Origin of the sequence: Thermosynechococcus sp. (assembly GCF_046299655.1) — a bacterium.
GTDB lineage: Bacteria > Cyanobacteriota > Cyanobacteriia > Thermosynechococcales > Thermosynechococcaceae > Thermosynechococcus.
Window position 1 is genome coordinate 1 of sequence record NZ_JBKBHZ010000011.1, and the last position, 56,979, is coordinate 56,979.

Below are 56,979 nucleotides of genomic sequence, written 5' to 3' on the forward strand. Positions count from 1 at the left end.
CTCGTGCTTGCCCCTACTGCGATATTGATTTTGCGAAAAAGCCCCTACCCTTAGATGCCACTGAACCCCAGCGACTGGCAGAAGCGGTGGTGCGCCTGCGTCTTAATCATGTCGTGATTACTTCGGTGAATCGGGATGATCTGCCGGATGGAGGGGCGTCTCAGTTTGTGGCCACCATTGAGGCGGTGCGATCGCGATCGCCCCAGACGACGATTGAAGTCCTGATTCCCGATCTGTGTGGCAATTGGCAAGCCTTGGATCAAATTTTGGCCGCTAGTCCAGAAGTGCTCAACCACAATATTGAAACCGTGCCCCGTCTCTATCGGCGAGTGCGTCCCCAAGGTAACTATCAGCGCAGTCTAGAGCTGCTACAACGAGTGCGCGATCGCGCCCCTTGGATCTACTCAAAGTCGGGAATCATGGTGGGCTTGGGAGAAACCCCTGAGGAAGTGGAGGCAGTGATGGTGGAGCTGCGGCAAGTGGGCTGCGACATTCTCACGATTGGCCAGTATCTCCAGCCAAGTCCGAAACACTTACCCGTGCAGGCCTTTATTCCACCAGCGCAATTTGAAGCATGGCGGCAGCTTGGCGAATCCATGGGCTTTTTGCAGGTGGTGTCCTCTCCCCTCACCCGCAGTTCCTACCATGCCGAGCAGGTGCGTGCTCTGATGCAGCAGTATCCCCGCCAGCGTCCTACAGCAAATCCCCTTGGATAAATTTATTGCAATTTAATTGCAACTAAGCTAGGCTAAGCGGTAGGAAAAATCTGCATTAAAAAACCCCTTGGGCAGGGGCATTTTATGAACAGCTGTCAACTTGTGTTAGACTTCGTTAACCAAAATTGCGAAACACTACACCTTCAGGCTGTCGTTGGCCAGAAAGTGAGCAATGTGGTACGCGCGCTCCTCTGTTTTCAGCAAGATTTGATCGTACAGATAAGCCGTGGCGCGATCGCCCAAACTTTCTGCTTGGGTAGCCTGCTGCCGCAGAATCCCAATAATCGCCTGCTCCGCTTGCAAATCATTGCTGAGCATTTGCCGGCAATTGAAAGCCCCCTCCGGTTCAGGGGTAAAGCAGCAGAGAGCCGCCAACTGTTGGAAACCGGCCACAGGCACGCCCCCCAGACCATTCAAACGCTCGCCCAAGTCATGAACGTGGCCTTGCACCTGTTCATAGCAGTCTTGGAAAAACTGATGCAGCATGTAGAACTCTGCACCTTCAACAACAAAATGATGCTTTTGGTACTGCAAATACAAAGCTTGAAAACTGGCCAAGAGGCGATTCATTCCCTCACAGACCGGGGTAGTGGTGGCCTTCTCCAGCAACACAAACGTGTCACGTATCTCGCCAAACGCTTGGCGTGGCAATGCACTGGTCGTCATAGCACGATGCTCCTTTGCGGACACTAGTGAGCTAACTGACTTAGCTCTGACAACCCGATCCTAAACTACCTTTCCGTATATTTTCAATAATGGAGTGCTTATTGAATGTCTATAAACCCCTACGTTATTGCAGTTAAGTGGCAATTACGCTGGCCGATCTACCAACGGTTGATTGATCTAGAGGTGCCCTGCGACTATGCTCCCTATCAACCCCTGAGGGTCGAGGTGAACTCTCCCTTAGCCGCGTTGCAGGTGTGGTCAGTGGTACGCCAAGTCTCTGCACCTCGGGCGACTTTGATAGATTGGCTCGAACAGTGCTGGCGGTGCCGCTTGACTGAATTGAGTGAATATCGCAATCCTGCTGAGTATTAGGGGAATGTACAACCTGCTGGCGGCGCTGCATTGAATGTGGCAGTTGTAATGTTAGTGACTGTCCCTGCGCCAGTTGTATTAATAGCAACCCCACCATTGTTAGAGCCAAGGTTGAGACTATCAACAATTCGGAAGGTGACAAAAACATTTTGGGGTCGTAAACGGAAACCAGCCCCACTCGTTTGCACATTACTGAAGACGTTAGCGCACAGTGTTGCATTATTATCAGCCCGCAATTCTACGCTGGGCGTGGCAGGATTCGCTTGAGTGAGGGTGTTGTTGTTGACCGTGGCATTAAGGCGAGAAGTATTCTGAGCACGCAGGCGCAACGCTTCACCACCAGCCGTTGTTTGCACAGTATTGTTGCTAACAACAAGTTGCAACTGAGCATTATTTGTCCACTGAGGCTGAGATATTCGATGGGGCGCGCGGCCAAACGGGCACGGACGCCAACAAAATCAGCAATACTTTCACCGCTGTAGTAGTATAAACCTGCGTAACCGCGCAGATAGTCTTTACCTAATGGAACCAATCGGGTTCCTACTTCAAAGTCAAGACCCGTAAGCGCTTCTTGGAAAAGGCGATCGCGATCAAGGAGAATCTGGTTGTTTTGAATGCTGGCAATTGAACCCACGGCTTGATTGAGAAGAACTTGCCGAGTTCCTAGGGGAATGTAGCCGTTTATACGAACATCAACATCTCCCAAGAGTTCTAGGCCAAGCCCAAGCTGGTTAAAACCTGCATCTCCCGTGTTGCGAAAATCGTAGGATAAGTAGCCACCAAGGGCAAATCTCTGATTGCCTGTCAGGGCACGGTAGCCAAGGGTCAAATTGTACCCCAAGGCCGTATTGGGTGTGGCCATGAGGAGTTTGCCTTCAAAAAAGCCGACGCTAGCACCCTGCTGTTGAAAGAACGGGATAAATGTTTCTGCACTGAGGTAGTTATCAAAACCAGCGCCTTCACTATTGAAGCGAATCGTTCCACGGGGCTGGATTCGAGGTCCTAAAATTTCCTCTGCTGACGACTGGCCAATGGCTGCATTGTTCAATCCCAAAATGACACCCAAACCAACTAGGCCGCTCCCTAGAAGCTTCCCCCAAGAACGCATATACACTCCTCAACACACAATTTGGCAGTCGCACCTCACCTGTGGCTGCTTTTTATTCCTCGATAAGGATATTGGCTTGTATTTAAGTAGCGATAAAGAGTTGTTTAGCGAAATGTTAAGAAATTAAACGTAACAGTCGGCCATTTTGGGCATCGTCGGTGAGAACGTACAAGTAGCCATCAGGGTCTTAGCGCACATCCCGCACCCGCTGACCAATGGGAATGCGTCCTTGAGTTCTAACAGTGTTATTAGAATTTACCCGAAGCTTGCGCACATCTTGGGAGGCGAGATCACTCCCAAAAAGGGCATCTTACTACTGGGGAGCGCGATCGCCCTAATAAACCGCCAGTCCCGCAGGCGGATAATTTTGTCCAAATGGCTACGGTGGCTTTGGGCTTGCTCACGAATGAATCGTCCCTCCAGTTGAATTGGGGGATTGCCGCCATTGCCAATGGTCATGAGCAATGTGCCGTCGGGGAGCCAAGCCAAGCGGGAGCCAAAATGCTGTCCTTCAGTTTTCACTTGGGAAACTTGAAAGAGAATCCTCCCCTCCTCAAGGCGATCGCCCGCCGGAGACCCACGCGCCGGGCGAGTACGATTAGCAGATGCTGTGCCATGGGCATAGGTGAGATAAAAGTAACGGGGTACCCGACTACACAATAGGACGACACCCTAGGAGTATCCCGATCGCCCCCATAGAGGGGAGTAATTTGATAAAGGTGATCAATGGATAACTAAGCAATCGGTGTCACATCTTCAGAATGCTCTGCATCTTCAGACTGCGGCAGGATCACCGGCAGTTCCAAAGAAGCAGCCTCAGAAGCGGGAGCCGGGGTACTATTGTGCTGTCGCCGTTGCCAAAGGGTCACCCCCACTGCCGCTGCGGTGATCCCGCCCGCACCCAGCCCAAGGGCGATCGGCAGCTTGCCGCTATCAAAGAATGAGGTATGACTCAGGCCTTGACTCAATCCTTTGCCATGGGCACAAGCATAGGCAGGACTGGGTTGCGCCATAGCCACAAGGGTGGCAGACAGACCAACAGTTAAGCCAATGAGGGGACGCAACATAAATGACTCCTTAGCGAATGTATTCCTTGAGGACGCTGTTGCGGTTGGGATGGCGCAGTTTCCGCAGAGCCTTGGCCTCAATTTGGCGAATGCGCTCGCGGGTCACGTTGAAGAGTTGACCGATTTCCTCTAACGTTTTCATACGACCATCGTCCAAGCCATACCGCAGTTTTAGCACATCTCGCTCGCGGGGGCTAAGGGTGCCCAATACAGTCTCTAAATCTTCGCGCAGTAGATGCTTGGACACTTGCTCTTCGGGAGTTTCGCCTTCCGATTCAATAAAATCCCCCAAACGGGAATCCTCCTCTTTGCCGATGGGAGTTTCGAGGGAGATGGGGAGTTGTGCCGATTTGGCAATGAAGCGCAGTTTTTCAATGGTCATCTCCATGCGATCGGCAATTTCTTCTTCGGTGGGTTTGCGCCCCATTTCCTGTGAGAGAAGTTTGGTGGTCTTCTTAATTCGCGAAATGGTTTCGTACAGGTGCACCGGCAGACGAATGGTGCGGGATTGATCGGCAATGGCACGGGTAATGGCTTGGCGAATCCACCATGTGGCGTAGGTGGAAAATTTATAGCCCTTTTCGTGGTCAAATTTCTCAGCAGCGCGGATAAGCCCTAAGCTGCCCTCTTGAATCAAGTCTTGAAAGGAGAGACCGCGGTTCATGTATTTTTTGGCAATTGACACCACCAGTCGCAGGTTCGATTGCACCATTTTTTCCTTGGCCTTGCGACCGACAAAGAGCCGATGGCGAAACGCCTGCACCGTCATCCCCAGTTCTTTAGCCCAAGGCTCAGGATTGCGCTCTAGTTCTTCGGGGGTGCAGCCCAGTTTTTCGCACAGGCGATCGCGCACCCGCTCTATCTCTAGGAGATCGGCAATTTTGCGAGCCAGTTCAATTTCCTCATCGGCACGCAGCAGCCGAATGCGACCAATTTCTTGTAGATAGAGACGAATCGAGTCCTCGGTGTAATGTTTTTTCTTGACCTGTGTCCGCCGTCGGCTGGCACGACCTTTTGCGGGCTTGTCGTCAAGATCATCGCTGACCTCCTCAAAGTCTTCGCTCTCCTCTTCCTCAATCTCTACAGCATCAAGGCCATAGTCACTGAGTAGAGCCACCTCATCTTCAAGGGGGGCTGTTGCGGGGTCGTAAACGTCAAGTACATTCGCTTGGGTCATGCCGTTGTCCTCGTAAAATCTCCCTAAATGTGTGTGGTCGGTGTATTGTCGGCAACCGTTGCCTTTGCTGACGCTATAGTCGTCAGCTGCATTCCACTCATTGGAATGTAGCTAAGGAAAGCGGTTGAACAGGGGAATAGACTCTAGATTCCACTTCATTCAGAATCTCTACCGCTGAATCATCTTGAAAAATTTCCTGTGTGACCCATGGGGCCAGGGAGCAGGCGGTAGCAAGCGGTTGAGACTGTGCAGGAATCTTTTGACTAATTTTAACTAAAACCTTATTGATTGTAGCCTCTCTAACAGAAATTGCCCACAGCAAAGGGATAAATTCCCCCAGAACTTGAGGCAGACGATCGCTCGCGTCAACAACCCCTAACAAATTCTAATTTACTATTTGCGGATAAAAACTTTACCCCTAGATAGGGAAATTTCTTGCTTCTAGCCTAACTAATTTATAGCTGTTTGGCCGCCTCTGTTACGTTTGATCACACATGATTACAAAAGGCTTGATCGTGGCTTGCACTGTTGAGTGCCCCTGCCGTCACAGCGCCAATCGAGCGTAGGAGAAAACGGCAAGCGATTTTAAGAATCCCTCCCAATGGTTAACTAGAAGCCTGCCATTCCGCCAAAGAGCAGGTCACCATGGACGATGCCAGGGGTCGTTTTGGCTAAGGTCTAAAGCGATGGTTGCCGCTGGTGCCAAGGGGTCGCCTGTTCGTAGGCATAGGCCACGTGAAAGAGGGTCTCTTCCCGTAAGACGTTGCCAATCAATTGCAGGCCAATGGGCAGCCCTTCCTGATCAAAGCCACAGGGAAGGCTCAAGCCCGGTAGTCCGGCAAGGTTGACGGGAATCGTCATCAAGTCTGACAGATACATGCTTAGGGGGTCAGCAGTTTTCTCCCCGGCCTTGAAGGCAGTGGTGGGAGCGGTGGGACAGACCAAAACATCCACCTGGTCAAAGGCGCGGGCAAAGTCTTGTTTAATGAGGGTGCGTACCTTTTGTGCCCGTAGGTAGTAGGCATCGTAGTAGCCAGCGGAAAGGGCGTAGGTGCCAATCATGATCCGCCGCTTCACCTCCGCGCCAAAACCTTGGGCGCGAGTTTTCATATACATTTCAAGGAGATCGCTGGCGCCTTCAGCACGAAAACCAAAGTTCACGCCATCATAGCGGGCGAGGTTTGCCGAGGCTTCCGAAGGGGCAATGATGTAGTAGGTGGGCAGGCCGTAGGCAAAGCGGGGACAAGAGAGTTCTATCACCGTTGCTCCCAATTCCTCTAGAGTTTTCAGGGCGGCCTCAAGGGCAGATTTCACCTCCGCTTGCACACCTTCACCCACAGTCTCTTGAATCACGCCAATGCGCATTCCCTTGAGATCGGGTTTGAAGGCTTGGGTGTAGTCGGGAAGCGGCACATTGAGACTAGTGGCGTCCTTGGGGTCATGGCCGGCGATCGCCCCTAAGAGAATCGCGGCATCAGTGACGGTCGGTGCCAAAGGCCCCACTTGATCTAGGGAAGAGGCATAGGCAACCAGACCATAGCGCGACACCAAACCATAGGTGGGCTTGAGACCGACCACCCCACAAAAGGCAGCGGGTTGACGGATGGATCCCCCCGTATCGGAACCAAGGGCAGCAGCACATTCCCCAGCCGCAACAGCAGCAGCGGATCCGCCGGAGGATCCCCCAGAAACTCGCTCTGGATTCCAAGGATTGGCCGTGAACCCAAAAGCAGAGTTTTCGGTGGAGCTGCCCATGGCAAATTCATCGAGATTGGTTTTGCCCAGCATAATCGCGCCAGCGGCTTGCAATTTTTGGGTCACGGTGGACTCATAGGGGGGCACAAAGTGCTCCAGCATCTTAGAGGCACAGGTGGTGCGGACGCCGTAGGTGCAAAGGTTATCCTTGATGGCTAGGGGAATCCCTGTGAGTAATCCAATCTCTTCACCGGCAGCAAGGCGTTTGTCCACCTCCGCTGCTTGGGCAAGGGCGCGATCGCCCGTCACGGTTAAAAAGCTATGGAGCGTTGGCTCCACCTGAGCAATACGGTCTAAATAGGCTTGGGTGATTTCAGTGGCGGAGCGTTCTTTGCGAACGAGTTGACGGTGTAGCTCCTGAATCACTGACATAAATGTAGATTCCCTAGTGATAACGCAACACTGGCGATCGCGGGCACTACCGCAAATAAGCCACTCTTAAGTTTAGCAATGTGGTTGATGATTTATGGCTCAAGATCAACGGCTTTGGCGTGGGGCTGTCTCTGGCAAATCAGCGATATATTAGGAATCAAGAATCCCTGACGACGGTGCTCATGCCCTTGGGAAGTGCTTAATGGAGCCGCTCGACCCCGTAGATCGGGAAGCCTTTACCAATCCAACATTGCAGCGATTGTGGTTCTTTGTTTATTTGCTGCCCATTTTTGGCATGATTCCGGCTCTATGGCAGTTGAGTCGCCGCGGGAGCGATCGCCAAACCCGCCATGTCAGTCGCCTTGCCCTGCTGATAGGTCTGATTTGGCTGTTGGGCTATGGACTACTGAATGGGGCGACCAGTGTCAGCGAAGCCCAGTCTTTGCATCATGGCCTGTTACTTTTCTTGAATAGTCTCTGGGGATCCGCCTACTTTCTGCTGAATTTGGGGCTGATGGTACGCTTGTGGCAGGGGCGATCGCTGAAATTGCCCGTCTTGCAACGTTTGATGAAATATCTGCCATGACCCCCAAGCGTTGGTTTTGGCCACTATTGGGATTCAGCGCCATTCTGGTGCTCATCCTCTGGTTGATATCGGCACTCACGTGGCTCTACGTGCAGGTGGCTTTTACGGCGCCCTTTTTAGCCAATCTCTTGGTGCTGATTTTCATTGGTCTATTGGGGGGACTGCTCTATACTTTCTTTCGCTACCTGTATTTACTAGAACGCAAGGGCAAGCACAAGCCTGCCACCACTATGCCCCAAGCCCCCCTTGATAAAACGGAGGCTGCCGCTGAAAATCTCAAAGCCCTACGGCAACAACTGAGTCAAATTGAAGATGAGGTGGCACGGCAGGCGCTCTTGGCACGGGCACGGGAGCTAGAAGAGGATTTTTACCGCCAAGAGTTGCGCATTGTTGTCTTTGGCACCGGTTCAGCGGGTAAAACCTCTCTGGTCAATGCCCTCATGGGGGAGATGGTGGGGGAAGTGGCGCCAACGATGGGCACGACGGAGGTGGGGCAAACCTATCGCTTTTGGCTGCCCCATACGGATCAAGAAATTCTGATTACTGACACCCCCGGCATCTTGGAAGCGGGTGTCGCTGGCACCTACCGCGAGCAATTAGCCCGCCAACTGGCTGCAGAAGCAGACTTACTCCTTTTTGTGCTGGATGATGACTTGCGCCAGTCAGAATATACCCCCTTGGTCAACTTAGTGGAAATGGGCAAGCGATCGCTCTTGGTTCTCAATAAAATTGACCTGCGCTCCGAGGCCGATCAATTGGCTCTGCTGCGCCATTTACGGCAGCGAGTTAAGGGGTTGATTCCGCCCCAGGATGTCGTGGGTATTGCCGCCCGTCCCCAACCGATTCGCCTTGAGACAGGAGAGTGGTTAGAACCCGAACCCCATATCTGGCCCCTGATTCGGCGCATGAGTGCCATTCTCCGCGAGGAAGGGGATGACCTAGTGGCAGACAATATCCTCTTGCAGTCTCAACGCCTAGGGGAGCAGGCGCGCAAAATCATTGATCAGCAACGCCGCCGCCAAGCGGATAAGGTAGTGGAGCGCTACCAGTGGATTAGTGCCGGTGTCGTTTGTGTCACGCCGATTCCTGTGGTGGATTTGCTGGCTGCCGCCGCCGTGAATGCCCAAATGGTGATGGAAATTGGCAAGGTCTATGGCTGTGAGCTGAATCGCGATCGCGCCCGTGAATTGGCCCTTTCTTTGGGTAAAACCCTTGCTAGTCTTGGCATAGTCAAAGGCGCCATGAATTTGGTGGGGACGGCTCTCCAGTTGAGTGTTGGGGGGCTGGTGGTGGGCAAAGCCGTCCAAGGAATTACCGCCGCCTACCTCACTCGCATTGCTGGTAAAAGTTTTATTGAGTATTTTCGCCACAACCAAGACTGGGGGGATGGCGGCATGGGTGAAGTGGTGCAACGGCAGTTTCAGCTCAATCGCCGCGATGAATTTATTCGTTCCTTTGTACAGCAGGCGATCGCCCGCTTACCCACACAACTGGGAACCGTGATTCCTGAGACCCTGAAACCCCCCTTATCCCATGAGGAAGAGCTATCTTAAGCGATTCCAACAATTGTCCCAAGGACATCGGCAAAAACCGCTACTATGTTGAGTAATTATTTTCATGTTGCCGATTTCGGATGAGTCTCTCGACCCGCAGTCCTGATCTTGAGGTGGAACAACTGCCGCAGTTATTGCAGGCGGCTCGGTCTCGTTATTTGGCTGGGGAGCGATCGCCCGCTGTGATGAAGCCCCTCTCTCAAGCCCTGCGAACCATCCTCGAGCGCAACATTGATACCCATCTGAGTCAACGCGGCGGCTATCTCCAACGTCTAGTGGAAGCCTATTTTCGCCTCTTTCCTCGCTGCCTCGAAAACCTGAGCAGTGATCAACTGCAACAGCAGGCAGTGCAAAAAACGGTGCAGCGGTTACTGCAAATTCCCGCCACTGTCATTCAAGATGAGTACGATCGCCTCAATCGTGGCCAGTATAATCAACCCCTCAAGCAACTGGTGCTCGCCTTTAGTCGCCCAGCCCTAGCCAACCGCAATCCCTCTCCCGAACTCACAGAAGCCGAGTGTTTCCTTGCCTTCTTTATCCAGTGCCTACGCCAAGAACTTGGCGCAACGGTTCTCCTATCCCCTCAGTTTCGCCACGAGTACCGCGATCTGTTGCGTAGTGTGTGTCTGGGTACCTCTGATCCCGAGCAATGCCAAAGTAACCTCATCGGCTGGCTCTGGGAAGCCATGAAATCCTTTGACCCCCTCAAGCCCTTTGGAGCCACCGGCCATGGTCGTCCCACCTTTGAAGCATGGGTGCGCACGGTCATCAGCAATAAACTGGCGGATGAAAAACGCAAACTCCTCAAGCGCGAGGCCGACGAGCTGCTTTTTTATGACAACCGTGCCCTGCAAGTCTTTCAAGATCGCTATCAAGCAGCACCCCCTGAGGTACAGCGGGAGATTGATCCCAAAGCCTGCGCGCAGTTGATTACGATTGTGCAAACGGAAATTACTGATCCCCGTATCCGTGCTTCGACGGCTCGCTTGCGCCAGCACATTGCCCAACTCTTGGGCTGGACGATGGAGTACACCCGCGAGATTCATCAACAGGTGCGGCGTATTCTGGGACGCTATGTGCAGTCCACCCGCTCGTTGAACATTTGCTCCACCGACAGCAACCAAGAATGGATTGACAACTACCCCGATAGCCGCACACTGCCAACCAGTAATGGCCAAGGGGTGGAGTGTATGGTGGAGTTTCTCAATGATCCGCAGACGCCGACCTGGGTGAGGGATTGGTGTGAGCGTCGCCGTACCCAAGCGGAAATTGCCCGCGAACTCTTTGTTAGCCAGCCTACGATTTCCCGCTGCCTTGGTCGTGAATATCGCCTGTGGCTCTACCGTAAATTCTTTCAAGATCCCCAGATTCCGCAATGGATGAGGCGATGGTATGAAACCCAATCAATCCCCAGCCCCCACCAACGACGGCAAACCCGCCGTGAAATTCATCCCGACTATGCCCGTGGCCTCTGCACCGCCAAACAAATTGATGAGCAAATAGAGGCTAAGCTTGCCCAGTGGTGTGAGCAAAACGGCATTTACTATCTCCCCTAAACGGCCTTGCCCCTTCGTACTTGGTTTGGACAACAACAGCTATGATTTCCGCTTTGGCACCGACTGTTCCCATTCGTTCCCTGATCCTAGATGCTGCCCATGCGGTGCTTCGGGGATGTCATCCTAGTCGGCAACAGCAGGTGCTGCCCTATTTGGTAGCACTTTATTCGTTCATAGACTGGTGGGAAAATGAGGGTGTTCCCAGTAAGCAGGATAATCTGGATGATCTGCCCGATGATCTAACCTTGAGTACGACTTGGTGTGAGCAGCCAGAGATTCTTGACCTTGTGGACATTGCGGATCTGAACTTGGAGGGGGTGCAGTTGTCGATTTATCCCGTGGAGCAGGGGGAGACGCTGCGAATCCATTGCCCGACATTTTTGGGGGTGATCAACGCCGATTTGGCGGTTGCCGTTGGCTTAGATCGCGATCGCCGTCAGGCACAGATGTTGGGTTTTTGCGATCGCCAGACCCTCTTGGACTATTGGCAACACCATCCAGCGGATGCCCAAGGCTACGGCACCTTCCCCCTAGAGCAACTGCAACCCATCTTTTACCTGCCCGAGCAAATTAGCTTCCTCAATCCCCTACCCCAAAGCCCACCGCTGGCTACCAAGGGCAATACCTACGGTCAACCCCTCGCAAATCTACCACAGCTCACCCAGCGCACGGCTGTTGCTGAACCTGAACGGTTACTTCTCGACAACGAAACCGCAATCCAGCGTCTCCTGCAAGCCCTCCAAGGCTATACTGAAACCTCAGAAATTTCCCTCTCCCAAGATTAGGATTGGGCTTCCGGGGGCGACGTCGTATTTTCGGGTGGATTCTTGTGGTAATAGGCCTGTGCTCCCTCTTTGGTATTAATCTGACCGGGTTGTGGGCGGCGATGGGTTTGCAGACCTTGCAGCACTTCTGATAGGGTCAAGCCTTCCGGCAGGGGCGATCGCACCTCCCGCACCTTGTGCCACACCGAGCGGGACATCATCAAACTGCGACGGATGGGTTCCGCCCAGCTTTCGAGGTAGGCTTCCCGCTCCCCTTGATAGTCCGTAGAAGAGAGTAAGAGGGGAGCTGCAGGGTAAGACTGGACCAACTGGGCGATATGGGTCAAAATCTCTGGATACAGGTGGGTATAAGCTGGATGCACCGTGAGGTCTAGCCAATGGGGGGTGTGGCCATCTTGGGTGGCATGGAGTGTATAGGTAGCGATCGCCACCTTGCGCTGCGGTTCAAACACATAGGCACGATGCACTTGCACCTGTTGCCACCAACCGGCCAAATGGTGGTGGAGCCAATCCAATAGATTGATCTGAAAATCCCGATAGTGGCGATTAAACACTTGGCGCACTAAGGCCGGCATGGACATCGTATCCAACTCATGCAGCAACCGGGCATCGGCATTTGTAACCTTCAGCAGATTAGGCAAGCAAGGGGTGCCCTCGGCCAGTGCTGCTAACTGATCTGCTGAAATTTGCCAGTAGGTGAGATGCGCCAAAGGTTGAAAACCATTTTGACGGTAGAGGTCTAGTGCCTCGCGGCGGTCAATATTGATTTCCACCATCCATGTGCGGGCTTCGATAATACTACTAAAACAGTGGCGCAGGAGTTGTGTCCCCACCTCCGTAAACTCTTGAGCAGCCAGTTGCTGCACCTGCCATGTAGTGCGATTTTCATTAAAGGGAGCTACTTGAACAACGCCCAATAGTTGATTGTCCCGCTCTGCCACATAAATGCGCTGCTTGCTCATCCCCATGAGCCACTGCAACAGATGCAGCGGTGAGGTCATTTGTCCGTCTCCAAAGAAGGGTAGGCCAAAGGGCTGATCGTGTACTCCCTCATGGCACAGCCGCTGTTGTACCACCTCCACATCCCGATAGGCCAAGGGACGGATCATCAAATCATCAGTGGGAGGCAAGTCGGAAACCATTAGCGGGCACCAATCACTACTCTTATCTTAGGGCTATCTTAGGGACTCCAGCTTCAAAATAAAGGGGGCGATGCCCAACGACAACCGCCCCAGCAAGATAAATTGTGCAAAATTGCTCTAGTAGAGTTCTTCCTCTTGGTTGGTGAGGATTTTGCAGTCAGAGCGGGGATAGGCCACACAGGTGAGCACAAAGCCCTTCTCGATTTGATCATCATCCAAGAAGGACTGATCCGACTGATCCACTTCCCCTTCCAGCAACTTACCGGCACAGGTGGAGCAAGCACCGGCACGGCAGGAGAAGGGCAGATCTAGACCTTGCTCCTCAGCGACATCCAGAATGTACTCATCTTCGGGTACGTCAATCGTTGTTTCGCTTCCATCAGGACGTACGAGCGTTACTTTATAGGTTGCCATGAATCTTGTCCTCTCATGTATGGAAAAGGCAGGGAGCCATCACGCTCCAATTTAGATACTAGGGGAAAACCCCAGCCTTGATGGTTGGATTCAAGTTCCTCTTTGTATCGTTTTCGTAATTTGAGGCTGCCAAGGTATCTGAAATACTTATAGACATTGAACCCTATGGAGAAAATTAAGCCAACTCGATGACTGGCTCTATTCTCCAACTTGATGACGCGGCGGCACCACCAACTCCCCTGTCCGATACCGATGCACCATGGCCGTTAGGGCTTGCTCCATCTCACGGCTAAAGCGTTGGGGATTCCACAACGGGGCACGGCGTTTGGCTTGGCGCAGCTTCCAACTCACCCGCTGCCGCAGATCTGGCTCGGTGCCAAAACGAATTCCCCAATTCACATACTCCGCATCGGTCCAAGCAATTCCCTCCTCCACGCCCACATTTTTCAAGAAAGTGTAAGTATGGCGAGCCACAAACTGCTGCCCCACCTTCGTTACAATCGGCACCTCCAACCAGAGGGCTTCGAGACTCATGCCACCCCCTGCATAGGGATAGGTATCCAAGACCACATCCACATCGTAGAAATTGGCACGGTGAATTTCCGGCGGGTTAGGGGTGAGAAAATAAAGCTTATTCAGGTCAAAGCCGTGAGCTTCAGCAACACTGCGACACCACTCTTCAAAAGTAGAGCTGCCACTATGGTACTTCACAATGAGAACCGCATTAGGAACTGCTTCAACAATTGCAAATTGTAGCCTGAGTATTTCGGGTTGAATTTTGCTAGCTCGTTGGGCACACATGAAAACTACTGTATCGGCACTCAGACCCAGTTGGTCACGAATGCCGGTTTTATTTGCAACCTCATAGCCATCGAGGGAGAGATAGCAATCCGGCAATCGCCACAGTGTCTCTGTGTACCATGCTTGTGCTCCCTCCGGAAGAACATAGGGGTCAACGATAAAGTAATCCACCGTCGGTATGCCACTGGCATCAAATCCCACCCATGTTGCTTGTACCGGTGCCGGCTTAAGATGGAGAGTCATCCAAGACATATCAATAGTGCAGCTATCAAGATCAATTAGGATATCTAAATCATCCTCATATATGGTAGTTGCTATTTTTTCTGCATCCGGCTCTGAAAGAGAACGAAAGTGATCGAAAGAAGCCTTGAACCATTCACGCATGCCATCAGATAACTCTTTTCTATACTCAACACTGTAGGCGTATAATGTAAGGCTTTCTCTGTTCCGCAAGCGGATAAAGGAGCGGATTTGATTGCCGGCAGGGTGTGTCTTAAAGCAAACACCAATGAAGCCAACTTTTATTTTTCTAGGCTCAGAGTTGCCCGAAAAAATCGTCCTTGCGCGCCGATATTTATTAAGTTGGCAAAAAAGAGAAGCTTTTTCTTGAGTTTTTTGGTTTCTGTGGTTAAAGATTGGCTTTAGAAAACTTGGTTGATCAATATAATGTGTTAATATAAAGTAAGAAGAAACAGTATAAAATAAAGTGGGAAAAGTAACGTTATTTTCGTTTAATTGTTGATAATATTTTTTAAGATTATCATTGTTATTTAGCCACTCTCTCCACAGATGATCGATTTGTTGTGAGAGTTGTACATTGTACTTATAGGTTTGTAAAACGTTTATTTTACAGCTCAAAGCTATGTCTTTGCCAACGGCAGTCAAACTCAGGGAATCTTCTAAAAGTGAGTTAGCACAAACTAAAGCTAGCTCTGGTGACTTTGACCTTGACCTAGTCAGGGCTGAAGCCAGAAAGTGATAGGCAGCGAATTCAACCTCCGATATTTTCATGTAGGTTCCTGCTAATTTTTTTGCGTTTTTTTCTGGATCATTCAGGATCAACTCAAATAGTAAATGACTGATTTCCTTCCGTAAGTTAAATTGACATGCCCAGTTTTCGATTAATTTATTAGTTTCTTCGTCAGTTTCATATTCGACCAACAGTTTCTTCAGTATTCCTAAAATAGATTTTTTATCATCTTCTGCTATTTCAATATTTTCAAGGCAAAGGCTATTGAAACTGCTAATCAAAGATTTAATATCATCAGAGGGTAAAGGTAGTGCAATAGATACACCTAAAAGAGGAATAAACGTTTCAATGGTGGCTTGAAAGTCATAGGCATAACTTGCAAGCGCAAATCTACTCTCTAATGCAAACTTTTCGTGATTTGCTAAGTTCACCAATATCTTAGACCAAGCGTGAGCAGCTTTAAGATACTGCTCCTCGGGGCAATCAGTCATATAAAAAGACCATAACAATTGTGCTTCTGTTTCTTTTCCTTGTAGAATATATGCAGCACCTTGGTAAGCAAACCAAATAATCTCCTCAGGAAATTTTTCAATCAATTCAACACAAACATCAATGACTAACTGATATTTCTCATGTTTTAGATAAAATTCAAGGCGATTTTCCCAGTCCTTAGCGGTGATTAAAGTAAGTTGATTATTAATTATAAACTCTAAGGCAGTGATCCATTCATCTGCACGCCGACGCCAAGTATAGTGCTCGTGGATATAGTTGACTTGAGCTTGTAAATGACTTTCTAATTTGAGATGATTTTCCGGACAGGAAAATTGCTCTATAACTCGTCCCAGCGACTGCTCATAATTTGCTTGATAGATTGGCCAATCAGTAGTGAATTCCACAAGTTCTGCAAACCCTGCCGTTGTTTCCGGAAGTGCACCCAGTCTAGATGTGACAATAAAACAACCGCTGGCCATTGCTTCAAGAACAGCAATACAGGAGGTTTCAGGAAAGGTATTAGGATAACTCAAAATAGCAACTTTTTTTAAGGCTTCTGCTAATCCTCTCTGGGAACAAGAGCCGTAGTAGTTAACTCTTGGAAGCTCTTTGAATTTTTCATAGAGTGCTTGCCATTGATCCTCGGCAGGACTGACTTGATAAACTTTCATACTGGAATAAACTTCTAACTCTAGATTGGGGTAGCGTTGGTAGAGCCTTGGATAAACTTGTGCTAACTGGTCTAGGCCACGAAAAGGAGTACTGGTATAAGCAAGCCTTACAGTGGGTAACTTGTGTTGAAGAATTGATTCTTCTGGGGAAAATAGATGTTCAAAACATGGGCTAACGGCATTGCGTAAGACAACTAGCATATTGGGATCAATCTTAAACTCGCTTAGATACTGGTGCCGCTGCCACTCACTAACAACGATAATACGATCTATTAGGGAGATGATTCTAGAATCTTTTAAGCTTTGAGCTGCTGGTTGATCTACATGATGTTGTATCCACAAGAGCAAACTAGTACTTGGAGGTAGTACTGTGCGCAGCTCTTCAATACAAAAAGCACTGTTGAGTACAACACAAACATCAGGGTAAATAGAAGTTAAACTTTCTTTGGAAAGGGCAAAGAGAGGTAGATGAAGAATCCCTTCAACAATGGTGATTTTTTGACACTTGTTAGCTAGAAAGACCTCATGCCCTTTCTCATGGAGGGTAAGTAGCAAGTAGCAAAGTGCTGACTGTGATCCTCCCAAAGGGCTTTCTTTGGGTGTCTCAACTGTATACGAGAGTGGCGAAGGATCAACAAAAAGTAAACGCATAGATGTTGCTAGCTGGTGGTCAACATATAATATTAAGTATACAAAAAAGCTAGGAAGATTTTTCCTAGCTAAGTTCAACACTTCAGGATTTAACTGTGCTCTCTGTAAGATTTATGATGAGCAATTAGTAGGTGCGTTATTACTACTGCCTACGACCACAGTTGCACTTGTTGTACCGTTGCTAGCAGTAACACAGCCTTGAACACCTGTACCCGCACTATCATCGGCAGTAAGGGCAATCTGCGCTGTCTGCGGACTTCCACCGGCCATTGCTACTTTGTATCCCTCAACAGCAGTAATGGAGCTGCCTACCCCCAACTGGGTCACATTCTCAGCAAAGCTAGTTTTCTCCAAGCGATAGGCCTGCTGCGCACGGTTGACAGCACCAGCAGCGTTTTTGGCAGCGGATAGACGGGCTTTGTTGGCTTGGTTGAGCATTGAGGGCAGGGCGATGGCGGCAAGGATACCGATGATAATCACCACCACCAGCAGCTCAATGAGGGTGAAGCCTTCATCGGCTTTTTTCTTGGCCAGCAGGTGCTGAAGGAATTTGGCTTTCAGTTCGGTTTTCATATTTTGAGACTCCTTAGGTCAAGACATATTGGCCTCTAGCCATAACATACCCACCTGCTGCGGCAAAATTAACACCCCTGCTAAAAAGTTTCCGATTTTTTTCCTGCTACTACTGGAGTCCCCTCGGTAGGCGTCATTCCCAATCTGCTTGCCCCCGTGGTATCTTCGCCTTATGTGCAGTAGGCTAGTCTATAGTTATCAAGCCTCATCAGTCTCTTTATGAATAACCGTGGCAATGGCTTTGGTTGGGGATTTCTGGCAGGCGCCCTCTTTGGTGGCATTGCGGGTTCCCTCGTCACACTCTTAGTCAAGGATAGATTGAGCGAAGCAGGCACGAGTGACCTTGGACGGTTGAAGAGGAATAAAGCTGCTCCCCTCAATGGCAGTGATGACAATTTGATGGAGTCAATGCGGCTAGAGCTGGAGGCGAAAATTGCCCAAATCAATGAAGCAGTGGATGACTTGCAAAACCGCCTCAGCAGTGAAGATCAGCCCTGATCGGCAGGTGAGCACAAGTTCGGGTAGATACGACAAATAAAAACAAATAAAAGACTTGAGACCTGGAGATACTGCCTCAAGCCCAATCAAGAATTTGATAAAGTTTCCCAAAAGGGGAGATTAGTAGGCCAACCCCATGCTGCGGGTGGTTTCTGCACCGAGATAAACGCGAATGCTCAAAAAGTCCGTAGGGCAGGCCGTTTCGCAGCGTTTGCAGCCAACACAATCTTCCGTGCGGGGGGAGGAGGCAATTTGACCCGCTTTGCAACCATCCCAAGGCACCATTTCCAGCACATCGGTGGGGCAGGCCCGCACACACTGGGTGCAGCCAATGCAAGTATCGTAAATTTTGACAGTGTGAGCCATGGAATAACCGCTCCTAAAACAATCAGGATGACAGGTAGATGCCCTGCCGCCAACTCAGGAAGCCCCTAAGCTACGACAATAAGGGCAGTCTGGAGATAAATACCGAGATTTAGGATACCGCAGTGCTTGATTGCTGGGCAGGCTGAATGAGCAAACTTCAAAGAATGTAACTTTTTTGTAAAGTCTGGTAAATTTACCCATTATGCCCTTAGTCTTAGCCAAAACAGTTTTTAATCCGTAGTGCTTCCCGGCGCTGAGGAACTTGAAGGGATTCTAGGGATTCCAAGTACAGTGTAGTCGCATCTCCTGTGTGTGGTGGTAATGTCTTGGAAGTGGTTGCCCCTTATTTTATGTAGTGCAGGTCTGCTGCTGACGCCCGTGCCTTTACTTCGTTCCTTGGCTCAGACTGCCCCACGTCCAGAGGTGACTGCTCCGTGGGAGATCGCAAACTACGCCCGCGTCGTTCTGGAAATTGAACCTATCCGCCAAAAATACTATCGCCAGGCTCAAACAGCTTTTCAAGGTCAAGTTCCCCGCAACGCTTGCTTTGGCATGAATCCCCAAAATATCCCCATTGGCCTAGAAACCATTTGCGCCAACTACATGCGCGAGGCCATGCAGGTGCTGAAAAAGTATAATATGACCATAGAGCAATTCAATGGGATTACACGGCGGACACAGCAGGACAGGGCTTTGAGCCAACGGGTTCAGGCTGAAATATTGCGATTAAAGCAACACTAGCTTTGCTGCCTTTAACAAGTCAAGTCAATAACCTTATGCCCCCTAGTCTGAGTATTATTACAGCGACCTATAATGCCGAGGCTGACCTTCCTAACCTGATTGCTTCCTTGGCAGCTCAAACAGATGCCGATTTCGAGTGGGTGGTGGCCGATGGCAACTCCACAGACCGAACCTTGGAACTAATAGACAAAGCAAAATCCCAACTCAAAACAGTGAAGGTGGATTCACGGCCAGACTTTGGAATTTATGATGCATTCAACCGTGCTATCAAACTCGCCTCGGGAGACTACTATGTCGTTGTGGGCGCAGACGATGTCCTGTTTCCTGAAGCCGTTGCCAATTACAAAAGAGCATGTGCAGAAACTGGGGCAGATTTGGTTACGGCTTGCTACTACCGCGGTGATCAACTTATTGCAGGCATTCGACAACCTGCTTGGGAATGGCTATGGGGAATGCATGCCTATGTAACTGGCCATGCTGTAGGTCTAGCCATTCGGCGAGACTTGCACAAAGAAGTGGGGGAATACTCTCGTTACTTTCCTATAAAAGGAGATGAGTTATTCATTTTGCAAGCCATACGTCAAGGAGCAAGCGTTGTCTTTAGAGACTTTATTGCAGGGCGCTATGGTCTCCAAGGCACAAGCGGCCGCGATGCACTGGGCTGGATTGTGGAATCATATCGTATTCAAGTTAAATTAGGTCATTCACTGGTGCTCTCAACGTTGCTGCTGCTCTATCGCTTGATAAGATGCTGGCCTCGCATTCAGGAACAAAGAGTATGATTTCTGTCGTTATTCCTCTGTACAACAAGGCTGCCCACATTGGTCATACTCTGGAGAGTGTCTTGCAGCAAACCAGTCCAGCGGCTGAAGTAATTGTTGTGGACGATGGCTCAACGGACGGGAGTGCGGCAATTGTTCAGAAGTTTACGGGGCGCGGTGTGCGTTTGATTCAACAGACTAACCAAGGGGTAAGTGCCGCCCGCAATCGCGGGGTGGCAGCAGCCACTCAACCGTACGTTGCTTTTCTGGATGCGGACGATGAGTGGTTGCCTGAGCATTTAGCAACGCTGCAAAAGTTAATCCGAGATTTTCCAGCAGCCTCTCTGTGGAGTACTTTTTGTGTTGTTCGCCGCAATGTCAAGTACCACTTACCCCCTTCTCCTTTTTCAAGCGGATGGCGAGGAATTGTCGATCCCTTCTTTGAAGCCTATGCCAAGGGATTAAGTATTGTTAATTCCTCAACCTGTTGCGTGCGAAAAGAGCATTTATTGGCTGTAGGTGGTTTTCCAGTGGGTGTGAAACTCAATGAGGACTACATTGCTTGGTGCAAATTGGCCCTGCGATTTCCTGTTGCCCATGAAGCAACAGTGACGGCAATCTACAATCAGGATGCAGAGAATCGCTGCGGTGAACCTCAAAAACTTTCCATTCCTGCTTCCTTGCCTTTTTTAGTAGAACTTTTGCATTCTCAGGAAACACCTAGTCGTCACTATGGGGGTATTCGAGCGTGCTTTCAGCGGATAGCGCTAGCTACTTTAACCAATGCAAAAATTCAACACGCTACAGTAAATGTAATGACGCTGCTACGTCTGGCGTGGTGGGGGAAATGCTATAAAACAATGGCTGCGCTGGCCTTGTTGAGTGTTTTGCCAAGAGGTCTCTTAAACCAAATTAAGTCCCTCCGCCATCAACATCAGCGACAACAAGCCCAGCGCGTTTCTTCTGCTAGAGAAGGGCGTCCTTTATTTTTTCGGGAAACTAGCTGGTTTTAGCCACAGCTACAGCCCGTATGGCCGCAGCCACCGCTTTCTTTGCAGGTGCCGCTGGCACAGACTTCGGAGCAGTAAGGCTTGCCCTCAACCATGATCGCCTCGCTGAGGGAGACAATGCACAGGCAGTGAGGACAGGCACATTTCATTTGGGTAACGGTTGTCATGGCTTTTTCTCCAATAGCTAACCCCAGAGAGGGAGACTTTCCCTCTCCCTTAATATATCTGAATAAATGTTCAAGTGTCAATTAGTTATCGTTTGGGGAGCACCTATGATGGAAGTATGAATTCTAAAACTAAAATTATTGCTGCTCCTCATCCCCATCACCCGGAAGCGTTGGCAAAGGCGAGCGATCGCCTGCTCTCCCCAGAAAAAGCCCAACGAATGGCGCAATTTTTTGGCCTACTCGCTGACGCCAACCGCCTGCGAATTGTCGCCTTACTCGCGGAAGGGGAGTTTTGTGTGGGGGATATTGCTGTGGCTCTGGAAATGAGTGAATCTGCTGTATCCCACCAATTACGGATACTCAAGGCAATGCGACTGGTTAGCTTTCGTCGCCAAGGACGACATGTGTTTTACCAACTTTTAGATCACCACGTGTTAGCGCTCTACAAGGCAGTGGCAGAACACCTAGAAGAGGAAGAATCAGACCCTCCCTAAGGGGTAGGACAAGTGGGAGGTGTGGCAGTCGTTGAACCCGTGGGAGTGGCCTCTAAAATTTGGGTTGTGGTCAAGGTTGAGACGACCGCGTAGGTACAGCCAGTAAAGGCTCGCAACTCTTGGCGCTCAGGGGTGGCTTTGAATTCAGTATACTCACTATTTGCAACGGTGATCGCGTAGTCATAGTCAGGCGTATCACTGAAACCAATTTGTAAACTTGCGATATCGGTAGTGAATGTGGGATTGGCTAAACGGTAGGCTTGCTGGGCACGGTTGACTGCCCCAATGTTGGTTTTGGCTTGGGATTCACGGGCTTTTGTGGCTTGACTCAACATGGAGGGCAAAGCGATCGCCGCCAAAATGGCAATAATAATGACAACGACGAGCAGTTCGATGAGGGTAAAGCCTTTTGAGACGATGAGGGATCTGTAAAGCCAAGGCAGATTAGTACGATAGGGAGACATCGGAGTGCTCCAGTCTTGGACTCATCTTTACCCTAAAAGTGTTCCCCCAGATCTCCGTAAAATTACAAAGATCTGTCCTAAAGTCCTAGCAGTTTTTTCTTGGCGGCTTGGAACTCTGCCTCTGAGAGTAGCCCCTGCTGGTACATCGTTGTCAATTGTTGTAGTTGTTCTAAGCCAGAAGCACTCCCTGAAACAGGAGTTTGAGGCGCAGGTGGTTCAGGCTCAACGGGCGCGAGGGTTCCTTGAGCCAATTGATAGGTCTGGATCACCTCTTGGAGAATGGCGGCTTCTCGCTTGTATTCAAGGCTATCGCGTCCCCCGGATCTGTGGAGTTCTTCCTCGCGTTGCTTCAAGTAGTGCAGTAAATGGGCGTAGAGGGCTTGTTTTTGTTCTGGGGTTTCCGCTGCCTTGAGGATGACGGTCACTTGGCGCTGAATTTCCTCTAAGTCGGGACGGCAGGCTAGTACCTCCAAGACTTGGGTGACTTCCTCCCAGTTAGCGGCAATGTCCACATCTTCAAGGCCAACAGCAGTATGGCGGGTGTAGCGGATGGTGGCTTCGCGGGTGGCGCGGTTTTCTGCTTGTTTGAGGACATTCAGGGCGCGAGCAATCACCACCAGTTTTAGAATTTGTGGGTTCTCTGGAAAGACATCCCAGAAGGGGGGATCCTTTTGCAGATGTACGGGGATGGGCAGATCACGGTTTTCTCCCCGCAGGCGGGCGCGTTTGGCGCTAATCATTTGGCCTCGCCAATCTTGGTAGGACTGGCGCAGTTCGGGCATGCCCTCAATACAGCGCAGGGAAAAGCCCCCCATCTCTTGGACAAAGACAATGCGGTGGCGTTCGCGATCGCCCAAGGGCTTAATGTCATCACTGGTAATGCTCTGGCCATTGGGTTTGACGAGGTTCTTGAGCAGGGGAATGAGTTTTTTGGCCGCTAAATCCGCCGTATTTTCACCGCCGACAATGGCAATGTTGGTATTTACTGAAGGCGTAAAGCCGGCATCGCGGCCACTCATGACCGCTTGGGACAGTAATAGCAGTGGCTTTGATTTTTGGTAGGCCATGCGCAGGGCATTAAGGATCTCCGCTTCATCGTTGCGATAGAACTGCAACAGGCGATCGCAGGCGGTCAGATCCCGCATAAGGCGGCTTTCTTCTGGGGCATTTTGCACGGTGCGCCGTACGGTTTCTTGGATAATCTCCCGCAGGTCACTTTCTTGAACATCTGCCAGTTGCGCCAAATCCAAAAGACGCATCACCTCATTGGCAGCGCGGGTTTCCTTCCAGAGGGGACTCGCTTCCTGCAACACCGTTGTTGCCGTTGTAGTGCAGAGTTGATTCAAACCAATCGTGAAGGCGGATTCAGGACCGGTATTGGCGCCCGCATACCGCTCGACAAGGTCTTGATAAAGGCCATTGAGTTCTTGGCGATCGTAGAGCTTCACCCCATTGATCCGCAGGGCATCGGCACTATCCGCTTGACTATCGGCCATCGCCTTGAAACCATCCCGTAAATTGAGGAGCCGCTGGTTGAGCTTGGCAAGACGTGCCTCCATCCCTTGCAGCCATTCCTCCAGTTTGTCCATCACCTCTTTGGCCAGAAAGCGAGCTTTGGCTTGAATGGTGGCATTGAAACTGCCCTCAATTCCTTCTAGAGCCTGCTGGCAAAATTCCTCCATTTTTGCTTGTTTGGAGATGCCAAAGAGATTGCTGAAGTGGTTGATGTCCTGAAGGGCATTTTCGTACTGTCGCTGACGATTGGTGATATTGGGTTGCCAAGTTTGCTGGATTTCGCGGTCATATTTTTCCTTCTGGCTGATAAAAATTTGGCGAATTTGCCCCAGAAAGGCATGGGCAAACTTCAGCCCCCGATTGCGATCTTCAACAATGCGGTAGAACTCCTCCTCAAGACTTTGGCGAGCCTGCTGGATAATTCGATTGCGGTTGTCGTACATGCGCTGCAAAAAGTCACCGTGGAGGCGCTCATCGGGGCTAAGTTCGCGCAAGTGGTCAGCGCGGTAATTGTCCACCTGTTCACTGAGCCAAGGCACAAACTGCAAAATTTTGCCTCTTTCGGCACCAATCATACCCCCGACCCCTTGCTGGGTACATTCAAGGAGGTTTTCACGGCTAATTTGATTGCGGAGATCGTTAACCCAGCGGGAAATTTCCTGCATATAGGGGCGATCGCCCGCTGCCGCCAAGGCCAGCACCAAATCTATATCCAGCAAGTTCATGGGTTTTAGGAGGCTCTGGGTCACTTCCAAAAGTTGCGGCGGCAGTTGCACCGATTCATTCAGCCACCAGTTGATGAAGTCTTGGCAGAGGCGATAGGTCAAGGAGGCGCGAATTTGGGCAATGGGAATTTCGACACTGGAGAGGCCAAAGGCCATAAAGCTTTTGGGATAGCCCCGACCGCCCGCATCCTGAGAGGCCCAAGCTGCTTTAATGTTGTCGCGAATGGAGCGCTTGTGGGGAGCAAAGTCAGAAGTGAGATCCAAAAAGATATTTTGGGCAATCATCTCGCGGATCTCATCCAGCTTGAATTCACTCTCGCCATTTTTGGTGCCCACAAGGTAGGTAAAGTCAAAGGGAGGACAGTTGTAGCGCACTTCGTCGCTGAGGCTGCTACTAAATTGCGCCACATACTCGGTACGGTAGTCGGCAAAGTAACTGAGTTCCATGAGGGCGGCATAGCCATTGGCCAGCACGCGATCGCCAACACTAATGGCCGCAAAGGCATCGGGCATGGGGACAATTCCCGTGACCAAGGGGCTAGACTGCCCCTTCAGCCAGTGGCGGACACAATAACCCAAGTCAATGAGCATGCCGCTGCCGGTGCCCCCAGAGAGGGAACCCGTAATAAAGACATTGAGGCTGCTGTTGTTCACCTTGAGGCCGTAGCGGCTTTGCATGAAACTCTCATGGCCTTTGACGCGATCGCTAGCCGCTTGGAACTTTTGTTGAATCGCATGGTAGTTGCAAAAGAAGGCAAACCGACCACAGGCCCGAATTTGACCTGCCCCAGCCTCTAGGGCGGTAATGTTGCGCTCCAGTTCCTTGGGAAACCAAGAGGCAATCCACGGGTAGTTGTCAAGGTTTTGAATGATTTGCTGCACGTTTTTGCCACTGACACTGGCCCAGTGCTTTTCGTTGTCCTTGAGGGGAGAGCCAGCGGCGAGGGGGTTGCTCACTTTGTAGTCGCGATCGGTATCAATGGCAAGGAAGCTAATCACGGGAAACTGTTTCAGGCTGCCGTAGGTTTCCTCCACCAGTCGCCGCACCCGCGATAGCACCTCGATGCCTGTGCCCCCCACTCCCACAACTACAGTCGGTACAATTGATTTTTCTTCCACCTGTGCAGGCATGGTTGCTCTCTCCGCCGCAAATCATCCCTATCCTAGCAAGGATGGCTTTCAAGTCTGGGGATGGCAATGCTTCATAAAAATTTTTGCGCCAATGCAATCTGATGGTTTGAGCGGCTGAGTGTCACGCCAGCGGCATCCCGGCCTGCCAGTAGTTGGGTCACGGTTTCCAATAAAGCCTGGGGTTGAAAGGGCTTGATAATGTAGCTATTGGCTCCCAGCTCAAAAGCTTTTTGGCGGTGAGTCTCCCCTCCCCGCGAAGTTAGCATGGCAACGGGTAAGTGGCGCAGCGCGCCTGAGAGACGAATGGCCTCTAGCAAACCATAGCCATCGAGGCGGGGCATCTCGATATCCGTGATCACAAGGGACACTTGATCCCCTTGGCTAAGGAGAAAATCCAATGCTTCCTTGCCATCGCGGCATTGCACGACATCGTAGCCCGCTTGGCGCAGCACCCGCTCCAACAGCCGTCGCACGGTAATCGAATCCTCAGCAATGAGCACCTGTGAGAAGGTTCGCTGCCGGGCTGTGGTCGTTACCGGCGAAGTAAGTCCCTCCATGGGCGTGAGCAGCCCTGTAAAGTTGTCCGGCGCAAGAACTGGCACCACGGCACCACTGCCCAGAACTGTGCAACCCATCACATAGGGAGGCACAGGTACTGTCTGATCAAAGGGCTTGACCACCAACTCCTGCTCCGCAATGAGGGAGTTTACTGCCAAGGCCACCGCCTGACCGGCCACATCTACAACCACCCCCACCCCTAGGGGCTGCGTTGGTACACTCAGGGGGCGCTGATAGGGCAAGAATTGATGCAGCGGATATAGGGGAATGGAGTGACCTTGCCAGTAAATGGTGGCGCTGGGGTGGTGAATATCGGTGTATTCCCTGAGGGCAATGACTTCACGGATACTCAGATCTGGAATGGCCAAAGTTAGCTCCCCGACTTGACATAGCACCATGGGCAGCAGACTAAGGGTCAAGGGAAGAGTGAGGGTAAAGGTCGTTCCCCGCTGCGGTTCAGTGGTGATCTGCAAACGCCCCCGCGATCGCTGCACTTGCTCGCGCACCACATCCAATCCCACCCCACGACCGGAGAGGTCACTCACCTGCTTGGCGGTGGAGAATCCCGGCACAAAGAGAAAGTCCAAAATCTGCTCGCGGCTGAGGTGGGGAATGTTCTCTGGGGAACAAAGCTGAAGTTCGACGGCGCGTTGACTCACCCGCTGCAGGTCAATCCCCCGACCATCGTCAGCCACTTGGATTTCCACCCGATTCCCCCGCAGGCGTGCCCGTAGCCAAATGGTTCCCGTCGGCGGCTTGCCGAGGTGCTGGCGCTGTTGGGGCGGCTCAAGACCGTGGTCAAAGGCGTTGCGCACCAGATGGGTTAGGGGCGCCTTCAGTTGCTGCAAAATGACTTGATCCACTAGGGTATCGCCCCCTTCAATCACCAGTTGCACCGGTTTATGGTGGCGATCGCCCAAGGTTTGTACCGCCGTCACAAACTGTTCTGCCAGTCGGCGAAAGGGCACCAAGCGGGAATTGGTCAGTTCACTGTAGAGATGATTCAGGTGCTGGCGGTTCAGGTCAAGGGCTTCTTGGAGATCACGGTTGAGCAGATCAAGATCGGCGCTCGTCTCCTGAATCCGCACCAGCAACTCTTGAAAATCTTGCAGCGCCGTGTGCAGTTCGGTGTAGCGATCGAATTCTAGGGCATCAAAGTCACTATGACCATTCGCAGCTAAACCTCGACTCCCAAGGGGGGTGGCCAAGCGATCGTAGAAGGTCTGCACCTGATCGCGAATAGGGCGAAATTGCTCAAGGCGGCGTTTGAGGTCGCGATTAATCCGCAACAACTGCTGCTGGTAAAGCGTAAGGCGTTCTTGACCAATGAGCAATTCACTGACGGTATTGCTGAGACGATCTAGGCGACTGACGGGAATGCGCAGGTAGCTGTCTTGGGGAGGGGCTGTTGCCGCAGGCGGGTTAGGGGTTGGTAACTTCGCCAGTTCTGCCTGCTGCCATTGGCGAAACTCAGTGACAACGGCGGGCACTAATTCCCCAAGGGGCAAATCCGCTGCCAACTTCGGTAATTCTGCGGCCAGTTGCTGCAACCAAGGAATGGCATACTGTTTGCCGAGGGTTTGGGCAGTGGCCGTGAGGTGGGTTAAGGCTGCCTGCCGCTCTGCATCGGTGGCACTGGCCTCTAGGAGCTGCAGGGACTCCTCAAGGGTCTGCGTCAAGGCGCTGCGTAGATCGGGGGGAGCAGTCGGAGGGGGCGGAGGTGAGGCTGAGGCCGTCTCAAGAAGTGCCGCTAGGGCTGCCAGCAGGGCTTGATAGTGAGGCGTTGGGGGTGGCGAGGGACCTTGTTTCGCGGCGGCCAAGAGTTCTTGGGCTTGCTCAATCCCTTGCACCAAGAGCTGATGGGCACGGGGGCGATCGCTAATGCGACCTTCCTTGAGAGCTTCTAAAACATCCTCTAGGCGATGGCTCAAAGCCTGTAGCTGCCTGAGTTGCGCAATTCCTGCCCCCCCTTTGAGGGAATGGGCTGCCCGCATCAAGGTGTTGTAATCGTCAGGGGTATAAAAGCGTTCAGGATCAGTGGCCACCTGCGCTGCCCATTGTTCAAGGAGCAGCAAATACTCCGGCGCATCCTCATAGAGGAAACAATGGCGTGCCTCTTGGGCAATGGCATCTAGGTCAGCGGCATTGAGGGTCATGGGCTAGCCCTCCTTAGGGATCGACTCGGAAGCGCGAGACAGAGGCTTGCAGTTCTGCGGCAACGGCCATTAGGCTTTCCATAGCATCCACCACAGCAGCAGCGGCTGAAGTTGTTGTTTGAGCCATCTGGGCAACCCCCTGCATAATCTGCGTCACTTCTGCTGCCGTAGAGGTTTGCAAAGCAGTGCGCTCAGAAATCATTTGCAGCCGTGAGTCAATCTGTTGGTTCAGGCGAGCGAGGTTCTGTAATGTTGCTTTGGTTTGACTCACCAACTGGGTGCCCTTGACCACCTGCGCTGTACTCCCCTCCATTTCCTGCAGTACCTCAGCGGTCTCCTGCTGAATTCCTGTCACCAACTGCTCAACATCCCGCGCTGAATCTGTGACCCGCTCCGCTAAACGCCGCACTTCATCGGCCACCACCCGAAAGCCTTGGCCGTGTTCCCCAGCGCGCGCAGCTTCAATCGAGGCATTAAAGGCGAGGAGGTTGGTTTTCTCAGAGATGGTGGAGATGATGTTGATGATTTTGGAGATTTCTTGGGAAGATTCCGCAAGGCGCTTCATCTTTTTGGCAGTTTCGGCCACACTGAGGCGGATAGTTTCCATGCTCTCCACAGTGGTGTCCATGGTCGCATCCCCCACTTGTGCCGCTGTCAATCCCTCTGCGGCGATCGTGGCCGCTTCTTGAGCCGAATTGGCAACTGCTTGCACGGAGGCGGCCATCTTCTCAACCGCTTCTACGCTGCAATCGATGTCGGCAGCTTGCTGGGTTGCCCCCGCAACAAGACCCGCGATCGCCTCTTGGGTGGTTTGGGCAGCGGCTTGGACTTGGTTGGCAGCGGTCTGGACTTGCACGACAATTTGCCGCAAACTGCGCACCGTGGCATTGAAGGCATCGGCAATAGATCCCATTTCCCCTTCGTCCACCTTGGCGCGCACGGTAAGGTCTCCCCGCTGCGCTCCCTCGATATCCAGCAGGAGGTTAATGACAGCTTCCTGCATCCGCATGCGTTCTTGGCGCTGCCGCTGTATCTCCTCTTGACGTTGGGCTTCAAGGCTTTGAATCTGCTCCTGCTGCTGCCGCAGTTGAGCCACTAAGGCAGCAATCCCTTGACCAATGGCGGCAAGTTGCGGATCCATGATCTCTGGCATCGGCGCATCCCACTCCTGTTGCTGGAGTTGCAGCAGCCATGTTTCCAAAGTGTGCAGTCCTTGCCGCAACTGCTTGACTTGCCCGCGCCCTAGGGGAATGGGTGTCGGAACAAGGGGAACCGTTGGAGGCGGTGCAACAGGGGGAGGTGCAGAGTCAGAATGCTGCTGCAACAGGGCGAGGGCATTGCGGGCACTTTGGCCGAAAATTCCCTGATCTGCGTCGGCGATCGCTTGATAGAGGGCTTGGGCAGCAGCAACATCACCTGCCTGTTCGAGGGCGGTGGCAAGGCTCAACTGTACCAAGTGATCCGCGGGGTCTTCCTCAAGGAGGGCACGCAGGGTGGGGATATCCTGAGTGAGGATGGCATTGAAATAGCGATCGCTCAAGGGTGACATTGGGGGGGTGGAATTCGCAAGGGAGGTCATAGGGCAGGAGCGGGTGAACGGGCGACAGCTTCAAAAACGGCCTCAACATTCAATAGTAAAATTGGCAGGCGATCCAACTGCACAAAACCCTGCAAATACTGCTGCACCTCCCGCTGAAGTCGCTGGGGCACTGGTTGCTGCTGCTCTGGCAAAATATGAATAATGCCCCGCAGTTGACTTACCAAACAAGCAAGTTGACGCGGCGATGGGCGGTCAGTGTCTTGCATTACCAGTGCTGTCCAACGTTGCTGGGGCGATCGCCCCCAAGCATGCTGCATTCCCAGTAATTCCAACAGATCAAGCATCCACAATAGCCGCCCCCGCTGATTACTAATGCCCAAAAGGGCGGCTGAGACCCCCGGCACCAGACAAATATCCCGTGGTTCCACGCTTAAGACCTCAGCCGTTTGCCGAAGGGGAATCGCCACATTCACCTGTCGGGGCAGTTCCACATGAAAGTATTCCTGCATCGCTGGTGCACTCACAGACATCATTGAGGCAGGGGAGGTAAATACTCGTTAATGGTTTCAATTAAATCTTCTGGTTCAAAGGGCTTGGTAATGTAGGCATTACCCCCCTGCCGCAAGGCCCAAAAGCGGTCAAAGTCCTGATCCTTAGAAGAGCAAAAGATAATTGGCACTGTCTTGAGGAGGGGATTCGCCCGTACTTCGCGGCACAGTTCCAAGCCATTGGTTCCGGGCATAACAATATCGAGCACAATCAAATCTGGTCGGTGGGTCACCAACCATTCCATCGCCTTTTCTGCGGTGGGTGCCAGATGCACTTGGTGACCCAACCTTTCTAGAATGCTAACCAGCATTCTTTGTGCTGTGCGGGAATCCTCAACAACCAGTACCTGCTTCATTTAGTGACTCTCCACCGCCGCAGTGTGGGTAAATCGCTCTGCCAACGAGAGTAACTCCTGAGGAGTAAAGGGCTTTGTCAAATAATCTGTCGCCCCCACCATCCGCGCCCGAATCCGATCCACTAGGCCATCGCGCCCTGTAAGCATGACCACGGGCACATCCTTAAGGTTTTCCGTTTGCCGCAGTTGACGGCATAGCTCATAGCCATCCATTTCTGGCATCGAGATATCCATCAAGACCAAGTTAGGCTTGGTATTATTGAGAGCACTCAGGGCATGGGTTGGCTCCATTAATCCCAGCACCCGATAACCACAGGTTTCCAAAATGAGGCGGACATTGCGCTGAATCGTGCGGCTGTCGTCAATGCAGGCTACGATGGGGCGAGTGTCACTGGTGGGGGTAGTATAGGGATGCTGGGCAATAAAACCATTGACAAAAGCAGGTTGCAGCAACTCAGCCGTGGCGATCGCCTCCATGCGCAACTGAGTGGCCACCTCATAGAGTACAGGTGTCTGCTCCAAGAGTTGAGGCAACGCGGCCGCAATATCGCGGCCATAATCCATCGGCCAAAGATCTGCGGGAATTCGCTCCGTTGTGGTTAGCACCAGTCGTTGCAGCGGCGAGTTCAAATAAGTGCGCACCTGTACCGCTTGGGTAATACTCTGCCGCAGTTGACTCAGGGTTTGCTTGATTGGCACACAGAGCACCAACTGCTCAAGACCCGCTACCCGCTCCACCCGCACTGAGGCTTGAGGCATGGCAAAGAGGTGGATGAGCGCCTCTTGACTAAAAAGAAAGAGTAGCTTGCGCAGTTGGGAAAGGGTCAATTTCCCCTGTTGCCAAAGGCGACAGAGATACTGATACTCCGTTTCATCGCTGGCTAAGGTGGTGCTCAGTTGGGGGCAGTAGCGTTGACACAGGTAATTGAAGCGTTCTTGGTGCCCGACAGTACTATTGGCGTAATGCAGTTGACCATTGCCCACATAGAGGTTCCAGCCGATGGAGGCATCCCGCGGATCGGTAAACGTTAAGTGGCCAGAAAAGCGATCGCTAATCACCTTCTGAATCACCCGTGCCGGAAAGGCCAATGCTTTGTTGTCCCCTTGTGTGACTGAACTTGCTGTAGGTGTACTCGTCGTCATAGAAACTGTTCCTTTGACAATCTGTATTAGGTCACTGAGTCAGTAATAGACAACTGCTGCGTTTAGGCCGTATCAATTTTTTGGTTTAGTTGGGGCCAGAAATAAAATCTACCCACTGCTAAAACTTTAAGTTTATTGCCTTTTTATCAGTATTAGAGAGAAACAATACCATGAAAGATATTTTTCACATGTTTACATCACTTTATCCTTGCGCCATGGTTTAGCGAAAGGCTATAGTTGCTCCAATCGTTTGGATCATTCCCCCTAACCCGCATATTTTTCAGTATTCCTGCTCTGGAAATTATTGTAAAGCTTATGTCCTACTGAAAAATGTATTCTAATTAACGTTTTTTTTTAAAGTTCCTGATTAGGATGCCTAGACACTCTACAGGTCTTGCCTGATGTTCCACCTCGAATGGTTGACGAACCTATTCCCGCTCCGGGTAGTGCTCAGAGCAATTATGGCGCTGCTGTATCCATGCCTATTTTTGTGAGTGAGTAGTGATCTCAGTGTCTGCATCCTGATCATTGTGATGCTAGGGATGGGCGTAGTGATATCAATTGCTTACACCCTCTGCCATAGGGCGAATTTTAGTGGCGTGTTTGCAGCCAGTGCCAAGGGGATTCTCCGTCTTGGTTTGCCACGGTTGGCAGCCGTTGTTTCTCTCCACAGCTTGGGCTTTCTTAACGGCTATTATCTTGCCTGCACCGTAGGCTACTCAGAGTGCACCTAGTTCCAAGAATTTGAGGCAGCTTCACGATAGACTGAAATATGTTTGCGCCCTGAGTATCGTCATGACAGCTTCTTCTCCCATTTCGACAACAAATGCCCCTTCCCTAACGCCAGTGGCCATACCTCGCCGTGATCTCACTGTTCCCCTGTGGTTGGCGCTGGCGATCGCTGCGGTTGCTACGGTCATTCTTTACCTCTTCTTTCTGCCCCTTCAGGGCACCTACCTTGGCCAATTGCTCCTCAATCGCGGCTGGACACAACCCGTGGCCGTCTTTTTTGCGTGGACGGTTTTAGTATTTACGATTTTGAAGGCGATCGCCCTCCTGCAACAAGCACCCAGCCTACGTCAAATCTGGATTCCCGCTAACTACTCCTTCACCTCGATGCGGGATATTTTGCAATTACAGCAAGCCCTTGCCCAACGGCGGACATTGCTCCCCAATCGCTGTGCGCGGGTTTTAGGCACCTTTCTCAGTAGTGGGCAGCGAGAGATTGCCGTTGAAGCCGCCACCGAAGATAGTGGCAGTGCCGCCGCCACCACCGATGCCTCCTATACGATCCCCCGTGTCCTCATCTGGGCGATTCCCCTCTTGGGCTTTATTGGCACCGTGGTTGGGATTAGCCAAGCGGTCAGTGGTTTTTCTAGCTTTTTGGAGACGGCGCAGGACGTCAATCAAATTAAGGAGGGGATTGGCAATGTGACAACGGGACTAGCGGTCGCCTTTGATACCACGCTGGTGGCTTTGGTGCTCAGCGTTCTGGTGATGATCCCCATGGTGGTGGTTGAGCGCTGGGAGAATAGGCTACTGCTGCATATTGATACCTACATTCAGGATCAACTGCTGCCTCACCTCCCTGTGACGACTACGTCCGAAGCGGTGGATCGCGAAACCCTTCAAGAGGTGCTTCAGGAAGCAATTCGCACGGAGTTGCCCACAGAGGAACGGCTGCAACAACTGCTGGAGAACTTAAATCAACTGGCCCGTGCTGTGGTCAGGGATCGGCAGCAATTTCTGGCTACCCTAGAGGAGCGCCAGCAACAGTCCATTGAGCAGTTTGAGCGCCTCATGACCCAGATTCAGCACAGCCAAGGCGAACTACTGGCGCACGTCAATCAGGAACAGATTGCTATTGCCCAAGAACTGCGGCAGCAGAGCCAATATATTGCTCAACTCTTGGCTGAGAGCGATCGCACCCTGCAACAACGACTCCAACTATTAGAAACCCTTAACCAAGCTCTGCAAGCCCTTGCCGATACGGGGAATCTGCAACTGCTCCTAAATAACCTCAACCACACGCTGAAGAAACTCCAGCCCGTCCTGCAGCAACTGGCCCAACCGCGACGGGTGATGCTTGTGGAGCAGCCCACTAGCGCCGATGCTGGTCACTCCCAAAGCTAGACGTCCTCAGAGCCTCTGGGGGGTCAACCCGGTGGCCACTGCATAGCTCGCCCGCCCAACAGGTGGAGGTGCAGATGATACACTGTTTGACCGCCATCCGCGCCATTGTTAATAACAATGCGATAGCCGTTGGTTAAGCCTTCGGCCTCGGCAATGCGTTTTGCCGTCAGTAAGAGGTGACCTAAAATCTTCTGATCCTCGGCTTCTGCCAGGCTGAGTTGGGGAATCGGCTTTTTCGGGATCACCAGAATATGCACGGGTGCCTGGGGGTTGATGTCCCGAAAGGCAAGGCAAAGGTCATCCTCGTGGACAATATCCGCAGGAATCTCGCGGCGAATGATGCGGCTAAAAATTGTTTCCGTGGTCATGGTTTCACTCCTCGCAGATGCTGCATGGTTTAGGGATCGACCCAGCGGCCATCGGCCTTGATTAACTCCACAAGGGCAGCGACCCCTTCGGACTCGGGGACTTTCTTGACCTCCTCACGACCACGATAGAGGGAGATATAGCCGGGTTGTTTGCCCACGTAGCCATAGTCAGCGTCGGCCATTTCCCCAGGGCCATTGACAATGCAGCCCATGACGGCAATATTCAACCCTGTCAGGTGTTTAGTGGCTTCGCGGACTTTGTGCAGGACTTCCTCTAGGTTAAAGAGGGTGCGCCCACAGGAGGGGCAGGCCACATACTCCACCATGGTTCGCCGCAGTCCCAAGGCCTGCAAAATGCCGTAGCAAACAGGAATTTCTTTTTCTGGCGCCTCGGTGAGGGAGACGCGAATCGTATCGCCAATGCCTTCAGCAAGGAGAGTGGCAATACCTGCGGTGGATTTAATACGGCCATACTCGCCATCCCCGGCTTCGGTCACCCCCAAGTGGAGGGGGTAATCCATGCCCAATTCGTCCATGCGCTTCACCATGAGGCGGTTGGCGGCAATCATTACGGGAACGCGTGAGGCCTTGAGGGAAATTTCCAAATTGTAGAAGTTCAAAGACTCACAGATGCGGATAAATTCAAGGGCAGACTCCACCATGCCTTCGGGGGTGTCGCCATAGGTGAAAAGCATCCGCTCAGAGAGGGAGCCGTGATTAACTCCAATGCGCATGGATTTACCCTGATCTCGCAAGGAGATCACGAGGGGTTCAAGGGTTTCGCGAATTTTGGCACCAATTTCTTCAAACTCGGCTTGGGTATATTCGGTGCGATCGGGCTTGGGTTTCTCAAAGACGTATAGACCCGGATTGATGCGCACGTTGTCCACATACTTGGCCACTTCGAGGGCAATTTTCATGCCATTGTGGTGCACATCGGCAACCAGGGGCACAGGCTTATAGGTTTTGTAGAGGCGATCGCGAATTGCTTCCATGGCCTTAGCATGGGCAAGACTTGGCACCGTCACCCGCACAATTTCGCAGCCAATTTCATGAAGACGCCGAATGGCAGCCACTGAGCCTTCAATATCCAAGGTGTCTTCATTGATCATGGATTGCACCGCCACAGGATGGCCGCCCCCAATTGTGACGGAGCCAATGGGCACAGGGCGTGTCTTGCGGCGGACAATAGCAGTTTCTGTTGACATAGATTGAACAGGCGTCGGCAGCGTTTGCATAGGATTTGCGTGGCCAAATTGCGCAACTTCTCCCTTTCAGGATGCCACAGAAGGAGCCTAATGCGGCAGGGAGCCTCTACTCCTCAACTCTGGAGAGGAGCCTGCCCTCTTGACGCCCCATGTCCCTAGCAGCCGCCCAGTTGCAGGACCCTAGAGAAGAAACCGCAGCCCGCCGCGATCGCTGGCTTTCGAAACTCTCTTTTCTACCCCTGGGGGTCATAGCGCTTGGCGATCGCCCCCGCCTCCGCTAGGATAAACTTGAGTTGCCTTTCCTGCTAATGGCTATGAATCCGACCTCCAACTACTTTATGGCTACCCAGATAACTGTTGAGCCGCAGATTATCATCGCCCAAAAGTTCAAAGACACCCTAGGAGAAGATGTGGCCAAAGCTTGGGCCAACTTTGTGGATTCGGGTCAGTTGTGGGCGGTGATCATTGGTTTTGCCATTGGTTGGATTTTTGGTAAGCTTTTAAACTTTTAGCCCTGAGAACCGCCTGTGAGTGCCTCACCGCAGCCGTGGAGCCAGCGCTTTGAACAAGCCCTCCATCCAGCGATCGCCCGCTTTAATGCCAGTATTGGTTTTGACATTCGCCTCATTGAATACGACCTTACTGGCTCCCAAGCCCATGCCAAGATGCTGGCAAAAACAGGGATTATTTCCGCAGCAGAAGCAGAAACTCTCATCCAAGGCCTAGAACAAATTCGCCAAGAATACCGAGCTGGCCAATTCACCCCCGGTATTGAAGCGGAGGATGTTCACTTTGCGGTTGAACGCCGTCTTACAGAATTGGTGGGGGATGTGGGCAAAAAACTCCACACCGCGCGATCGCGCAACGATCAGGTGGGCACGGATATTCGCCTCTATTTGCGCGCCGAAATTGACCAGATTCTTCAACAACTGCGGCAGTGGCAGCGCACTCTCTTGGATTTAGCCGAATCCCATGTGGAAACGCTTATCCCCGGCTACACCCACCTACAACGGGCACAACCCCTGAGTTTGGCTCACCATCTGCTGGCCTATGTGGAAATGGCCGAGCGGGACATTGAGCGACTGCGACAAATTCGGGAGCGGGTGAATGTTTCTCCCTTGGGGGCTGGGGCACTGGCGGGTACGACGTTTCCCATTGATCGCCACTACACAGCAGAATTGTTGGGTTTTCGGGAACCCTATCGCAATAGCCTCGATGCCGTGAGCGATCGCGATTTTGCCATTGAATTTCTCTGTGCCGCCAGCCTGATCATGGTGCATCTATCGCGGCTCTCGGAGGAGATCATTCTTTGGGCCTCTGAAGAATTTGCCTTTGTCAAGCTCAGCGATAGCTGTGCCACGGGTTCTAGCATTATGCCCCAAAAGAAAAATCCCGATGTCCCTGAATTGGTGCGGGGGAAAACGGGGCGAGTCTTTGGCCATTTACAAGCCCTCTTAGTGATTATGAAGGGGCTACCCTTGGCCTACAATAAAGACCTGCAAGAGGATAAGGAAGCCCTTTTCGATGCTGTTGACACGGTTCGTGCTTGCCTAGAGGCCATGACCATTCTCATGGCGGAGGGAGTCGTGTTTCAACCCGAGCGTTTGGCGGCGGCGGTGAATCAAGATTTTGCCAATGCTACCGATGTGGCCGATTACTTGGCAGCTAAGGGGGTCCCCTTCCGTGAGGCCTATCACTTGGTGGGTCAAGTGGTAAAAACCTGTCTTGCCCAAGGGAAATTCCTCAAAGATCTCAGCCTTGAAGAATGGCAAGCACTGCACCCCGCCTTTGCTGCCGATGTTTACGAACGCATTGCACCGCGACAGGTGGTGGCTGCCCGCAATAGCTATGGGGGTACTGGATTTGAGCAGGTGCGCCAAGCCCTCGCGGCGGCGCGCGATCGCCTTAATGATTTTTAATGAAAAAGCGTGTCATTTCCCCTTAGCCTGAGAAATAGACTGGCATTCCAGTCGTTTTTAGAAACAAAAGGTTGCAAATTTTTAAGAAGGATCTCGTGATGACGACGTCTCTAGCGACGAAATTGCGTGAAGGCACCAAAAAAGCCCATACCATGGCTGAAAATGTTGGCTTTGTGCGCTGCTTCCTCAAAGGCACTGTGGAAAAAAGCTCCTACCGCAAGCTCGTTGCCAGCCTCTATCACGTTTACAGTGCCATGGAAGAGGAGATGGAGCGGCTCAAAGACCATCCCATTGTGGGCAAAATCTACTTTCCTGAGCTAAACCGCAAAACCAGCCTTGAGCGAGATCTCACCTACTACTTTGGATCCAATTGGCGCGAGCAAATTCCCCCCTCACCGGCCACGCAGGCCTATGTTGCCCGCATCCATGAAGTGGCCAATACTGCCCCTGAACTGTTGGTGGCCCACTCCTACACCCGTTACTTGGGGGATCTTTCAGGCGGCCAAATCCTCAAGGGGATTGCTGAGCGGGCGATGAATCTACAGGATGGGGAAGGGACGGCGTTTTATCGCTTTGAGGCCATTAGTGACGAGAAGGCCTTTAAGCAACTCTATCGCCAGCGTCTTGATGAGTTGGCAGTGGATGAAGCGACGGCCAACCGAATTGTGGATGAGGCCAATGCGGCCTTTGGCATGAATATGAAAATTTTCCGAGAATTGGAGGGCAACCTCATCAAGGCCATTGGCCAGTTGCTCTTCAATACCCTGACCCGTCGCAAACAGCGGGGCAGCACCGAATTGGCTACTGCTGAGTAGCCTAGAGGGTAAACTGAAAGGCCTTCACCAGCATCCCCGGTACGGTTATGCCCCCAAGGGAGCGCCGCTCATAGGTGTCTGTATTGGCAATCCAAAGCGGGGTGTCGGTCAGGGCTTCGAGATTGTGCCCCCAGAACTCATAGAGGCTGTCATCAAAGCGCAAATCGCTAATGGGGGCAACCACTTTTCCCTTCTCGACCCAAAAGCAGGCGTAGCGGGTCATGCCGGTAATGCGTCCATTGGGGCGATCGCTCCAGTTGAGGTAGTGCAAATTCCCCACATAAAGGCCAGTGTCGAGGGCAGCAAGCACATCCTGTTCGGATAGAGTGCCGGGCAAGACGAAGGGCGATCGCAGGGTTTCTTGGCGGTTGGCCCCATTGGCCACAAGATTGTATTCCTGAGCGGTGCGACGATTAATGAGCAGAGTTTGTAGCTGCCCACGATCAATCAACGAGAGGCGAGGGGGCGCAATATCACCATCGGTATTAAAGCGGGGGACGGTTCCTGTCGTAAAGTCCTCCTGCAAACTAAACAGGGGAGATAGGGTGCTCCCTTCCCGTAACTTGGCGAGGGCACTGCCACCTTGGCGATAGGCTGCTTCACTCACTGCCCCCCAAGAGAGCATACCCACTAGTTCGGCCACTGCCGCTGGGGCAAAGTAGGTACGATAGCGTCCCGGGGCTAGCTGCCGGGGAGGCTGTTCCAACTGTGCCAATTGCTGGCGATCGCCCTCAATTTGCGCTTGATAGGTGGCATTGTCCCAATGGGTACTGGCATAGCTATTTTTCACCGCCTTACCCGCCGCCGTAAAGAGGGAGTAATCCAAGCAAAACGTTTCTGTGGCAAACCAGTGTTCCTGTCCAGCGGAGTTAAAGCTCCCACGGGCGATCGTCCCCCCACTGTAAAGGCCGACAAAATCAAGGCCTTGAACCGGTCTCAGAATTGTCTCTACAACGGCGTCAGGATCAGGTAAGCGACCAAGATAGGTGTCTTGAATGGAACCGGTATCCGTTGGTGGCCCTAGGTAGGGATCTACTGGAAGTTGCACGGTTTCGGCGCGCAATTCTGCCAAATAGTCTAGGGCAGCCGCTAAATCCGCCTTCCCTGTATAGGGAAAAGAGATGCTAGCTGTCCGTTGCTGCGATTGCAGGCGTAGCGTTACCACCGTGTCTTCTACCCTGCCAATTTGACGCACCCGCGCGTGGTTAAAACGAATAAACTGGCTGGATTCACTGGCAATTTCAACGAACAGCGCCTCCTTTGGCTTCAGGGCAGCAAATAGCTCGTGGCTCAGGTGCTGAGCAGCGGAAAAGTCAAGGGTCATGGGGTGCAGAATGCTTATGAAGATGCCTAAGAGTATTCTTTAGGTTAACGCACTGTTAGCTGCGAATCTCCTCACAGGGGCGATCGCGATAGAGCTGCACATAGCGATTAAACCTCGCCCAATCAAAGCTGCGCGGATCCATGCGTTCCCCAGAGCGATCCACCGCCGCATGGGTGGTAATCCGCTGCGAGTCAATGCCTGTTTGTGCTACTAGCCAAGCCAAGGCACGATATTGGGCATCGGTGTAGCCCTCGTGCTGAGAACCATTGTGGCGGCCTTCGGGCGGTGTTTCGAGGGAGAAGTGGAGGGCAAAGTTATTGACCGAAGGCGCAAGGCGGGGATTAGTCTGTACCGTTTCCGTACCAAAAACGGAGTTACCCGCCCCATAAGCCCGCTTTGACCAAGGCACTAAGTGCAATAGCCAGCCATTGAGGGTGATCAATTCATGGTAGCTGGCCTGATCTTCATCGCGGGGATGAGGGGTCTGGAAAAAGTCGAGCGTGGATTGGGCAGAGGCCGCCGTTTCGTGCAAAACAATCAGGGGGGCATACTCCACCACTTGGCCACGGACATCAGTGCGGTAGCGATTGCCAAAATTAGTGGGATGAATCGGCACACTGTACCAAGGGGGAGCTGCTGCACACTGTTGGTGGACTTGGTGGACTTGGGCAAAAAGGTTCTCATAAATTGCGCCATCGCTGCGTTGCAGGGGCAACAGGGAAGCAGGAGAGGGCTGAGGGGTGAGCGCTGGTGGATCAAACTGTAGATCATCAATGGGTCGCGCTTGACTGAGGTCGAGGGGGCGATCGCCACTGGATATGGAACCAATCATCACACCCCACAGAGACACCACAACCACGGTCGCGATCGCTAGGGAAATGAAAAACCGCAGTGCTTGGGAACGACGCAGCATAGGCAGAATCAAACCAATTTGGCACAATACAATCAAACCTTAAGCCGAAATGTTGGGATCAGCAAGCCAATGATCATCGTTCTAAAAAGTGGCACCCCTAGCGAAGAGATTGAACGGGTGAGCAGCGAGATGAGCAGTTGGGGACTCACCCCCGAAAAAATCGTGGGCAAGCACAAGGTAGTGATCGGTCTTGTCGGTGAAACAGCAGAACTCGATCCCTTGCGAATTCAAGAAATTAGTCCTTGGATTGAGCATGTGCTGCGGGTCGAGCAGCCCTTCAAGCGGGCGAGTCGTGAGTATCGCCACGGTGAACCCAGCGAAGTGGTGGTACCCACGCCCAATGGCGAGGTCATTTTCGGCGAAGGCCATGATGTGGTGGTTGTGGCCGGGCCCTGCTCCGTTGAGAACGAGTCCATGATCATTGAAACGGCGCAGCGGGTAAAAGCTGCAGGTGCCAAATTCCTGCGCGGTGGTGCCTACAAGCCCCGTACTTCCCCCTATGCCTTCCAAGGTCACGGCGAAAGTGCCCTTGATCTATTGGCAGCAGCCAAAGCCAAAACCGGCTTGGGCATCGTTACCGAAGTGATGGATGCAGCAGATCTGGAAAAAATTGCCGAAGTGGCCGATATTCTGCAAATTGGTGCCCGCAACATGCAAAACTTTTCTCTGCTAAAGCGGGTGGGTGCCCAACCTAAACCTGTGCTGCTGAAACGGGGGATGTCCGCCACCATTGAAGAATGGTTGATGGCGGCGGAGTACATTCTAGCGGCAGGAAATCCCAACGTGATTCTCTGTGAACGGGGGATTCGTACCTTTGATCGCGAATATACCCGCAATACCTTAGATTTGGCGGCAATTCCCGTGTTGCGCAAGCTTACCCATCTGCCCATTATGATTGACCCCAGTCATGGCACCGGCTGGGCAGAATTTGTTCCCCCCATGGCTAAGGCCGCCGTGGCCGCTGGCGCCGATGCGCTGATGATTGAAGTCCACCCCAACCCAGCCAAGGCCCTCTCCGATGGTGCCCAATCCCTGACGCCAGATCAGTTTGACGAGTTGATGCAGGCGCTGCAACGTCCCTTGGTCAGCCTCAGCCGCTAGGAAACAGCCCATGACCGATATGCTGGTGAAGCTCTACGCTCTCGCTGTGGACTGGCCTGCCGTGATGGCACATCAGCAGCAGGGGATTCACTATCGGCAGCCCTTGGGATCAGAAGTGGATTGGATTATCCAGTGGGTGGGCGATCGCTTTAGTGCAGGGTGGCGCAGTGAAGTGGCGATTGCCTTGAGCCAACGGCCGCCCCGTGGATTGATTGCGGTGCAGGAGGGGGAATTGCTGGGCTTTGCCTGCTACGATGCCGCCGCCTTGGGACTCTTCGGGCCGATGGCCGTGGCTGAACCCTACCGGGGGCGGGGCATTGGTCGCCTGCTATTGCAGTTAACGCTCGATCAAATGCGTACTGCCGGCTATGCCTATGCTGTCATTGGCTGGGTGTCCAGCGAGGCCTTTTATGCCAAGAACGTTGGCGCGATTCCCATTCCCAATTCCCGCCCTGGACTCTGGCAAACTGCCCTCAAGATTAGCCCATCAAGCTCTTAACTAGGAGACCTAAGACAAATCCCAAACCGCCAAAGCGAACCAATTGCCAAAAGTTTTCCTGAGCCAGAATCTCCTGCCAGTACTCCCGTGCTGCTTCTCCGAGATGAAACAGCAGAGTGAGGCCAAACTCTGCCTCCAGTTGCCGCAGTTCCTGCTGCAGGCGATCGCGCTCTTGGTCGAGAGCCGCTTGATTGCGTTCCTTCAACCGCGCTTGAGTGGCTTTGATCTGCTCATACTCACGGTAAAGTGCTGCCATCCGAGCTTGCGTCTCTTCATAAACCTGACGCACCTCATCTTGGGGTTCCACAACCTAACCCCCATGGCTGCGGGGATCATCACTGCGCTGGCGGGCAAGGGGACTCGGGAGTTGAGACATTTCACCCGTCAGCTGACCATAGGGCAAGGGCAGGTTATTGGCGAGAGCTTCAAGGTTTTGGGCCATCACTTCCTTGGGCTGGTGGCCGATCGCCACTGCTTGGGGTTCCAGTTGCCGATTCAAAAAGACAAAGTGGGGAATGCCATCCACATTAAACCGCTCAATTTCCGGTAGCCACTTCGTGTTGTCCACGTTGAGCATGACAAAGTTGACGCGATCGCGATATTGCGCCTTTAATTCCCCCAAATCCTTGGCCATCGAGCGACAGGTGCTGCACCAGTTGGCATAGAACTCCAAGAGGGTGGGCTTGCCATTGACTTGAGCCTCCTCCCAAGGGGTAGCGTGCTCAGCTTGCTCCGCGAGGGTGAGGGGGTGATTGCTATTGCGCAAAGCACTAAATAAAGCAAGACTAATGAGAATGGCCACAACAGCAATTACAAAGTTGCGTAGCCGTTGACCACTGGCTGCCGTTGCTGCTCCCATAGGGTGTTCCTTGCATGTCTCGACACGTTGATCCTAACGGATTTTCCTAGCACAAGAGGACTCTCGGGAGAAAAAGGGCTTTGAAAAGGGCTGTACCTTTGCTATGATCTATGTTCTGGTGTTTCATATTCTGGAGTTAGGGCGGTTAACTCAGTTGGTAGAGTATCTCGTTTACACCGAGGCTGTCGGGGGTTCGAGTCCCTCACCGCCCATCTTGGCTCCTAAACCCAGTGGTTTCCCCTTCCCTAGTACATAAAGGGATTTTTAGGTTGCGGAATCGGCGTGATTGTCTCAGCAACCAGTACCAATTGGCGGCGGTTGTTGAGGATTTCGGTGGCCATGCGCCCCTCCACCCGAAACCACTGGTCTTGGGGATAGGCTTGGCGCAATCGCCCCAATTTCACTGGCAGGCCGACGGGATAGGCATCCGCTGCACAGCAGGTAATGACAAAGCGGGTCAAGGTAAGATAGGTTTCCGGCAGTTGAGGACTGTGGACAGCAAATCCCTCAATGCGCGCAGGCAATCCGCTATAGGCATCGGGTTCAGGATAGACATCAAGGGTGCGAATCCAATCAATGAGCGTGCGCTCCTCAGGCCGTTGATTGAGGCGAAAGGCTACGGGACTATTACGCGTCACGGTCAAGCCATCCTCAAGGCCGCGATGAATGGCTGTTGCACTATTGAAAGGACGGGGCGTAACCGCCAACCCCACGACTGCTGCAACAATCAGGACACTGAGCGTCCAACGCGCCGGTAAGAGGGCAACATGCTGCACAGGGGTTACGCGACCCTGCCACAACCGCCACCCTTGCCAACCACTCACCGTAACTAAAAGAAACCCAGTGGCGATCGCCAGTCCAAAGTAGTTGGGGTGGATCAGCAACCCCAGTCGCCCCTGCAACCAATATTGGAGAAACAACGTTCCCCAGAGGAGGAGCGCCACAACCGTCCACCACTCTTGTTGTAGCCAGCGACGGCGCATCATCATGCGCTGAACCCGCGGGGAATAGCGATTGGAGGAGCTAGAAAACATGGGGGGCGGAAAATTTGCCATCCCTAAACATTCTAGGGGGAATCCTGCCATTGCGGGCTTAGCTCACGAAAGTTGAAGAGGGTGGCCTTGGGATGACACTGAGCACAGCCATCGAGGGTAACGGGTCGGGGTACCTCAACGCGGGGATGGAGGATGCGAAAGAAGGGCGATCGCCCGACACGAAAGGGAATTTGGGCATCGTTGGGCAGAGGGCGAGAATAGGTGCGCAAATAGTTCCAGAGTGGCCCTAACTCTAGGCGGGGAATGGGTTCGAGCGTTGCGCCGTAGTGATTGGTATCTTGAATCAGCACCTGCCATGCTTGCGTAGGCAATGTTTCCGGGGGCACTGCCAGATGACAACTGCTACAGCGCCGCAGATAGATTTGCGCCCCCAACTGGGCATTCAAGGGCAAAACATCAACAGTACCGCTGAAGTCTGGGGTGGCGATCGCTGCCCAGGCACTACCCACAAGGGCACAGAGCATCAAAAGAACTACCCCTACCCCCCAGCGCCAGTGTTGTCTAATCTTGGATATACTCAAGCCCTTCATCCAAACAAAACTGTGCCCGCATCAATTCACGACCGAGATAGGCCGCATGGTCAAACGTGGTAACCAGTTGGCGATCCTTCTCGAAAAGCTCAATACACAACTCCTTGGCTGTTCGACCGCTGAGGACTAGATCGGGTTCCCGTGTGACTTTCCCTTTGGTGGGAATGGGTTCGCCGGTATCGGGATCTACCGCTAAGCCCTTCTCATTAATGTCATTGGGGTAGTGTTTCATCCAGATCAACTCTTGCTCAGGGTCAATGTAGATAATGAAATACCCTGCCGGATCGAGATGAATAAATCGCTGGGATAGCTTGTTGTCAAGAGCCGTGCGTTCTGCTTTGCTCAACGCCTATCTTTCCTCTAACAGATGCACTCTTTATTCTACTTATTCTACGGTGAACTCGACTGGAATTTGCTGGCCAGACCCTTGAGTTTTGGAGCATTCGCGTTATAATGGAGATTGCCTAAAAATTTCGGCTCAGTAGCTCAGTGGTTAGAGCAGGGGACTCATAAGCCCAAGGTCGCAGGTTCGAATCCCGCCTGAGCCACTCCCTTAAGGACTAGGATTATACGGTTGCCGCTTCTAGCTCCACCCCCTCCAGTAAGTCATTCACAGGGAAGCGATCGAGGAGGTAGCGTGCCTGCTGCGCGCTTTGGCGCAGTTGGGGACTGGTGTGGGGCGCATGGGGAATCTGGGAAAGAAAATCGAGGGTGCGCCGTAGTAACCGCACAATATCCCCCGCATCAAGATTGGTTTCAGCGCACAATTCATTCCACGACGTGCCTAAAGCCCACTGCTCCACCAAGCCAATGAGATCCCACTCGTACCACAAGGGAAAGATAATGCGATGGCGGCGCTGCACCTGAAAGAGGCGACGGCGAATCGGACTGAGGGCAGCTAGGCGTTCTTCCACCTCACTGGGAATGGGGTAGTTGCACCAACTGTCGGAACGGGGCGTTTCAGTGACCAGAGCCGCGATCGCTGCCGCTAGGAGGTGGGGGGGCAAATCATCCAGTTCGCCAGAGGCCAAGGCCAAGGCCAGCCAGAGTTCGTTTTCTCCCCGCAGGGCAGCAGCCATTTCCCCAAGGGGGGTGGGGGTCAAGTCGTTCAGGCCACCAAAGTCTTGGAGAGCAGCAACGAGGGCAAGAAATTGCTCCCAGTGGCGTTGGGACTGTTGATGCAGCTTCTGCTGGCGATCGCGCAGCTCCGTTTGCAGCCGTTCTTCACGGCGAACTAAGCGCAGCAGCGAATGGACATTTTGCGGCAGACTGGCTTGCAGTTGGCTGAGTTTCGCCTCGAGGTCAGTAATTTTAGCAGCTTGGGCAGCCACTTCCGGCGCGGGTAAGACGGGTGGGAGATCAGGAAGGGTACCAAGGTAGTGATGGGCATCGTTACAGACATAGCTTTCCCCTAGGCGCAGTTTCATCGCCTCTGGAGGCGTGGGGAGATTGCCACAGGGGGGGCGATCGGGATAGACACCCAAAATGTCGTCAATACCAACGACCCGAAAACGACCATCGGCCGCAAGGCACAGCCAGTGGGGCAACTGCCCGGAACCAGCAACGGGCTGACAGAGCACGGCAGCTAGGGGGGGATGATCCCGCAGCGGGGATTTGATATGCAGCCATGTCCCCGGCGGCACTGCCATCATAAAGGGAAGGAGTGCTTGGGCACGTTCTTGGGCCGCCTGCTGTTCGAGGATTTTTAGGAGGCGTTGATCCTGCCGCAGCCGTTCCCGCAGCTTTTGATACTGTGCTAGCTGCTGCCGATCAATGCCCGTCAGGCGTTGTTGCACGGTTTGTAATTCCGTTTCCAGTTGGGCGATCGCCTGCCGCTGCGGCTCCAGTTGCAAGGTGGCTAAGTACTGGCCAAAACTGCGCTCCACCAATTCCCGCGCCTCTTCGAGGGTGTGGCGTTGGAGCAGGTTCAAAACCATGCCATAGCTGGGGGTAAATTGACTGATCAGGGGATCCGGAGCGGCTGTGGCCAAAAACGCCGCCTCATGGGCACCCTCAAAGGGGGTTTGCAAGGTGACCACATGACCCACCGTATCCATGCCCCGGCGGCCGGCTCGTCCTGCCATTTGCAAAAATTCCGAGGCTGTCAAGAGCCGATGACCGCTGTCAGTGCGCTTCGAGAGGGTAGAAATCACAGTGGTACGCGCAGGCATATTGATCCCTGCCGCCAAGGTTTCCGTGGCAAAGACGAGTTTGATCAGCCCTTCCTGAAAGAGAGTTTCCACAAGGGTTTTCACCACGGGTAGCACGCCGGCATGGTGAGCGGCAATCCCTTGGTAGAGGGGGGCAATCATGTCAGGGGCGACAATGTCCTGATGCTGTGCCAAAAAAGCCTCGACCCGCTCCGCCAGTGCCTGCTGTTCTGCTTGGGTGAGGAGATTCATGCCCAAGACCTCTTGAACGGCTTGGTCACAGCCGCGGCGACTAAAGATAAAGTAAATAGCGGGTAGCATCTGTCGCTGTTGCAGTTGGCTCACCACATAGCGGATGCTCAAAAAGTCCCGCTTGCTGCCGCGTCGCCGCAGTTCAGGCTGGCCGTGGAGCTTGGGGTTGAGGCGTTTGCGTTGGCCATCCAAGAGGGGAAAGAGTCCCTTGCCATTGCAAAAGTAAAAGTGCAGGGGAATGGGTCGCCAGTCGGAGTAGATGAGTTCAGCCTCCCCATGCACAGATTGAATCCAGTCGGTGAGTTGTTCGCCGTTGGCGATCGTGGCCGAGAGGGCCACCAGTTGAATCTCCTTGGGACAGTAGATAATTGATTCTTCCCAAACGGTGCCCCGCTGGCGATCGTTCATATAGTGGCATTCATCGAGCACCACCACTTCCACCCCTGCAAGGGAGGTGCCCACTTCACCAATGGGGGTGCCGTAGAGCATATTGCGGAAAATTTCCGTTGTCATCACCAGAATCGGGGCATCGCGGTTAATCGAGACATCCCCGGTCAAAAGACCCACCTGCTCCGCACCAAACTGCTGCTGAAAGTCACGCCACTTCTGGTTCGAGAGTGCCTTCAAAGGGGTGGTGTAAAAGACCCGCTGCTGCCGCATCAGGGCACGGTGAATTGCATACTCACCAATGAGGGTTTTCCCTGACCCCGTAGGCGCGCAGACCACCACAGAGCGACCCGCCTCAAGGGCAGCGATCGCTGCTTCTTGAAAGGCATCCAGTTCAAAGGGGAGTTGGGCAAGGAAGTCTGCTAGGGCAGACGATCGCTCACTCATGGGGTAGGTGTTGGCTCCTGCTGCACAAGGACTTCGCCCTTGAGGAGCCGCGCTGCGGCATCTAGCAATTGCTCCTCTAGATAGGGCTTTGTAAAGTAAGCCCGTGCCCCCAGTTGTGCGGCCATCTTGCGGTGGCGATCGGCGCCCCGTGAGGTCAGCATGGCGATCGGCAGATGGTTGAGTTTAGGATCCTTCTGAATTCGTGAAAGCAACTCCAAGCCATCCATGCGCGGCATCTCAATGTCACAAAAGACCAAGTCGCAGGGCAAGCCAGAGCGCAGTTTTTCCCACGCATCTTGACCATCCCGCGCCTGCTCGACGCGGTAGCCCGCGCGTGTAAAGGTCATCGAGAGCAACTCCCGCACTGTAATCGAGTCGTCGATGATCAGCACCAAGGGTTCGGAGGCTTCCTCTGATTCCGCAACATCCACTATGTGGCCAAAGCCACGCCAGTCGCGATCCATGCGTCCTAGGGACAGGTCAATAATTTCCAGCACGTCAGCAATCACCATCGCCCGACCATCCCCTTGAACGGTTACTCCTGCCACACCCACCGGCTTCGGCACAGGCCCCGACAACTGTTTGATCACAATTTCCTGTTCGCCGATGACCTGATCCACTTCCATGGCCACGAGATCATCACTACTGCGCAGCACGACAATCGAGACCATGCCATCATCTTGGGTGCTGCCACCATAGACATTGCTGCGGCTGATGTTGCGGCTGTACTTGAGCAAATCCCCAAGCTTACGCACCGGCAGCAGGCGATCGTGCCACGAGAGAACCCGTTGACCATCTTCTAGGGTTTGGATGCGCTCTTGGGGAATATCCAACATATCCTCTACGCCGTCAATGGGGAAGGCAATGCGGCAGTGGTTATCAATGCAGCAAAGGGCTTTGGTAATACTCAGGGTCAGCGGCAAGCGGATTGTAAATGTGGTGCCTTTGCCCACCGTAGAGTCAATGTTAATCGTGCCGCGAATGTCCTCCAGATTTTTGCGCACCACATCCATCCCCACACCGCGACCGGCAAGGGCATCCGCTTGATCTTTGGTGCTAAATCCCGACTGAAAGAGGAAGGCATAGACCTCTTGGCGCGACAGGTTGGGGGCATCGGCCTCCTTCAGAAGACCCTTCTCAATTGCCTTGCGTTTTACCCGTTCTGGGTCAATACCCGCCCCATCGTCACTAACGGAGATAATCGCTTGACTGCCCTGGTAGAAGGCGCGCACGCGAATCAGGCCTTTTTCTGGTTTACCCAATCGCCGCCGCGCTTCGGGCAGTTCGATGCCATGATAAACAGCATTATTGATGAGGTGGGTCATGGGGTCAAAGAGCTTTTCAAGGATGCCCTTGTCAATGAGCGTGTCTTCTCCCTCAATCTTTAGTTCCACCTGTTTGCCCATGGTATTGGCAACGCGGCGTACAGCGCTCGGTAAACGTTGAGACATTTCACGGAAGGGCACCATTCGTGAGCGGCTCAGCTCCTCTTGGACTTGGGTGGTGACTTGGCGAAATTGGCGTGCCACCTGCTCCACTTCGTCAACAACATATTGGATGTCATCTGCTGCCTCCCGCACCCGCACAATCCGCTCAATGACTTCTTGAGAGAGGGTGTGGAAGCCGGTAAAGCGATCCATTTCGAGGGCATCAAACTCGATCCCCGTGGCATGGGTTCCCCGTTCCCCTTGGCCATTGGCTACCCGTGCAGTTGTCACGCCCAGCAGTGAACTCTCAAGGAGCGATCGCTCGTAGAGGTCTTGCATTTGTTGGCCGACCTCTCCTAGTTGTTGAACCTGGTAGAGCAAGTTATCGAGAAACTGCCGCAGGCGTTCTTGGGTGTCTTCAAGGCTATTGCGGTTGACCACCAACTCCCCAACGAGGTTACTCAGGGTATCGAGGTGGCGCACCGGTACGCGCATGGTTTGTTCCACCAAGGAAGCACCTCTTGCACCTGCTCCTGTTCGCCGCGGGGGGGCTGCCTTGCTGCTACTTCCTGCGGGTTGGGGAATTAATTTCTCTAAATCGGCAAAACTATCGTCAGCAGTGGCGGACTCTGGCGTTGCCGGCGGTGGGCTGGGTGCTGCGGGGCTGGCTTGATCCAAAAGCTGCTCTAGATCATCAAAGGCCGGCGTAGATGGTGTCGCTGTCTCTAAAAGCTGATCTAATTCGTTGAACGTCGCAGTCTCTGCGGGGGTTGTACTTTGCTCAATCAACCCCTCCAACTCCTCTAGGACCTCTAGGACGCTTTCAGGGCTAACGGATGCAGTGGCATCATTCACTAGGGCTTCCAGTTCAGCCATACTGCCAGCTTCAGGGGAGAGGATCGATTCCTCGACCAGTGATTCCGATTCAACAACACTGGCAGCCTCTGCTGCGGATACAGGCTCTCCCAAGAGGGATTCTAGCTCCGCCATGCTGGCAGCCTCAGCAGAGGGTTCAACCTCCTCCGTTGGGACTTCAGGTTCAGCGGTCGCTGTGAACTCAGGAAGACTCGGCTCAGCGATCGCCGGCGCTTCCAAGGCAGATGGCGTTTCTGCCCACGGATCATCAACGCTTGGCGGGGTAGTAAACTCTGCGCGGGCTTCTTCCACCCCATTATCCACGACTAAGCTTTCTAGGACATCATTAAGACCCGGCACCTCTTCGAGGAACTCAGCCACATCCTCTGGGACATTACTCAGAGCAGGGATCTCCAAATCCTGTTCTAAAGGTGGCAGATCGGCAGCCTCAATTGTTTCCAACTCACCTAAGAAGTCCTCCAGGGAAGCAACGGCCTCATCAAGAGGAGCCATCTCTGGAGGAGCTTCCTCCGTGAATTGGGCAAGGAAGGCATCCAGACTAAGTTCAGCGGGTTCTGTGGCTGCATTCTCCTCCGCAGGACCGTCAAGTGTCAAGGGTGCCTCAAGAGCCTCAGCTGCACTTTCGGCGATCGCTGGCGGCCTGAGATCATCGAGGGATGCTTCCTCCACCTCCGTAGAGACCGACTCACCAGAGAGTTCTTCAATTTCATCGAGGATGGCCTCAAGGCTGGGTTCTGCTTCAGGCAGCTCCTCAGCAGCGGTCATGTTCAAAAAGTCAGAAATCTCCTCATCAAAGGGCGCTTCACCCCTCAGCCCTAAATTGGGCAAATCCTCCTCAAGGGTGTCTTCCAGCCAGTCGGTTGGCAGTGCCGTGGCATCACTAAAAATGTCACTTAATTCTTGGAAATCAGTCCCGCTCTCCTCATCGAAAACAATGACCCCATCGCCACCGCTGGTCATTGGCGCCATTGGCTCAGAAACCTCCTCTTCAGGCGCACTCACCTCTAGCGGGGCAACCTCAGAGGCCATTTCAAGGGGTGCCGGTGGTTCCTCAAGAGTCACGGGAGCTGATTCTAAAACCGCAGGCTCTGGCTCTTCTGGAACAACCGCCGGCGCTTCCTCAATCACAGGGGGCTGAAGCGCCACTAAACTATCACTGGGACGAATCGCACTGCCTTGACCATTGAGCACCAAGTCGCGAGCCGCCATAATCTCTTTGATTACCACGGGTGCCAAAGCGGTGAGGGGCTGAGCGGTGTTACTCACCGCCTGTTGGGCGATTGCTAGCAACTCAACCCACTGGGGCAGCCCAAAGGTTTCCCCCAATTGACCCAAGTTAGAACAGGCCGCCGCCAATTCTTGCCGCACTTGGGGCGAGTCGGGCTGCTTAAAGAGTTGCAACATTACCCGCAGGCGATCGGGCACCTCTGTTTGAAAGACTAGGCGGTAGCTCGAATCAGCAACGGGTTGCACCGGCGGCTTAACGGGTTCGGCCACAGGGGGAGAAGGAACAGTCACAGGGGGCGCCGCTTCTGCTCCTTGGGTCAGGTGGCTCAAGTGGGCTTGCAGTTGATTGAAGACCGGCTCCACCCGATTCAGAGTGGCCGTTGCCGTCTCCTCCGTCAAACCAAAGGGGCCTTGCAACTCATCGAGGAGTTCCCGCAGCGCATCAAAGGCTTGCAAAAAGAGTTGCTCTAGGGTTTCATCCACGGTTACGGGGTGTTCCCGCAGAATTTTGAAGTAGTCCTCCAGCTTGTGGGCAGTGTGTTGAATGCTGTGGAGTCCGAGCATCGCTGCCCCACCTTTGACGGAGTGGGCTGCCCGAAACATTTCACTCATTGCTTCGGGGTCATTGACCACCTGCTGGAGATTCATCAAACTGTCTTCAATGGTGGTCAGGTGTTCCTGCGCCTCCTCAATGAAGTAACCAAGAATGCGCTTTTGTTGATCGCTTTGCATAGCCCCCTCCCGGATTGCTTAGGCTTGATCTTCAGTATTTTCAACGCGGAACCGTTCCACCGATGCCTGCAAGTTGCGTGCCACACTCACTAGACCTTGCAACGAGTCAGACACCCGCTGTGCTTCCTGAGAGGTGGCCTGCGCGGTCAGTTCAATGGATTGCATCACCTGGGCCATGGCGCGTGCCGATTCTGTTTGTTCGACCGTGGCGTTGGTAATGGAGCGCACGAGGGTATCAATTTGCGAAGACACTTGGATAATGTCCTCCAGAGCATGCTTAGCTTGTTCAGCCCGCTTTGTCCCCTCAATCACCTGCTGAGTGCCCTCCTCCATTGCCGTCATCACGGCACCGGTTTCACTTTGAATTTGCAGCACAATTTGCTCAATTTCCTTCGAGGCCTTCGCCGAGCGATCGGCCAGTTGCCGCACCTCATCGGCCACCACCGCAAACCCTCGACCGGCTTCCCCAGCTCGTGCGGCTTCAATACTGGCGTTCAGCGCCAGCAGGTTCGTGCGGTTGGCGATCGACGAGATGACACCCACAATCTTGGCAATCTCTTGGGAAGATTCCGCGAGGCGCTTCACCTTGCGAGTGGTCTCTGCTACCGTTTCGCGAATCTGCAAAATACCCGCCACCGTGCGTTCCACCGCCTCACCGCCACGGAGGGCTGTTTCTGAGGCATTGCGTGCCACCTCATTGGCTTCTTGGGCACTTTCAGCCACCCGCTGAATCGCATTGGTCATCATCTGCACTGAGTTCAGGGTGACCGCTAGCTCCTCCGCCTGCCGCAGGGCGTCTGCCGAGAGACTACGGGCAAAGGTTTCATTCTCTGCGGCACCACGACTCACCTGCTGAGCAGCGACTTTCACCTGTTGCACAATCGTCCGCAGGTTGTGAATGGTCAGGTTAAAGGAGTCGGCCACTGCGCCAAGTACGTCCGCTGTTACTTCAGCTTGTACAGTCAGATCCCCTCGGGCAGCTCCCTCGACATCATCGAGGAGTCGGATCACTTGGCGCTGCAAATCATCCCGCTGTCGTTCAATTTCCTCTGCTTTTTTCTGGGCATCAAGGGTAATCTGCTGGATGACATCCGTCATTTGGTTAAAGCTTTGGGCCAAAAGGCCTAGCTCATCATTCCCCGTCACTGGTACTCGCGCCGTCATATCACCGGCAATCACAGCATTACACTGTGCTTGCAAATCTGTGCAGAAGCGCTTGATGCGGCTGGCGCTGCGCTGTCCCATGGCATAGACCGTCACGCCGGCGGTGAGACCAGCCGCAGTACCACTCACTAAAGGCGCAGGGCCGGGGGCACTAAAACCTAAACTAACGGCACCCGCAGCCAAGGCGGAAAGCACACCGGTGGTTACTGCTGAGGTAATGTTTTGCTGGCCAAAGGAACTCGTGGCTGTTGAGGTTGCTGGGACTGTTCCACCTACAGGACTGGGACTATGGGAAGGGGGTGGTGGAGTAGCCGCTGGTGCTGCCACGGGCACTTGCTCGGTAAAGGCTGAAAGATCGTGACTCACTGGAGGGGTTGGGGTTTTAGCACGGCTAGCGGTGCTTTCGCTCAAATCCAGGCTAAAATCGGCCAAGTTGTCAAGGCCTTGCTGGCTGAGATCAAATTCATCCGGTAAAACCGCAAAGGTTTCGGTGCCCGCATCGGTCATCCCTGTGGCATCTGATCCAGTAGCCCCCATGCCATGCACTTGGCGATTGGCAATGGTCATTTCATCATCAAAGCCTGCACCGGAGAGATCCGCATTACCAAAGGAGAGATCCTCTAGGTTAAAGTCGGCAATGGATTCCAAGGATTCAGCCCCACCTGAGCTAGTTTCCCCTTGGGCGATCGCTGGTGCCTCTGGTGCCCTCGGGTCTTTGGCAATGGCTTCACGTCCGGGAGACTCAGACATAGCGATCGTTGGCTCATCCTCAAAGGTAGCGGGGTCAAAGGCCTCAGGAGACAGGGGTTCGGCCACAATATCTGGAGCTTCAAAAGCCTCAAGGGAAGCCGAGAAGTCACCAAAAAGATCCTCTTCCTCCTCGACCGCATCAGAAGAACTGAATTCGGGCTGCGGCAACGATTCAATGGCGTCTGCCGTCTCATTGGTCAACAAATCACTAATGCCCGCGGCAGAGGTAGAGACTTCAGGAACGTTGGTCGCAGCAGATTCCGTCAGATTTGGAAAGAGGTTCTCTTCAGAAATGCTTGCTGCTGGGGATTCCTCAATATCACCAAAGAGACTTTCTCCCGAAGTAGTTGCCGCTGGAGATTCCTCCAGCCCCGGAAAAAGACTCTCCTCAGGTGCGGCAGCGGCTAGTGGTGCCATTTCAGCGGCAAAGGGATCATCAAATGTTTCTAGGGAGGGCGGTGTCATTTCTTGAAAAGGTTCTACTGCACTTTCTGGCGCTTCACCACCAAAAACCGGGCTGGCGGATTCGGAGGGGGTCAAAGGAGAACTTCCCATCAGCATCGTGATATCATCATCCCCAATGGCTTCAGCGCCTAGAGGTTGCACGGATTCGCCGATGGGAATTTCTGGAATGTCCGCCGCTTCAGATGCAATGTCTTCTAGGGAGTGGGCAGAAACAGCAAAAGGATCCTGAACCGCTGCATCTTCGTCAAAAAGATTAAAGGTACCCTGTTCTAGGCTAGCGCCAAATTGTTCCTCAATCCCTGCAATCTCTAGGTCGTCAAAGGGGTTGGTTGTCCCCAAATCGCTGCCAAAGTCATCAGAGTGTTCTAAACTAAAGGTTTCCAAGGGGTTTATAGCTTGGGATTCTCCAATGGGTGGAGTCGTCTGCAAAAAGGTATTGTCGCCTTGGAGTTGGGTATGTTCTCCTTGCAGCGTAGTGTGATGTTCTTCGCTCCCATAGTTACTCGGTTCAGCAGCAGGAATCAAATCCTTAATCTTAGCAAGGCTCTCGTTGGCCAGATTGATCAATTCTGGATCAGTTGTGGCGTTGAGAACTGCATGGTACTGCTCTTGAGCCTCGCTGTAGCGTTGTTGGCAGCAGTAAATATGCCCCCGCAGCAGCCGTAGGTTGGGATCGTCCGGTCGGGTGCCCACCAACTGATCTGTAATTTTGGCCGCTTCTTCGTAGTTGCCTTGCACATAAGCGGCAACCGCTTTTTGATATTCTTGAGCGTGTTGGGTGCTGCTGGATGCCATGGGCTTACTCCCAGAATGGACGATGACAAGGGGCAAATAATTCTAGGGACTCAATCAAGGAAGCTTTAATTACAAAGTATGCGCCAATCCTTGGGAAAGATATCACGGGGGTGTTAATTTTCCTAAAGTGACTGGTGTTGATGAGTTTCATGATGACACTTGAGCGCGAGTGTCCATTAGATGCTACTTTTTCTAGTTTAGAGTCCCCAGCGAGCACTGCGTAAAATGGCGAGGTGATCCAAGAGCTTAACAATTTCCTGCTGCTCGGCACCAAAAACCCATTCGCCACGGACAAAGGGCGCCATCTGATCGCTGATATGGGTCGCGGGCTTAATGGTGTCATTGCTGAGCCACTCCATGCCTTTGACTTGGTGAACTGCTAGCCCTACCATTAATTCATCGTCCTCAATGGCAATAATCGATAGCTCAGAACGATCGGTATTCAAGGGGGTGTCATCCCCAAGAAACTTACCGCTATCCGCTACCCAAATCACCTGCCCCCGCAAGTTCAAAATCCCCAGTAGCAGATTGGAGGTGTTGGGCACTGGGGTAATGCGATCGGGACTCACAGCCACAACTTCGTGTACTCCAATAGCGGGTAGCGCCAAGGTATCCCCGCTGGGGATCGTAAAGAGGATATGTAAGTCCCCCTCTGGAGTTCTGAGGTCATCGATATTGCCACTTTCGATGGGGGCATTGGTTGCGAGTAGGTCTGAGCTACTAAACATCTTTTTTAGCCTCGCAAGAGTTGCTTGATGGTGCCAACGAGTTCTTTGGGGTCAAAGGGCTTCGTAATATACGCATCAGCCCCTTGTTTCATGCCCCAGTAGCGATCAAACTCCTCACCTTTAGAGCTACAGATGACCACGGGAATGGATTGGGTGCGGGGATCGGCCTTGATTTGGCGACAGACTTCATAGCCATTCATGCGGGGCATGACAATGTCGAGGACAACCACATCGGGTGTACTCTGCTGCAATTGCTCCATTGCCTCCACGCCATCAGTGGCTACAGTGACTTCAAAGCCTGTTTTCGCTAGCAGCTCGCTAATCATTTCCCGCTGGGGTGGACTATCTTCGACAACTAAGACTTTGCTCATAGGATTTTAGATGTAGGATTAAGGGTTTGCTTTATATTCTAAAAGCCTGAGAGTATGACAAGGGGATGACAGCCAACCTGCGGAGGTTAACGGGGGGTTTCAAGGCTTGATTTTGGTTCTAGCACGTCGCCAAAGGATTCGTCTGTTAAGGAGGTCACAGGCGGCGCTGCACCAATATAATGGTGCGTAATTGTTAACAATTCTTGGGTTGAAAAAGGCTTACTGAGGTAATCAGTGGCACCAGCCACTTTAGCGCGCAGGCGATCGCTCCAACCGACGAGGCTAGTCAGCATAATAATCGGCGTATAACGGAAGCGAGGCGTGTGTCGTAGCAAAGTGCAAAATTCATAGCCATCCAATTCGGGCATGGCAATATCGAGGAAAATCAGGTCGGGGTTGAGTTGGAAAATGAGACTCAAGGCGGTCAAGGGATGGGCGATCGCTGTGGCTTCATAACCTGCGGCTTGCAGGGTGGATTCCACCACCTGACGGACCGTAACCGCATCATCCACACACACGACGCGGGGCGATCGCCGCCAAGACAGGGGCGGAAATGTACGGGTGTGGCCATTGGTGCCCCAAGAATTCACTTGTAAGTACCCTTGATGGAGATAGGGCAGCAGGAGTTTGCCCACACTCACCCCGTCTCGTCCCAGTTGCCGACTCAGACGGCGCAAGGTGATCCGCTTGTGCAGGAAGGGTTCGAGTTGGCGAAACCACTGATCCGCTGGATCGTTGCCGGTGGGTTTAATATCCGTCAGTTCTAGGGATTGATCGAGGGAACGCAACTCTGGATGCAGTTTTTTCCATTCCCGCAACTGACTCAGGCTGTCATTGAGCAGCGCTGTTAGAGAAAGATTGTGCCATTGGGGAGTGAGGGGACT

General features: G+C 52.9%; 51 protein-coding genes, 2 tRNA genes and 1 pseudogene (1 of these 54 only partly in view). 20 read left to right on the forward strand and 34 right to left on the reverse strand.

Annotation, left to right across the window (positions count from 1 at the left end; all coding sequences use genetic code 11):
• Positions 1-716 (forward strand): lipoyl synthase (locus ACK4HN_RS08360; protein WP_409877488.1); only part of this gene is annotated, 716 nt, incomplete at its 5' end.
• Between the two features lie 135 nt (positions 717-851).
• Here the strand turns inward: ACK4HN_RS08360 and ACK4HN_RS08365 are convergent.
• Complete coding sequence (locus ACK4HN_RS08365) at positions 852-1,382, reverse strand: Dps family protein (RefSeq protein ID WP_409877489.1); 531 nt, start codon at positions 1,380-1,382, stop codon at positions 852-854.
• 105 nt (positions 1,383-1,487) lie between these two features.
• Between ACK4HN_RS08365 and ACK4HN_RS08370 the strand changes: the two genes are divergently transcribed.
• Positions 1,488-1,754, forward strand: coding sequence for an Asr1405/Asl0597 family protein (locus tag ACK4HN_RS08370; protein WP_409877490.1), 267 nt, complete (start codon positions 1,488-1,490; stop codon positions 1,752-1,754).
• Positions 1,755-1,992: 238 nt separating this feature from the next.
• Here ACK4HN_RS08370 and ACK4HN_RS08375 read toward each other — a convergent pair whose 3' ends face one another.
• The 5 genes and pseudogenes from ACK4HN_RS08375 to gatA all read right to left on the reverse strand — a co-directional run bounded on the left by ACK4HN_RS08375 (position 1,993) and on the right by gatA (position 7,233).
• Positions 1,993-2,862 carry a hypothetical protein gene (locus ACK4HN_RS08375; RefSeq protein WP_409877491.1) on the reverse strand — a complete coding sequence of 290 codons (870 nt, stop codon included), beginning with the start codon at positions 2,860-2,862 and terminating at the stop codon, positions 1,993-1,995.
• Positions 2,863-3,210: 348 nt separating this feature from the next.
• Positions 3,211-3,504: pseudogene (locus tag ACK4HN_RS08380) on the reverse strand (PQQ-dependent sugar dehydrogenase); the annotation flags it as partial.
• 92 nt (positions 3,505-3,596) lie between these two features.
• A complete protein-coding gene (locus tag ACK4HN_RS08385; RefSeq protein WP_409877492.1) occupies positions 3,597-3,929 on the reverse strand; it encodes a hypothetical protein in 333 nt (110 codons plus the stop codon).
• 10 nt (positions 3,930-3,939) lie between these two features.
• Positions 3,940-5,106, reverse strand: a complete 1,167-nt coding sequence (gene rpoD, locus ACK4HN_RS08390) for an RNA polymerase sigma factor RpoD (protein ID WP_409877493.1) — start codon at positions 5,104-5,106, stop codon at positions 3,940-3,942.
• Between the two features lie 678 nt (positions 5,107-5,784).
• Entirely contained in the window at positions 5,785-7,233 is a 1,449-nt protein-coding gene (gatA, locus tag ACK4HN_RS08395; protein ID WP_409870287.1) for an Asp-tRNA(Asn)/Glu-tRNA(Gln) amidotransferase subunit GatA, read from the reverse strand.
• A 202-nt stretch (positions 7,234-7,435) separates the two neighbouring features.
• Here gatA and ACK4HN_RS08400 point away from each other — a divergent pair, with 202 nt between their 5' ends.
• From ACK4HN_RS08400 to ACK4HN_RS08415, 4 genes are all read left to right on the forward strand, one after another.
• Positions 7,436-7,819, forward strand: coding sequence for a hypothetical protein (locus ACK4HN_RS08400; RefSeq protein ID WP_409870289.1), 384 nt, complete (start codon positions 7,436-7,438; stop codon positions 7,817-7,819).
• Positions 7,816-9,372 (forward strand): DUF697 domain-containing protein, encoded by a 1,557-nt coding sequence (locus ACK4HN_RS08405; RefSeq protein ID WP_409870291.1) that lies wholly within the window; start codon positions 7,816-7,818, stop codon positions 9,370-9,372. The genes ACK4HN_RS08400 and ACK4HN_RS08405 overlap by 4 nt, the downstream gene beginning before the upstream one ends.
• 80 nt (positions 9,373-9,452) lie before the next feature.
• Positions 9,453-10,928, forward strand: a complete 1,476-nt coding sequence (locus ACK4HN_RS08410; protein WP_409877494.1) for a hypothetical protein — start codon at positions 9,453-9,455, stop codon at positions 10,926-10,928.
• Between the two features lie 41 nt (positions 10,929-10,969).
• The gene (locus tag ACK4HN_RS08415) at positions 10,970-11,713 is read left to right on the forward strand and encodes a hypothetical protein (RefSeq protein ID WP_409870295.1); all 744 of its coding nucleotides are present in this window, start codon (positions 10,970-10,972) and stop codon (positions 11,711-11,713) included.
• Here the strand turns inward: ACK4HN_RS08415 and ACK4HN_RS08420 are convergent.
• The 4 genes from ACK4HN_RS08420 to ACK4HN_RS08435 form a co-directional block, all read right to left on the reverse strand.
• The gene (locus ACK4HN_RS08420) at positions 11,710-12,855 is read right to left on the reverse strand and encodes a GNAT family N-acetyltransferase (RefSeq protein WP_409877495.1); all 1,146 of its coding nucleotides are present in this window, start codon (positions 12,853-12,855) and stop codon (positions 11,710-11,712) included. The genes ACK4HN_RS08415 and ACK4HN_RS08420 overlap by 4 nt on opposite strands.
• A 117-nt stretch (positions 12,856-12,972) precedes the next feature.
• Complete coding sequence (gene petF1 / locus ACK4HN_RS08425; protein WP_011056851.1) at positions 12,973-13,269, reverse strand: ferredoxin PetF1; 297 nt, start codon at positions 13,267-13,269, stop codon at positions 12,973-12,975.
• 198 nt (positions 13,270-13,467) lie between these two features.
• Positions 13,468-16,854, reverse strand: a complete 3,387-nt coding sequence (locus tag ACK4HN_RS08430) for a glycosyltransferase (protein WP_409877497.1) — start codon at positions 16,852-16,854, stop codon at positions 13,468-13,470.
• Positions 16,855-16,965: 111 nt separating this feature from the next.
• The gene (locus ACK4HN_RS08435; RefSeq protein ID WP_409877498.1) at positions 16,966-17,427 is read right to left on the reverse strand and encodes a type IV pilin protein; all 462 of its coding nucleotides are present in this window, start codon (positions 17,425-17,427) and stop codon (positions 16,966-16,968) included.
• Between the two features lie 219 nt (positions 17,428-17,646).
• Here ACK4HN_RS08435 and ACK4HN_RS08440 point away from each other — a divergent pair, with 219 nt between their 5' ends.
• The gene (locus tag ACK4HN_RS08440) at positions 17,647-17,925 is read left to right on the forward strand and encodes a hypothetical protein (protein ID WP_409877499.1); all 279 of its coding nucleotides are present in this window, start codon (positions 17,647-17,649) and stop codon (positions 17,923-17,925) included.
• Positions 17,926-18,045: 120 nt separating this feature from the next.
• On the opposite strand, the gene psaC is transcribed toward ACK4HN_RS08440, so the two are convergent.
• On the reverse strand, positions 18,046-18,291 hold the full coding sequence (gene psaC / locus ACK4HN_RS08445; protein WP_011056855.1) for a photosystem I iron-sulfur center protein PsaC: 246 nt from the start codon (positions 18,289-18,291) through the stop codon (positions 18,046-18,048).
• Between the two features lie 321 nt (positions 18,292-18,612).
• On the opposite strand from psaC, the gene ACK4HN_RS08450 reads away from it, so the two are divergent.
• From ACK4HN_RS08450 to ACK4HN_RS08460, 3 genes are read left to right on the forward strand one after another with little or no spacing between them, the layout of a single operon-like run.
• Positions 18,613-19,032 (forward strand): DUF4168 domain-containing protein, encoded by a 420-nt coding sequence (locus ACK4HN_RS08450; RefSeq protein ID WP_409877500.1) that lies wholly within the window; start codon positions 18,613-18,615, stop codon positions 19,030-19,032.
• A 2-nt stretch (positions 19,033-19,034) separates the two neighbouring features.
• Positions 19,035-19,814, forward strand: coding sequence for a glycosyltransferase (locus ACK4HN_RS08455; protein WP_409877502.1), 780 nt, complete (start codon positions 19,035-19,037; stop codon positions 19,812-19,814).
• Complete coding sequence (locus ACK4HN_RS08460) at positions 19,811-20,806, forward strand: glycosyltransferase family 2 protein (RefSeq protein WP_409877503.1); 996 nt, start codon at positions 19,811-19,813, stop codon at positions 20,804-20,806. The genes ACK4HN_RS08455 and ACK4HN_RS08460 overlap by 4 nt, the downstream gene beginning before the upstream one ends.
• Here ACK4HN_RS08460 and ACK4HN_RS08465 read toward each other — a convergent pair.
• Entirely contained in the window at positions 20,803-20,970 is a 168-nt protein-coding gene (locus tag ACK4HN_RS08465; RefSeq protein WP_409869233.1) for a metallothionein, read from the reverse strand. The two genes, ACK4HN_RS08460 and ACK4HN_RS08465, sit on opposite strands and share 4 nt — an antisense overlap.
• A gap of 116 nt (positions 20,971-21,086) precedes the next feature.
• Between ACK4HN_RS08465 and ACK4HN_RS08470 the strand changes: the two genes are divergently transcribed.
• Positions 21,087-21,464 (forward strand): ArsR/SmtB family transcription factor, encoded by a 378-nt coding sequence (locus tag ACK4HN_RS08470; protein ID WP_409869232.1) that lies wholly within the window; start codon positions 21,087-21,089, stop codon positions 21,462-21,464.
• Here ACK4HN_RS08470 and ACK4HN_RS08475 read toward each other — a convergent pair.
• The 7 genes from ACK4HN_RS08475 to ACK4HN_RS08505 all read right to left on the reverse strand — a co-directional run bounded on the left by ACK4HN_RS08475 (position 21,461) and on the right by ACK4HN_RS08505 (position 31,600).
• Positions 21,461-21,928, reverse strand: a complete 468-nt coding sequence (locus tag ACK4HN_RS08475; protein ID WP_409869231.1) for a type IV pilin-like G/H family protein — start codon at positions 21,926-21,928, stop codon at positions 21,461-21,463. The genes ACK4HN_RS08470 and ACK4HN_RS08475 overlap by 4 nt on opposite strands.
• Positions 21,929-22,005: 77 nt before the next feature.
• Positions 22,006-25,299 carry a tubulin-like doman-containing protein gene (locus tag ACK4HN_RS08480; RefSeq protein ID WP_409869230.1) on the reverse strand — a complete coding sequence of 1,098 codons (3,294 nt, stop codon included), beginning with the start codon at positions 25,297-25,299 and terminating at the stop codon, positions 22,006-22,008.
• Between the two features lie 71 nt (positions 25,300-25,370).
• Positions 25,371-28,013 (reverse strand): response regulator, encoded by a 2,643-nt coding sequence (locus tag ACK4HN_RS08485; RefSeq protein ID WP_409869229.1) that lies wholly within the window; start codon positions 28,011-28,013, stop codon positions 25,371-25,373.
• 13 nt (positions 28,014-28,026) lie between these two features.
• Positions 28,027-29,592 carry a methyl-accepting chemotaxis protein gene (locus ACK4HN_RS08490; RefSeq protein WP_409869228.1) on the reverse strand — a complete coding sequence of 522 codons (1,566 nt, stop codon included), beginning with the start codon at positions 29,590-29,592 and terminating at the stop codon, positions 28,027-28,029.
• Positions 29,589-30,077: a chemotaxis protein CheW gene (locus ACK4HN_RS08495; protein ID WP_409869227.1), complete on the reverse strand. Its 489-nt coding sequence runs from the start codon at positions 30,075-30,077 to the stop codon at positions 29,589-29,591. The genes ACK4HN_RS08490 and ACK4HN_RS08495 overlap by 4 nt, the downstream gene beginning before the upstream one ends.
• Positions 30,078-30,082: 5 nt before the next feature.
• On the reverse strand, positions 30,083-30,457 hold the full coding sequence (locus ACK4HN_RS08500) for a response regulator (protein ID WP_409869226.1): 375 nt from the start codon (positions 30,455-30,457) through the stop codon (positions 30,083-30,085).
• A complete protein-coding gene (locus ACK4HN_RS08505) occupies positions 30,458-31,600 on the reverse strand; it encodes a response regulator (protein ID WP_409869225.1) in 1,143 nt (380 codons plus the stop codon).
• A 795-nt stretch (positions 31,601-32,395) separates the two neighbouring features.
• Here ACK4HN_RS08505 and ACK4HN_RS08510 point away from each other — a divergent pair.
• Entirely contained in the window at positions 32,396-33,733 is a 1,338-nt protein-coding gene (locus ACK4HN_RS08510) for a MotA/TolQ/ExbB proton channel family protein (RefSeq protein ID WP_409869224.1), read from the forward strand.
• A 23-nt stretch (positions 33,734-33,756) separates the two neighbouring features.
• Here ACK4HN_RS08510 and ACK4HN_RS08515 read toward each other — a convergent pair whose 3' ends face one another.
• Together ACK4HN_RS08515 and ispG are read right to left on the reverse strand one after the other, a co-directional pair.
• Entirely contained in the window at positions 33,757-34,101 is a 345-nt protein-coding gene (locus tag ACK4HN_RS08515) for a histidine triad nucleotide-binding protein (RefSeq protein WP_409869223.1), read from the reverse strand.
• A 29-nt stretch (positions 34,102-34,130) separates the two neighbouring features.
• Entirely contained in the window at positions 34,131-35,339 is a 1,209-nt protein-coding gene (ispG, locus tag ACK4HN_RS08520; RefSeq protein WP_409869222.1) for a (E)-4-hydroxy-3-methylbut-2-enyl-diphosphate synthase, read from the reverse strand.
• A gap of 119 nt (positions 35,340-35,458) precedes the next feature.
• Here ispG and ACK4HN_RS08525 point away from each other — a divergent pair, with 119 nt between their 5' ends.
• The 4 genes from ACK4HN_RS08525 to ACK4HN_RS08540 all read left to right on the forward strand — a co-directional run bounded on the left by ACK4HN_RS08525 (position 35,459) and on the right by ACK4HN_RS08540 (position 38,043).
• Entirely contained in the window at positions 35,459-35,590 is a 132-nt protein-coding gene (locus ACK4HN_RS08525) for a hypothetical protein (protein ID WP_409869221.1), read from the forward strand.
• 33 nt (positions 35,591-35,623) lie between these two features.
• The gene (locus tag ACK4HN_RS08530) at positions 35,624-35,821 is read left to right on the forward strand and encodes a hypothetical protein (protein WP_409869220.1); all 198 of its coding nucleotides are present in this window, start codon (positions 35,624-35,626) and stop codon (positions 35,819-35,821) included.
• Positions 35,822-35,836: 15 nt separating this feature from the next.
• A complete protein-coding gene (argH, locus tag ACK4HN_RS08535; RefSeq protein ID WP_409869219.1) occupies positions 35,837-37,228 on the forward strand; it encodes an argininosuccinate lyase in 1,392 nt (463 codons plus the stop codon).
• A 98-nt stretch (positions 37,229-37,326) separates the two neighbouring features.
• Complete coding sequence (locus ACK4HN_RS08540; RefSeq protein WP_409851145.1) at positions 37,327-38,043, forward strand: heme oxygenase (biliverdin-producing); 717 nt, start codon at positions 37,327-37,329, stop codon at positions 38,041-38,043.
• A gap of 1 nt (position 38,044) precedes the next feature.
• On the opposite strand, the gene ACK4HN_RS08545 is transcribed toward ACK4HN_RS08540, so the two are convergent.
• Positions 38,045-39,367 carry a TldD/PmbA family protein gene (locus ACK4HN_RS08545; protein WP_409869218.1) on the reverse strand — a complete coding sequence of 441 codons (1,323 nt, stop codon included), beginning with the start codon at positions 39,365-39,367 and terminating at the stop codon, positions 38,045-38,047.
• Between the two features lie 55 nt (positions 39,368-39,422).
• Positions 39,423-40,280, reverse strand: a complete 858-nt coding sequence (locus ACK4HN_RS08550; RefSeq protein WP_409869217.1) for an N-acetylmuramoyl-L-alanine amidase — start codon at positions 40,278-40,280, stop codon at positions 39,423-39,425.
• A gap of 69 nt (positions 40,281-40,349) precedes the next feature.
• Between ACK4HN_RS08550 and aroF the strand changes: the two genes are divergently transcribed.
• Both aroF and ACK4HN_RS08560 read left to right on the forward strand, forming a co-directional pair.
• On the forward strand, positions 40,350-41,381 hold the full coding sequence (aroF, locus tag ACK4HN_RS08555; RefSeq protein WP_409869216.1) for a 3-deoxy-7-phosphoheptulonate synthase: 1,032 nt from the start codon (positions 40,350-40,352) through the stop codon (positions 41,379-41,381).
• 10 nt (positions 41,382-41,391) lie between these two features.
• Positions 41,392-41,880 (forward strand): GNAT family N-acetyltransferase, encoded by a 489-nt coding sequence (locus tag ACK4HN_RS08560; protein WP_409869215.1) that lies wholly within the window; start codon positions 41,392-41,394, stop codon positions 41,878-41,880.
• Here ACK4HN_RS08560 and ACK4HN_RS08565 read toward each other — a convergent pair.
• Together ACK4HN_RS08565 and ACK4HN_RS08570 are read right to left on the reverse strand one after the other, a co-directional pair.
• Positions 41,861-42,187 (reverse strand): hypothetical protein, encoded by a 327-nt coding sequence (locus tag ACK4HN_RS08565; protein ID WP_409851158.1) that lies wholly within the window; start codon positions 42,185-42,187, stop codon positions 41,861-41,863. The genes ACK4HN_RS08560 and ACK4HN_RS08565 overlap by 20 nt on opposite strands.
• Positions 42,188-42,190: 3 nt before the next feature.
• Positions 42,191-42,739, reverse strand: coding sequence for a thioredoxin family protein (locus tag ACK4HN_RS08570; protein ID WP_409851161.1), 549 nt, complete (start codon positions 42,737-42,739; stop codon positions 42,191-42,193).
• A gap of 139 nt (positions 42,740-42,878) precedes the next feature.
• Between ACK4HN_RS08570 and ACK4HN_RS08575 the strand changes: the two genes are divergently transcribed.
• Positions 42,879-42,951: transfer RNA gene (locus ACK4HN_RS08575), tRNA-Val, on the forward strand.
• A gap of 33 nt (positions 42,952-42,984) precedes the next feature.
• Here ACK4HN_RS08575 and ACK4HN_RS08580 read toward each other — a convergent pair.
• The 3 genes from ACK4HN_RS08580 to ACK4HN_RS08590 are packed head-to-tail and all read right to left on the reverse strand — an operon-like array spanning position 42,985 to position 44,670.
• Positions 42,985-43,794, reverse strand: coding sequence for a TIGR03943 family putative permease subunit (locus ACK4HN_RS08580; protein WP_409869214.1), 810 nt, complete (start codon positions 43,792-43,794; stop codon positions 42,985-42,987).
• An 11-nt stretch (positions 43,795-43,805) separates the two neighbouring features.
• Positions 43,806-44,324 carry a cytochrome C gene (locus tag ACK4HN_RS08585; RefSeq protein WP_409877505.1) on the reverse strand — a complete coding sequence of 173 codons (519 nt, stop codon included), beginning with the start codon at positions 44,322-44,324 and terminating at the stop codon, positions 43,806-43,808.
• Positions 44,296-44,670 (reverse strand): DUF4346 domain-containing protein, encoded by a 375-nt coding sequence (locus tag ACK4HN_RS08590; RefSeq protein WP_409851168.1) that lies wholly within the window; start codon positions 44,668-44,670, stop codon positions 44,296-44,298. Before ACK4HN_RS08590 ends, ACK4HN_RS08585 begins: the two co-directional genes overlap by 29 nt.
• A 129-nt stretch (positions 44,671-44,799) precedes the next feature.
• On the opposite strand from ACK4HN_RS08590, the gene ACK4HN_RS08595 reads away from it, so the two are divergent.
• Positions 44,800-44,872, forward strand: a tRNA-Met gene (locus ACK4HN_RS08595).
• Between the two features lie 18 nt (positions 44,873-44,890).
• Here the strand turns inward: ACK4HN_RS08595 and ACK4HN_RS08600 are convergent.
• The 6 genes from ACK4HN_RS08600 to ACK4HN_RS08625 form a co-directional block, all read right to left on the reverse strand.
• On the reverse strand, positions 44,891-47,560 hold the full coding sequence (locus tag ACK4HN_RS08600; protein ID WP_409869212.1) for a DEAD/DEAH box helicase: 2,670 nt from the start codon (positions 47,558-47,560) through the stop codon (positions 44,891-44,893).
• A complete protein-coding gene (locus ACK4HN_RS08605) occupies positions 47,557-51,822 on the reverse strand; it encodes a response regulator (RefSeq protein ID WP_409869211.1) in 4,266 nt (1,421 codons plus the stop codon). Before ACK4HN_RS08605 ends, ACK4HN_RS08600 begins: the two co-directional genes overlap by 4 nt.
• Positions 51,823-51,840: 18 nt before the next feature.
• Entirely contained in the window at positions 51,841-54,996 is a 3,156-nt protein-coding gene (locus ACK4HN_RS08610; RefSeq protein ID WP_409877506.1) for a methyl-accepting chemotaxis protein, read from the reverse strand.
• Positions 54,997-55,193: 197 nt separating this feature from the next.
• Positions 55,194-55,724 carry a chemotaxis protein CheW gene (locus ACK4HN_RS08615; protein WP_409869209.1) on the reverse strand — a complete coding sequence of 177 codons (531 nt, stop codon included), beginning with the start codon at positions 55,722-55,724 and terminating at the stop codon, positions 55,194-55,196.
• Between the two features lie 5 nt (positions 55,725-55,729).
• A complete protein-coding gene (locus ACK4HN_RS08620; protein ID WP_181496648.1) occupies positions 55,730-56,095 on the reverse strand; it encodes a response regulator transcription factor in 366 nt (121 codons plus the stop codon).
• Between the two features lie 86 nt (positions 56,096-56,181).
• Positions 56,182-56,979 carry the 3' portion of a response regulator gene (locus ACK4HN_RS08625; RefSeq protein ID WP_409877507.1) on the reverse strand. The gene runs 393 nt beyond the window's last position, so only the last 798 of its 1,191 coding nucleotides appear in the window; its start codon lies beyond the right edge, outside the window — the gene reads right to left on this strand; its stop codon occupies positions 56,182-56,184.

Excerpts from the sequence above, each read along its gene's own strand:
- ACK4HN_RS08365 (WP_409877489.1), bottom strand. The coding sequence starts at position 1,382 with ATGACGACCAGTGCATTGCCACGCCAAGCGTTTGGCGAGATACGTGAC.
- ACK4HN_RS08370 (WP_409877490.1), top strand. The coding sequence starts at position 1,488 with ATGTCTATAAACCCCTACGTTATTGCAGTTAAGTGGCAATTACGCTGG.
- ACK4HN_RS08375 (WP_409877491.1), bottom strand. The coding sequence starts at position 2,862 with ATGCGTTCTTGGGGGAAGCTTCTAGGGAGCGGCCTAGTTGGTTTGGGT.
- ACK4HN_RS08385 (WP_409877492.1), bottom strand. The coding sequence starts at position 3,929 with ATGTTGCGTCCCCTCATTGGCTTAACTGTTGGTCTGTCTGCCACCCTT.
- rpoD (WP_409877493.1), bottom strand. The coding sequence starts at position 5,106 with ATGACCCAAGCGAATGTACTTGACGTTTACGACCCCGCAACAGCCCCC.
- gatA (WP_409870287.1), bottom strand. The coding sequence starts at position 7,233 with ATGTCAGTGATTCAGGAGCTACACCGTCAACTCGTTCGCAAAGAACGC.
- ACK4HN_RS08400 (WP_409870289.1), top strand. The coding sequence starts at position 7,436 with ATGGAGCCGCTCGACCCCGTAGATCGGGAAGCCTTTACCAATCCAACA.
- ACK4HN_RS08405 (WP_409870291.1), top strand. The coding sequence starts at position 7,816 with ATGACCCCCAAGCGTTGGTTTTGGCCACTATTGGGATTCAGCGCCATT.
- ACK4HN_RS08410 (WP_409877494.1), top strand. The coding sequence starts at position 9,453 with ATGAGTCTCTCGACCCGCAGTCCTGATCTTGAGGTGGAACAACTGCCG.
- ACK4HN_RS08415 (WP_409870295.1), top strand. The coding sequence starts at position 10,970 with ATGATTTCCGCTTTGGCACCGACTGTTCCCATTCGTTCCCTGATCCTA.
- ACK4HN_RS08420 (WP_409877495.1), bottom strand. The coding sequence starts at position 12,855 with ATGGTTTCCGACTTGCCTCCCACTGATGATTTGATGATCCGTCCCTTG.
- petF1 (WP_011056851.1), bottom strand. The coding sequence starts at position 13,269 with ATGGCAACCTATAAAGTAACGCTCGTACGTCCTGATGGAAGCGAAACA.
- ACK4HN_RS08430 (WP_409877497.1), bottom strand. The coding sequence starts at position 16,854 with ATGCGTTTACTTTTTGTTGATCCTTCGCCACTCTCGTATACAGTTGAG.
- ACK4HN_RS08435 (WP_409877498.1), bottom strand. The coding sequence starts at position 17,427 with ATGAAAACCGAACTGAAAGCCAAATTCCTTCAGCACCTGCTGGCCAAG.
- ACK4HN_RS08440 (WP_409877499.1), top strand. The coding sequence starts at position 17,647 with ATGAATAACCGTGGCAATGGCTTTGGTTGGGGATTTCTGGCAGGCGCC.
- psaC (WP_011056855.1), bottom strand. The coding sequence starts at position 18,291 with ATGGCTCACACTGTCAAAATTTACGATACTTGCATTGGCTGCACCCAG.
- ACK4HN_RS08450 (WP_409877500.1), top strand. The coding sequence starts at position 18,613 with ATGTCTTGGAAGTGGTTGCCCCTTATTTTATGTAGTGCAGGTCTGCTG.
- ACK4HN_RS08460 (WP_409877503.1), top strand. The coding sequence starts at position 19,811 with ATGATTTCTGTCGTTATTCCTCTGTACAACAAGGCTGCCCACATTGGT.
- ACK4HN_RS08465 (WP_409869233.1), bottom strand. The coding sequence starts at position 20,970 with ATGACAACCGTTACCCAAATGAAATGTGCCTGTCCTCACTGCCTGTGC.
- ACK4HN_RS08470 (WP_409869232.1), top strand. The coding sequence starts at position 21,087 with ATGAATTCTAAAACTAAAATTATTGCTGCTCCTCATCCCCATCACCCG.
- ACK4HN_RS08475 (WP_409869231.1), bottom strand. The coding sequence starts at position 21,928 with ATGTCTCCCTATCGTACTAATCTGCCTTGGCTTTACAGATCCCTCATC.
- ACK4HN_RS08480 (WP_409869230.1), bottom strand. The coding sequence starts at position 25,299 with ATGCCTGCACAGGTGGAAGAAAAATCAATTGTACCGACTGTAGTTGTG.
- ACK4HN_RS08485 (WP_409869229.1), bottom strand. The coding sequence starts at position 28,013 with ATGACCCTCAATGCCGCTGACCTAGATGCCATTGCCCAAGAGGCACGC.
- ACK4HN_RS08490 (WP_409869228.1), bottom strand. The coding sequence starts at position 29,592 with ATGACCTCCCTTGCGAATTCCACCCCCCCAATGTCACCCTTGAGCGAT.
- ACK4HN_RS08500 (WP_409869226.1), bottom strand. The coding sequence starts at position 30,457 with ATGAAGCAGGTACTGGTTGTTGAGGATTCCCGCACAGCACAAAGAATG.
- ACK4HN_RS08505 (WP_409869225.1), bottom strand. The coding sequence starts at position 31,600 with ATGACGACGAGTACACCTACAGCAAGTTCAGTCACACAAGGGGACAAC.
- ACK4HN_RS08510 (WP_409869224.1), top strand. The coding sequence starts at position 32,396 with ATGACAGCTTCTTCTCCCATTTCGACAACAAATGCCCCTTCCCTAACG.
- ACK4HN_RS08515 (WP_409869223.1), bottom strand. The coding sequence starts at position 34,101 with ATGACCACGGAAACAATTTTTAGCCGCATCATTCGCCGCGAGATTCCT.
- ispG (WP_409869222.1), bottom strand. The coding sequence starts at position 35,339 with ATGCAAACGCTGCCGACGCCTGTTCAATCTATGTCAACAGAAACTGCT.
- ACK4HN_RS08525 (WP_409869221.1), top strand. The coding sequence starts at position 35,459 with ATGTCCCTAGCAGCCGCCCAGTTGCAGGACCCTAGAGAAGAAACCGCA.
- ACK4HN_RS08530 (WP_409869220.1), top strand. The coding sequence starts at position 35,624 with ATGAATCCGACCTCCAACTACTTTATGGCTACCCAGATAACTGTTGAG.
- ACK4HN_RS08540 (WP_409851145.1), top strand. The coding sequence starts at position 37,327 with ATGACGACGTCTCTAGCGACGAAATTGCGTGAAGGCACCAAAAAAGCC.
- ACK4HN_RS08545 (WP_409869218.1), bottom strand. The coding sequence starts at position 39,367 with ATGACCCTTGACTTTTCCGCTGCTCAGCACCTGAGCCACGAGCTATTT.
- ACK4HN_RS08550 (WP_409869217.1), bottom strand. The coding sequence starts at position 40,280 with ATGCTGCGTCGTTCCCAAGCACTGCGGTTTTTCATTTCCCTAGCGATC.
- aroF (WP_409869216.1), top strand. The coding sequence starts at position 40,350 with ATGATCATCGTTCTAAAAAGTGGCACCCCTAGCGAAGAGATTGAACGG.
- ACK4HN_RS08560 (WP_409869215.1), top strand. The coding sequence starts at position 41,392 with ATGACCGATATGCTGGTGAAGCTCTACGCTCTCGCTGTGGACTGGCCT.
- ACK4HN_RS08570 (WP_409851161.1), bottom strand. The coding sequence starts at position 42,739 with ATGGGAGCAGCAACGGCAGCCAGTGGTCAACGGCTACGCAACTTTGTA.
- ACK4HN_RS08580 (WP_409869214.1), bottom strand. The coding sequence starts at position 43,794 with ATGGCAAATTTTCCGCCCCCCATGTTTTCTAGCTCCTCCAATCGCTAT.
- ACK4HN_RS08585 (WP_409877505.1), bottom strand. The coding sequence starts at position 44,324 with ATGAAGGGCTTGAGTATATCCAAGATTAGACAACACTGGCGCTGGGGG.
- ACK4HN_RS08600 (WP_409869212.1), bottom strand. The coding sequence starts at position 47,560 with ATGAGTGAGCGATCGTCTGCCCTAGCAGACTTCCTTGCCCAACTCCCC.
- ACK4HN_RS08605 (WP_409869211.1), bottom strand. The coding sequence starts at position 51,822 with ATGCAAAGCGATCAACAAAAGCGCATTCTTGGTTACTTCATTGAGGAG.
- ACK4HN_RS08610 (WP_409877506.1), bottom strand. The coding sequence starts at position 54,996 with ATGGCATCCAGCAGCACCCAACACGCTCAAGAATATCAAAAAGCGGTT.
- ACK4HN_RS08615 (WP_409869209.1), bottom strand. The coding sequence starts at position 55,724 with ATGTTTAGTAGCTCAGACCTACTCGCAACCAATGCCCCCATCGAAAGT.
- ACK4HN_RS08620 (WP_181496648.1), bottom strand. The coding sequence starts at position 56,095 with ATGAGCAAAGTCTTAGTTGTCGAAGATAGTCCACCCCAGCGGGAAATG.